The sequence below is a fragment of the Colwellia sp. F1 genome, assembly GCF_056238625.1.
Map to the genome: position 1 here is coordinate 1 of NZ_JBWDLI010000004.1, position 57671 is coordinate 57671.

53 protein-coding genes and 2 pseudogenes (1 of these 55 running past the window's edge) are annotated in these 57671 nt (G+C 39.7%); 18 read left to right on the forward strand and 37 right to left on the reverse strand.

The genetic code is table 11. From position 1 onward, the window contains the following. Nucleotides 1-112: 112 nt before the first annotated feature. From AC0UA9_RS04390 to cadR, 21 genes are all read right to left on the reverse strand, one after another. Complete coding sequence (locus AC0UA9_RS04390; protein WP_475657604.1) at nt 113-496, reverse strand: cation transporter; 384 nt, start codon at nt 494-496, stop codon at nt 113-115. 10 nt (nt 497-506) lie between these two features. Beyond that, nucleotides 507-929: a hypothetical protein gene (locus AC0UA9_RS04395; protein WP_138522055.1), complete on the reverse strand. Its 423-nt coding sequence runs from the start codon at nt 927-929 to the stop codon at nt 507-509. Between the two features lie 12 nt (nt 930-941). Then, entirely contained in the window at nt 942-1577 is a 636-nt protein-coding gene (locus tag AC0UA9_RS04400) for a methyltransferase family protein (protein ID WP_100912778.1), read from the reverse strand. Continuing rightward, nucleotides 1570-1905 carry a DUF2933 domain-containing protein gene (locus AC0UA9_RS04405; RefSeq protein ID WP_100912777.1) on the reverse strand — a complete coding sequence of 112 codons (336 nt, stop codon included), beginning with the start codon at nt 1903-1905 and terminating at the stop codon, nt 1570-1572. Before AC0UA9_RS04405 ends, AC0UA9_RS04400 begins: the two co-directional genes overlap by 8 nt. Then, complete coding sequence (locus AC0UA9_RS04410) at nt 1895-2248, reverse strand: P-II family nitrogen regulator (RefSeq protein WP_085282000.1); 354 nt, start codon at nt 2246-2248, stop codon at nt 1895-1897. The genes AC0UA9_RS04405 and AC0UA9_RS04410 overlap by 11 nt, the downstream gene beginning before the upstream one ends. Before the next feature lie 8 nt (nt 2249-2256). After that, complete coding sequence (locus AC0UA9_RS04415) at nt 2257-2610, reverse strand: cupredoxin domain-containing protein (protein WP_063529848.1); 354 nt, start codon at nt 2608-2610, stop codon at nt 2257-2259. An 11-nt stretch (nt 2611-2621) separates the two neighbouring features. Next, entirely contained in the window at nt 2622-4865 is a 2244-nt protein-coding gene (locus AC0UA9_RS04420) for a heavy metal translocating P-type ATPase (RefSeq protein ID WP_475657607.1), read from the reverse strand. A 101-nt stretch (nt 4866-4966) separates the two neighbouring features. Further along, nucleotides 4967-5380, reverse strand: a complete 414-nt coding sequence (locus AC0UA9_RS04425; protein ID WP_475657609.1) for a MerR family transcriptional regulator — start codon at nt 5378-5380, stop codon at nt 4967-4969. 304 nt (nt 5381-5684) lie between these two features. Beyond that, nucleotides 5685-6107, reverse strand: a complete 423-nt coding sequence (locus AC0UA9_RS04430; protein ID WP_283709501.1) for a hypothetical protein — start codon at nt 6105-6107, stop codon at nt 5685-5687. A 420-nt stretch (nt 6108-6527) separates the two neighbouring features. Then, nucleotides 6528-6761 (reverse strand): heparan-alpha-glucosaminide N-acetyltransferase domain-containing protein, encoded by a 234-nt coding sequence (locus AC0UA9_RS04435; protein ID WP_475657614.1) that lies wholly within the window; start codon nt 6759-6761, stop codon nt 6528-6530. Beyond that, complete coding sequence (locus AC0UA9_RS04440; RefSeq protein WP_008128029.1) at nt 6752-7627, reverse strand: copper resistance protein B; 876 nt, start codon at nt 7625-7627, stop codon at nt 6752-6754. Before AC0UA9_RS04440 ends, AC0UA9_RS04435 begins: the two co-directional genes overlap by 10 nt. After that, nucleotides 7624-9462, reverse strand: a complete 1839-nt coding sequence (locus tag AC0UA9_RS04445) for a copper resistance system multicopper oxidase (RefSeq protein ID WP_475657617.1) — start codon at nt 9460-9462, stop codon at nt 7624-7626. Before AC0UA9_RS04445 ends, AC0UA9_RS04440 begins: the two co-directional genes overlap by 4 nt. Nucleotides 9463-9489: 27 nt before the next feature. Further along, nucleotides 9490-9960, reverse strand: a complete 471-nt coding sequence (locus AC0UA9_RS04450) for a YybH family protein (RefSeq protein WP_008109640.1) — start codon at nt 9958-9960, stop codon at nt 9490-9492. 15 nt (nt 9961-9975) lie between these two features. Beyond that, on the reverse strand, nt 9976-10863 hold the full coding sequence (locus AC0UA9_RS04455) for a copper resistance D family protein (protein WP_036934206.1): 888 nt from the start codon (nt 10861-10863) through the stop codon (nt 9976-9978). A 19-nt stretch (nt 10864-10882) separates the two neighbouring features. After that, the gene (locus AC0UA9_RS04460) at nt 10883-11230 is read right to left on the reverse strand and encodes a copper resistance CopC family protein (RefSeq protein ID WP_010558032.1); all 348 of its coding nucleotides are present in this window, start codon (nt 11228-11230) and stop codon (nt 10883-10885) included. A 53-nt stretch (nt 11231-11283) separates the two neighbouring features. Beyond that, the gene (locus AC0UA9_RS04465) at nt 11284-14448 is read right to left on the reverse strand and encodes an efflux RND transporter permease subunit (RefSeq protein WP_475657620.1); all 3165 of its coding nucleotides are present in this window, start codon (nt 14446-14448) and stop codon (nt 11284-11286) included. Between the two features lie 14 nt (nt 14449-14462). Then, the gene (locus AC0UA9_RS04470; RefSeq protein ID WP_475657622.1) at nt 14463-16205 is read right to left on the reverse strand and encodes an efflux RND transporter periplasmic adaptor subunit; all 1743 of its coding nucleotides are present in this window, start codon (nt 16203-16205) and stop codon (nt 14463-14465) included. Continuing rightward, entirely contained in the window at nt 16205-17632 is a 1428-nt protein-coding gene (locus AC0UA9_RS04475; RefSeq protein WP_475657625.1) for a TolC family protein, read from the reverse strand. Before AC0UA9_RS04475 ends, AC0UA9_RS04470 begins: the two co-directional genes overlap by 1 nt. Further along, nucleotides 17632-18129: a DUF411 domain-containing protein gene (locus tag AC0UA9_RS04480; RefSeq protein ID WP_475657626.1), complete on the reverse strand. Its 498-nt coding sequence runs from the start codon at nt 18127-18129 to the stop codon at nt 17632-17634. Before AC0UA9_RS04480 ends, AC0UA9_RS04475 begins: the two co-directional genes overlap by 1 nt. A gap of 107 nt (nt 18130-18236) precedes the next feature. Beyond that, nucleotides 18237-18635: a hypothetical protein gene (locus AC0UA9_RS04485; protein ID WP_475657629.1), complete on the reverse strand. Its 399-nt coding sequence runs from the start codon at nt 18633-18635 to the stop codon at nt 18237-18239. A gap of 487 nt (nt 18636-19122) precedes the next feature. Further along, nucleotides 19123-19512, reverse strand: coding sequence for a Cd(II)/Pb(II)-responsive transcriptional regulator (gene cadR / locus AC0UA9_RS04490; RefSeq protein ID WP_475657632.1), 390 nt, complete (start codon nt 19510-19512; stop codon nt 19123-19125). 79 nt (nt 19513-19591) lie between these two features. On the opposite strand from cadR, the gene AC0UA9_RS04495 reads away from it, so the two are divergent. The 7 genes from AC0UA9_RS04495 (at nt 19592) to AC0UA9_RS04525 (ending at nt 28138) form a co-directional block, all read left to right on the forward strand. Then, nucleotides 19592-20251: a cation efflux transmembrane domain-containing protein gene (locus AC0UA9_RS04495; RefSeq protein WP_475657634.1), complete on the forward strand. Its 660-nt coding sequence runs from the start codon at nt 19592-19594 to the stop codon at nt 20249-20251. 10 nt (nt 20252-20261) lie between these two features. Further along, nucleotides 20262-20987 (forward strand): transglutaminase-like domain-containing protein, encoded by a 726-nt coding sequence (locus tag AC0UA9_RS04500; RefSeq protein ID WP_475657637.1) that lies wholly within the window; start codon nt 20262-20264, stop codon nt 20985-20987. Next, nucleotides 20980-21870, forward strand: coding sequence for a cation diffusion facilitator family transporter (locus AC0UA9_RS04505; RefSeq protein ID WP_475657641.1), 891 nt, complete (start codon nt 20980-20982; stop codon nt 21868-21870). Before AC0UA9_RS04500 ends, AC0UA9_RS04505 begins: the two co-directional genes overlap by 8 nt. A gap of 52 nt (nt 21871-21922) precedes the next feature. After that, entirely contained in the window at nt 21923-22282 is a 360-nt protein-coding gene (locus AC0UA9_RS04510; RefSeq protein ID WP_475657642.1) for a hypothetical protein, read from the forward strand. Between the two features lie 82 nt (nt 22283-22364). Next, nucleotides 22365-23582, forward strand: a complete 1218-nt coding sequence (locus AC0UA9_RS04515) for a TolC family protein (RefSeq protein ID WP_475657645.1) — start codon at nt 22365-22367, stop codon at nt 23580-23582. Between the two features lie 54 nt (nt 23583-23636). After that, nucleotides 23637-24926 (forward strand): efflux RND transporter periplasmic adaptor subunit, encoded by a 1290-nt coding sequence (locus AC0UA9_RS04520; RefSeq protein WP_475657648.1) that lies wholly within the window; start codon nt 23637-23639, stop codon nt 24924-24926. A gap of 11 nt (nt 24927-24937) precedes the next feature. Further along, complete coding sequence (locus tag AC0UA9_RS04525; protein ID WP_475657651.1) at nt 24938-28138, forward strand: efflux RND transporter permease subunit; 3201 nt, start codon at nt 24938-24940, stop codon at nt 28136-28138. Between the two features lie 166 nt (nt 28139-28304). Here AC0UA9_RS04525 and AC0UA9_RS04530 read toward each other — a convergent pair whose 3' ends face one another. From AC0UA9_RS04530 to AC0UA9_RS04555, 6 genes and pseudogenes are all read right to left on the reverse strand, one after another. Then, complete coding sequence (locus tag AC0UA9_RS04530) at nt 28305-28493, reverse strand: hypothetical protein (protein WP_475657653.1); 189 nt, start codon at nt 28491-28493, stop codon at nt 28305-28307. A gap of 163 nt (nt 28494-28656) precedes the next feature. Then, nucleotides 28657-28974: a hypothetical protein gene (locus tag AC0UA9_RS04535; protein WP_475657656.1), complete on the reverse strand. Its 318-nt coding sequence runs from the start codon at nt 28972-28974 to the stop codon at nt 28657-28659. Then, nucleotides 28971-30008: a hypothetical protein gene (locus tag AC0UA9_RS04540; protein ID WP_475657658.1), complete on the reverse strand. Its 1038-nt coding sequence runs from the start codon at nt 30006-30008 to the stop codon at nt 28971-28973. Before AC0UA9_RS04540 ends, AC0UA9_RS04535 begins: the two co-directional genes overlap by 4 nt. A 206-nt stretch (nt 30009-30214) precedes the next feature. Next, entirely contained in the window at nt 30215-30577 is a 363-nt protein-coding gene (locus AC0UA9_RS04545; protein WP_475657661.1) for a hypothetical protein, read from the reverse strand. Between the two features lie 195 nt (nt 30578-30772). Further along, nucleotides 30773-32155, reverse strand: a complete 1383-nt coding sequence (locus AC0UA9_RS04550) for a PhoH family protein (protein ID WP_193332371.1) — start codon at nt 32153-32155, stop codon at nt 30773-30775. Between the two features lie 258 nt (nt 32156-32413). Further along, nucleotides 32414-33259 (reverse strand): annotated as a pseudogene (locus tag AC0UA9_RS04555) (PIN domain-containing protein); the annotation flags it as partial. A 278-nt stretch (nt 33260-33537) separates the two neighbouring features. Here AC0UA9_RS04555 and rapA point away from each other — a divergent pair. The 3 genes from rapA to AC0UA9_RS04570 all read left to right on the forward strand — a co-directional run bounded on the left by rapA (nt 33538) and on the right by AC0UA9_RS04570 (nt 38322). Then, the gene (gene rapA / locus AC0UA9_RS04560) at nt 33538-36456 is read left to right on the forward strand and encodes an RNA polymerase-associated protein RapA (RefSeq protein ID WP_475657664.1); all 2919 of its coding nucleotides are present in this window, start codon (nt 33538-33540) and stop codon (nt 36454-36456) included. Next, nucleotides 36456-37220, forward strand: coding sequence for a pseudouridine synthase (locus AC0UA9_RS04565; protein WP_475657667.1), 765 nt, complete (start codon nt 36456-36458; stop codon nt 37218-37220). Before rapA ends, AC0UA9_RS04565 begins: the two co-directional genes overlap by 1 nt. A gap of 79 nt (nt 37221-37299) precedes the next feature. Further along, a complete protein-coding gene (locus AC0UA9_RS04570; protein ID WP_475657670.1) occupies nt 37300-38322 on the forward strand; it encodes a DUF3530 family protein in 1023 nt (340 codons plus the stop codon). A 127-nt stretch (nt 38323-38449) separates the two neighbouring features. On the opposite strand, the gene djlA is transcribed toward AC0UA9_RS04570, so the two are convergent. Next, nucleotides 38450-39271 (reverse strand): co-chaperone DjlA, encoded by an 822-nt coding sequence (gene djlA / locus AC0UA9_RS04575; protein ID WP_475657672.1) that lies wholly within the window; start codon nt 39269-39271, stop codon nt 38450-38452. A gap of 111 nt (nt 39272-39382) precedes the next feature. Here djlA and AC0UA9_RS04580 point away from each other — a divergent pair, with 111 nt between their 5' ends. From AC0UA9_RS04580 to AC0UA9_RS04605, 6 genes are all read left to right on the forward strand, one after another. After that, a complete protein-coding gene (locus tag AC0UA9_RS04580; RefSeq protein ID WP_475657674.1) occupies nt 39383-41719 on the forward strand; it encodes an LPS-assembly protein LptD in 2337 nt (778 codons plus the stop codon). A 46-nt stretch (nt 41720-41765) separates the two neighbouring features. Further along, nucleotides 41766-43073, forward strand: coding sequence for a peptidylprolyl isomerase SurA (surA, locus tag AC0UA9_RS04585; protein WP_475657675.1), 1308 nt, complete (start codon nt 41766-41768; stop codon nt 43071-43073). A 2-nt stretch (nt 43074-43075) separates the two neighbouring features. After that, complete coding sequence (pdxA, locus tag AC0UA9_RS04590; RefSeq protein WP_475657678.1) at nt 43076-44065, forward strand: 4-hydroxythreonine-4-phosphate dehydrogenase PdxA; 990 nt, start codon at nt 43076-43078, stop codon at nt 44063-44065. A 25-nt stretch (nt 44066-44090) separates the two neighbouring features. Further along, on the forward strand, nt 44091-44984 hold the full coding sequence (gene rsmA / locus AC0UA9_RS04595; RefSeq protein ID WP_475657681.1) for a 16S rRNA (adenine(1518)-N(6)/adenine(1519)-N(6))-dimethyltransferase RsmA: 894 nt from the start codon (nt 44091-44093) through the stop codon (nt 44982-44984). Nucleotides 44985-44987: 3 nt separating this feature from the next. Continuing rightward, nucleotides 44988-45932 (forward strand): symmetrical bis(5'-nucleosyl)-tetraphosphatase, encoded by a 945-nt coding sequence (locus AC0UA9_RS04600; RefSeq protein ID WP_475657684.1) that lies wholly within the window; start codon nt 44988-44990, stop codon nt 45930-45932. A 284-nt stretch (nt 45933-46216) separates the two neighbouring features. After that, a complete protein-coding gene (locus AC0UA9_RS04605; RefSeq protein ID WP_475657686.1) occupies nt 46217-48235 on the forward strand; it encodes a methyl-accepting chemotaxis protein in 2019 nt (672 codons plus the stop codon). 158 nt (nt 48236-48393) lie between these two features. Here the strand turns inward: AC0UA9_RS04605 and AC0UA9_RS04610 are convergent, their stop codons facing one another. From AC0UA9_RS04610 to AC0UA9_RS04640, 7 genes and pseudogenes are all read right to left on the reverse strand, one after another. Continuing rightward, nucleotides 48394-48612, reverse strand: a complete 219-nt coding sequence (locus tag AC0UA9_RS04610; RefSeq protein WP_475657687.1) for a DUF6500 family protein — start codon at nt 48610-48612, stop codon at nt 48394-48396. A gap of 62 nt (nt 48613-48674) precedes the next feature. Beyond that, nucleotides 48675-49346 carry a YoaK family protein gene (locus AC0UA9_RS04615; RefSeq protein WP_475657689.1) on the reverse strand — a complete coding sequence of 224 codons (672 nt, stop codon included), beginning with the start codon at nt 49344-49346 and terminating at the stop codon, nt 48675-48677. 17 nt (nt 49347-49363) lie between these two features. Further along, the gene (locus AC0UA9_RS04620; protein ID WP_475657691.1) at nt 49364-49558 is read right to left on the reverse strand and encodes a DUF1289 domain-containing protein; all 195 of its coding nucleotides are present in this window, start codon (nt 49556-49558) and stop codon (nt 49364-49366) included. Nucleotides 49559-49632: 74 nt separating this feature from the next. Beyond that, nucleotides 49633-50025, reverse strand: coding sequence for a hypothetical protein (locus AC0UA9_RS04625; RefSeq protein ID WP_475657693.1), 393 nt, complete (start codon nt 50023-50025; stop codon nt 49633-49635). Nucleotides 50026-50348: 323 nt separating this feature from the next. Next, nucleotides 50349-50612, reverse strand: a complete 264-nt coding sequence (locus AC0UA9_RS04630; protein WP_475657696.1) for a hypothetical protein — start codon at nt 50610-50612, stop codon at nt 50349-50351. Nucleotides 50613-50788: 176 nt separating this feature from the next. Next, nucleotides 50789-51685, reverse strand: a complete 897-nt coding sequence (locus tag AC0UA9_RS04635; protein WP_475658174.1) for an ethylbenzene dehydrogenase-related protein — start codon at nt 51683-51685, stop codon at nt 50789-50791. 348 nt (nt 51686-52033) lie between these two features. Further along, a pseudogene (locus AC0UA9_RS04640) lies at nt 52034-52585 on the reverse strand (NapC/NirT family cytochrome c); the annotation flags it as partial. A gap of 18 nt (nt 52586-52603) precedes the next feature. Here AC0UA9_RS04640 and AC0UA9_RS04645 point away from each other — a divergent pair. Further along, nucleotides 52604-52762 carry a hypothetical protein gene (locus tag AC0UA9_RS04645; RefSeq protein WP_475657699.1) on the forward strand — a complete coding sequence of 53 codons (159 nt, stop codon included), beginning with the start codon at nt 52604-52606 and terminating at the stop codon, nt 52760-52762. 8 nt (nt 52763-52770) lie between these two features. On the opposite strand, the gene AC0UA9_RS04650 is transcribed toward AC0UA9_RS04645, so the two are convergent. Then, on the reverse strand, nt 52771-54399 hold the full coding sequence (locus AC0UA9_RS04650) for a cytochrome D1 domain-containing protein (RefSeq protein WP_475657702.1): 1629 nt from the start codon (nt 54397-54399) through the stop codon (nt 52771-52773). Between the two features lie 375 nt (nt 54400-54774). Further along, nucleotides 54775-57000, reverse strand: a complete 2226-nt coding sequence (locus AC0UA9_RS04655; RefSeq protein WP_475657704.1) for a TonB-dependent hemoglobin/transferrin/lactoferrin family receptor — start codon at nt 56998-57000, stop codon at nt 54775-54777. A 341-nt stretch (nt 57001-57341) separates the two neighbouring features. Between AC0UA9_RS04655 and AC0UA9_RS04660 the strand changes: the two genes are divergently transcribed. Then, nucleotides 57342-57671: the beginning of a hypothetical protein gene (locus AC0UA9_RS04660; RefSeq protein ID WP_475657706.1), read on the forward strand. It continues 501 nt past the right edge of the window; only the first 330 of its 831 coding nucleotides appear in the window; it begins with the start codon at nt 57342-57344; its stop codon lies off the right edge, out of view.

Consider the following 57671-nt stretch of genomic DNA (forward strand, 5'->3'; position numbering starts at 1 on the left):
TTAACGCCATTTGATTACATTACTCATTGCCTTGAACAACTTAGCTATAATGAGGTTGATGTGGAAAAGTTACTACCTTGGAATGTAAAACTGCAACTTAACTAGGTGTGGTTCAGCAGACGCTTACCTTATTTTTCCGGCTTGCACCCGGAGGAACTTTGTGACAACTCCACGGTTTATGAGCAGCGTTGTCTTTAACATTCTGATCAACAAATTTGTAGTAGCTTTCTTTAGTATGTGTCCACCAATCATCATGAACATCAGCACCATGTTTGCGAATTACTTCCTCAACCCCATCAAGGTTTATGTTCACCGCATCATATGCGAGATGTATTTCACCTTCTTTGATGTTGTAGCTAACTTCATCAATACCAAAAAGCTGATCAATTTCTTTTACTAGCTCGTCACAATTTTCTTCTGTAACATTACTTAGCCTCAAATTGCGAACAACTAAATTCTGCTCTCTAACGCCAACTCTATGCTCTAAATCGCTCATAATTTACCTCCTAATGAGAGTGCGAGTGGTTTTGTTTTTTGCCTTTCATTTCTGTCATCTTTTCTTTCATTTGAGGCATCATGTTTTCCATCATTTCCAGATGATGTTCAGCCATTGCAATTTGTTTATGTATAGGTTTGTCTTCCATACCTCGATGCATGATCTGCATAATTTTCATCATTGAACGTCTATGTTGATGCATCATTCGCTGTTGCTTATCAGGGTCTTGTTCAGATTTAATTGCTAAAACTTCTTTTTTCATTTCCATCATCTTTTTATGCATTTTTTCCATATTTTCGTGTGACATCTCCATGCCTTGATGCATATCATATTTGTTCACACTTTCATGCTTATGGTCATGATCTTGGGCAAATGAGCTTGTGGCTACCATCAGTGAGCCAGAAAATAGAATTGATTTACCTAATGTTTTCATAATTTTTACCTTCTACATTTTATTAAAATTTGGAATCCAACTTGGTGTCGATTCCATATACCTGCGGTACTCAGAGCCAAACTCTGCAATAGCTTGTGCTTCTTCGCGTTTGGCTAGCTTGACATAAACAACGACTAAGATTGGAAACATCGTAAGTGTCGGGATGGTCGGCCACTGCAATAAAAAGCCAAACATGATTAGAATGAAAGCTACGTACTGTGGGTGACGACACCTCGCATACCATCCTGTAGTAGCCAATTGATGGTGTTTTTGCGCGTGATGCAATACGTTCCATGCTGAAGACAACATAAAGAAACCTGCAACAATAAACACCATACTCGCTATATGAAATGGGTCCCAATGGGCATCACCTTCAAAACCAAAGAAAGTATGCAATAAGTGTCCATTTTCATGCGCAAAGAAGTTTACTTCTGGATAGGTCTCCGTCAGCCACCCCGATAGAAAATAGATAGTTAAAGGAAAGCCATACATTTCAGTAAATAGGGCGACAATAAAGGCGGAGAACGCTCCTAAACTTCGCCAATCAGTCGATGTTTTTGGTTTGACAAAACTAAAGGCAAAAAAGATAAAAATTGCAGAGTTCAGTATCACCATTGACCATAAGCCATAATCATATGTCTCATTCATCACTTTTCTCCTTTTTATGTGATTCCTTACGTCCTTCTTCTAAGCCTTGTATGTAGCCATCGCGATAGGCAGCATTTTTATCCGTTAGTTCTTGAAAGCTCTCTTCCTTTTTCTCATCAGGCGCATGTGAATGATCGTGGCCATGTTTGCCATGACTGCCATGCATAAATACGTGCATCAACGGGCATAGCAATAAAATCAAATAAGGAAGAAATTGCAGTACATGCTGTCCATGTTCAAAGATTAAAAAATAGGTGGCTGCGGCAATAAGCACCAATGCAGCCCAACCCGTAGGTGTTGACCAAAATTTAGGGTGCTCATTTTTCATATTGGCCTCCTATTGACCTTAAATCTTCCTTTGAAGCTTCAGACTTAGAATTTATCCAGTAGAGATTATCCACAGGAGAGATGCTAACTAATCCTTCGCCTTCAATGTTGGTATGCGCAGCATCGAGCAAAACTTCAGCAACATGTTCAGCATCATCAAAAGCAACATAAATGGTCATTACTATATGTGCTGATAAGTGATTTCTGTTGTAAGTATCAGCATATGCACCTCTGCCTGTTGCTTTATGAATGGTAAAGCCTTTATAGCCATGTGAAAGTAGTGCCTCTTCTACTCGTGTTAACACCATTTCATCAAAAATGGCTGTAACTTTTTTCATGTTCATAACCCCTCCTAAACAACCTTTAAAACACCGCGATACATTTGCATCTGACAGTGAAACTCATGCTCTCCCGGTGATAAGTTCAATAAGGTAATTTGAGTAATTTCATTTAATTTAAGCTGCTCGCTTATCTCCAATGATGGAATAAGCATTGTTTCAGCGCAGGGTGATTGATCTTTGCGCATAAACTTCAGAGTGACAGGTTGACTAGCAGACACTTGGATTGAGGATGGTGAATACACGCCATCCCTCACTTCAATGAGTACTTCATTACCTTGAACAATTGTTTTATTGGGTTTGTATAGCCAAAACCACCAAACAATCAGCGCGATTAACACTAAGCCTAATAAGTTAATTAACATCATCGTGTTTCTCCTTAATTCTCTTTTGCTTTAAACAAGCGAAGTCGATTTGCATTTGACACTACAGTCAATGACGAAAACGCCATTGCAGCACCTGCAATTACAGGGCTAAGCAGAATGCCAAAGAAGGGATATAGAACCCCCGCAGCAAAAGGAATCCCGGCTACGTTATAGACAAACGCGCCAAACAAGTTTTGTTTTATATTTCGTAAAGTAGCTTTGCTTACCGCTATGGCATCAGCTAGGCCATGAAGTGAACCACGCATTAGGGTAATGTCAGCACTTTCGATAGCTACATCAGTCCCTGTGCCTATGGCGAAGCCAACATCGGCTAACGCTAGCGCAGGAGCATCGTTGATGCCATCTCCTGTCATACCAACAATTTCGCCGCCTTCTTGTAGCTCTTTCACCTTGTTGGCTTTATCTTCTGGCAGCACTTCAGCAAGAAACTCACTAATACCCACTTTTTTAGCTACGGCGGCAGCGGTTTCCTTGTTATCACCCGTTAACATGATGACGCGTATACCATTAGCCTGAAGCCGTTTGATAGCAGAGATTGAGTCTGACTTGATAGGATCTGCAACAGCAATGATTGCTGCAAGTTCACCATCTACAGCAAAGTACATAGGTGTTTTGGCTTCTTTGGCTAAAGACTGTGCTTGTTCAACAAAGCCTGTGAGGTCTATGCCTTTTAACTTCATTAGTTTATCGTTTCCGAAAAGCAGGGCTTTGTTGTTGCAGCTTGCTTCTACACCAAAACCCGTAATGGCGTTAAAGGCTTCAATTTTTAGTAACTCAATATCCTGATCTAACGCACTTTCAACAATCGCTTGCGCTAAAGGATGCTCTGAGCCGCTTTCTAAACTTGCTGCAAGCTGTAGTACGTCTTTTTCGTCAGTAGCTTTTGCTAAAATAATATCGGTTACCTTAGGTGCCCCTTCAGTAATAGTGCCCGTTTTATCTAAAATCATGGCAGTGATTTTAGAGGCGGTTTGCAGTGCCTCACCGTTGCGAATAAGCACTCCGGCTTCTGCTGCTTTTCCTACTCCCACCATGACAGACATGGGTGTTGCCAAGCCTAAAGCACACGGGCAGGCAATAATAAGCACAGTAGTTGCTGAAACGATGGCAAAAGCAATGGCTGGCTCAGGTCCAAAGTTAAGCCATGCTAGCGCACTTAACACAGAGGTGATCATCACGACAGGTACGAAAAAAGCTGAAATAACATCGGCCAAACGGCCAATCGGCGGTTTTGAATTTTGTGCTCGTTTCACCATATTGATGATCTGTGCAAGCGCCGTGTCTTTACCAACGCGTGTGGCTCTAAATAAAATCATGCCTGATTTGTTCAAAGTACCTGCGACAACCTCATCTTCTTCAGCTTTTTCAGCAGGCATAGGTTCGCCTGTCAGCATGGACTCATCAATAGAGGTGTGTCCTTCCAATACCACGCCATCGACGGGAATTTTTTCACCCGGTTTTACCTTCACAATATCGTTAAATAAAACCTGCTCAATACCTATCTGAACTTCTTTGTTGTCACGAACCACGGTTGCTGTTTTGGCTTGCAAGCCGATAAGACGTTTAATGGCCTCAGAGGTTTTACCTCTGGCTTTGATTTCTAATGCTAAACCTAAATCAATTAAGCCAATGATCATGGCGGTAGCTTCAAAATAAACATGCCGTGCCATCAATGGAACAGCGTCAGGTGCAAACACGACAACCATCGAATACAACCAAGCCGTGCCTGTTCCTAAAGCAATTAGGGTGTCCATATTGGCTGAATGATTTTTGAAGCTCTTCCATGCTCCTACATAGAAATGCTTGCCTGAAAAATACATAACACCAAAAGTTAAAATGCCTACAACCAACCAAGAAATTCGTTCAAGGTTTGTTTCAACCGTCATTTCTCCAACCACAATGCTGTAGATCATCAAAGGAACGCCGAGTGAAAGGGCAATAAACGTATCGCGCATTAGCTTCTTATAATATGCCCAATCAGCCGCCTCTTTCTCGTCAAGCGCATATGTTGCCGAGCTATCATCAATTGGCTTCGCGTTATACCCCACAGACTCAACAGCTTTGACCAATTCTTCTGTCTTAGCTGTCCCAGAAACTGTTACAGTCCTATCAGCAAAATTCATTTCCGCACTGACGACTCCAAGAGTTGCATTTAATGCCCCTTCAATTTTGCCTACACAGCTAGCACACCCAGCGCCTTCAATGATAAGCTGTTGGTTATGTGATACTTTCTCCAACGTATTCTCCTCACTTTTACACGAAGAGGATTGAGCTTTTGCCTGACAGCAACAGCCTGATTCAGTTTTTATATTTGTGTTAGTAGCCACCCTTTTTCCTCCTATGTTTTTTTAATTTGCTCAAAGTTTTCGATGAGATGACAAACCATGTTTGCAGTCGGTGCTTTGTCTTCCATTTCTTCCCATCGAGAAAGCGCAGAAGACATTTTTCCTCGAAGTGCCAACATTGCTTGAAACTGTTTTTCTGTTTCTTCAAGCCGCTCTTTGATCAGGCTTCTGACTAATGGGCACGCACTTTTACCATCTTCAGATTCATTAATAATTTCCTTGATATCTGCAACGGAAAAACCAAGGTTTCTGGCACTTAAAATGAATTTAAGTCTCGATACTTCTTTATTCGAGTATGACTTGTAGCCGTTCACTGACTTGGCAGGTTTTAACAGTCCCAATCGCGAGTAATAGCGCACCGTATCAGCAGTCGTTCCAAGGCTTTTTGCCAGCTCTGCAACTTTCATGTTCACTCCTTAGTTCTTCACCTAAGTTTGTAATCTCACCTACAGCTTAGACCTGTGTCTAAGACACAGGTCAAGTGATTATTCGTGATTAATAATGCAAAAGCTAAAAACTAATTTTTTGGTAAAAGAGAAATCTCGGTCAAAATCGACAGCATTAAGTACTGTAAATGGCAATAGTTTGAGCATTTTCATAGTGCCTTCAAAATATCGTACTAATCGTTCAAAACAATTGGTTATTTAAACCAATGAAAAAATCATTCTATTTTGATGGGAGTGGCGAAAAAAAGACGCACTGTTCCCGTGATTAGCCAATAATTGGTGGACGATAAAGTAAGAGATGGATACCAGATTTTGGTAGGGGTATACGCTGTAGAATTAGCTCAGAATGAATATTGCAAATACCTTCGTCTTGCGCTTCCACAAGATAGGCATTTAAATGAAAGCTTGTACAAAAACCGCCTTCACAACAAACACAATCACCAGCTTTACATTTTTCACAGTCTTCATCACCATGAAGGTGTTTAGAGTCTTGCGAATTTTCAGTGTGATAGTGACTATTGTCAATCATTGATTGATGATGCATATTTTTGCTTGGTTGTATAATATGCGTGTCGGATGAGCCATTATGATGCTCTTCACAATTCATTGGTTTAGCAATAGCAAAGCCATGCTGCGTAAGCAACACAGTTATTATTACTATTTTAAACCACTTGAAAAGTCCAAACATTTTAATTCCTTATTTATCACCTACAATATTAGGCCCTAAATGAAAATAATTTTATGATCTTGAGCAACCTTTGAACTAAAACCTAAACTTTTTACTTTTTACTTTTTACTTTTTACTTTTTACTTTTTTAAACAGCTTAAACTTCACAAGTATAAAAGGGGTGTCTAATTTATACTCATGAGATTGAAGCCAAGCATGAGCACCATTAAAAGAAATAAAAAACCCTACGCTCATAACTAGGTATTGGGTAATGGATCATTTTTCCAATTGTTCAGCTTTAAGCGCAGTACTTTGCAACAATCGGTTCTATCCCGGGCACATCCAATTCCCGTTCATCAAAAGTGATAAAATGGCCTATTGTACGTCTTTCAATGGCGATGTTTTTTGCCTTGACTCTTTAACCTTAACCATTCGCCAACTTTACTTCTTAGCTGATATTCCACCTTGATAGGTATACACCAGACTGGCACCAACAGAAAACAAGAACAAACTTACAATTATTGCTCTTAGCTCTTTCCAGAAAAAGCCGTTAGGTATGTCTGTTCTAATATAACCAAAATAGTTTAAATCCCAGACAAAATGAAAAGCTACCATCAATATAATTGCGGTAGCTCTCATTAAATCAATGTAGTTATTTCTTCGTATTAAAACCAAAATCTTAAACCGGCAACAAACTCAGTATCGTTGCTGCTCTGCTCGTTTAGCTTGGCGTAATCTGCTGTGCTACCAAATTTATTAGTCCACTCTACACCTACATAAGGTGCAAATTGGCGAGTAAATTCATAACGAACCCTAACGCCAATAGCAGTACTAGATAGCCCACTGCCTAGCTCATTTTGTTCATCGTCTTTACCATAAAATGTTATTTCAGCACGAGGCTGTATAATGAGCCTTTGTGTTAAAAGCAGCTCATATTCAGCTTCTGCTGTAAATGCTGTATTGCCGCTCTCACCTACATACGCTGTCATATCAAGCTCAAACCAATAAGGTGCTAAGCCTTGAATACCAAACGCTAACCATTGACGGTTTTTGCCTTCTTTATAATAATCGTAGCGAATACCGACTTGCGTATCCCAATAAGCCGAAATTGCATGACCCCATAAAATATCAGTTTGATTTTCTTCAAGCTTGCCATAACTAACATCGCCCTCGGTTTTTATCACTAATCGATTAAAGGTGGTGCCGTACCAAGCTTGTAAATCGAAAACAGCAGCATCGGCTTGTTCGTTATACTCAAGGCGATCACCTAAAATAGCGTAAAACTTATACTCATCTGCAAGGGTTAAGCGCTCGCCATCTGCTAAAGCATATGGCCCTTGCGTTAAGGTTGTGCCATTAGCATAAGCGTGTGGATCGCGAGCATTTTTAGGGGCATCGCCGCCTTGCGGCTGCATTTTATCGCCCGCCATATCGCCAGACATGTCGCCCATTTCAGTTTGAGCAAACACATTCAGGCTCAATAACGGTGCGCTAATTAATAGTGCACTAGTAAGTACTGTTGATAAGGTTAAATTTCTCATGATACAACCACCTCTCTAAACATACCTGCATCCATATGAAACAGTAAATGACAATGCCAAGCCCAACGACCAACATCATGTGGCGTAGTTAAAAAGCTAATTCTTTGGGCGGGCTGTACCATTATGGTATGGCGGCGAACTAACACATCGCCTTGATCGTTCTCCAAGTCGCTCCACATACCATGTAAATGCATAGGGTGTGTCATCATGGTATCGTTTTGTAAAATAACTCGTACCCGCTGATTATGCTTCATATGCACAGGGGTACTTTTACCAAACTCTAAGCCATCAAAAGACCAGCTGTAGCGTTCCATGTTGCCGGTTAAATGCAGCTCAATTTCGGCTTCGGGTGCTTGGTGGTCAACTATGCCATCAAGAGAGCGTAAATCTGCAAGTGTTAAAACTCGACGGCCGTTATTGCGCAGCCCAATACCAGGATCGTCTAAGTTTGTGCGTGGCGTATCAACGCGCATATCAATTGAGGCGCCATATTCTGTTTTAGCGTGGCGAACTTTCTGACTTGGAACAGCCAGTGGGTTTTTACCCATATTATGCTTACTATGGTCCATTGCCATTGCACCGTGGTCCATTGTGCTATGATCCATTGCCCCCTGATCCATACTGGTTTTGTCCATGCTAGCGTGGCCCATAGCGCTGTGATCCATTCCAGGCATAGCAGAGTGATCCATATTGCCCATCATATCCCGCATTGCTAACCACTCAACTGGGTCAAGTGCAGGCACTGGCGCATCAATATTAGCAGCGACAGACAAAGTCCCTTTGGCATAACCTGAGCGGTCCATGCTTTGTGCAAAAATTGTGTATGCGTCATTTTTAGGCTCAACAACCACATCGTAGGTTTCACCTGGACCAAAGCGAAACTCATCTACGGTAACGGGTTCAACATTTTGTCCATCTGCTTGTACCACAGTTAATTTTAACTCTGGGATACGTACATCAAAAAAGGTGTTACTTGAGCCATTAATAAATCTTAAACGTACTTTTTCGCCCGCTTTAAACAGCCCACGCCAATTAGCCATTGGCGCAGTACCATTCATTAAATAGGTCATTGCCGAAGCCGATAAATCAGCTAAATCGGTTGGACTCATTCGCATCTGGTTCCACATTTCACGTCGTTGAAGTGCATTAGCAACGCCGCTTGTTGCTATGTCATCAAAAAACTCAGGTACAGTGGGCTGATTAAAGTTAAACACATCCCCCTGAATTTTTAATTTACGGAATAACTCCATAGGATCATCATCAGTCCAATCAGACAATAGGATGACATGCTCATTGTCAGCACTAATAATATCCTTTTCTCTTGGCTCAATAATTAATGCGCCGTACATACCTGTCATTTCTTGAAAGCCACTGTGTGAGTGATACCAATAAGTACCGCTTTGTTGTAACTTAAATTTATAAACAAACGTTTCGCCAGGCATAATGCCTTTAAAGCTAATGCCCGGTACACCATCCATTTGATACGGAAGAATGATCCCATGCCAATGAATTGAACTCGGCACTGATAATTTATTAGTTACCCTGATAGTAACGTCATCACCTTCTCTGAGGCGCAAGGTAGGAGCTGGTATTGAGCCATTGATTGTTGTAGCCATTCTTACAACACCTGTGAAGTTTACGGGTGACTCATCTATCACTAAATCTATTACTTCTCCACTTAGTTCGGGCGCAGTACCTGTTGAAGTTCCAGCAATCAAAGATGAAGCTGCATGAAGAACACTTGGAAAAGCAGCTAATACACCGCCAGCAATTACACCTTGTACAAAGCGTCTACGTGGCGTAGAAACTTGATGTAATGGATTTTTAATTCTCATTTTGTACTCCGTTATTTAACCAATAAATTAATGTGACCAATGAATGTGCTTAATCTTCCATTCACCATTTTGTTTTTCCAGCACCATCGTTTCCATGCCTTGATAATCGCGTTCAACACCTTTATGAGTACCTGTAGTTTGACTACGCGACGCAGAGATAGCGGTATTTCCAAGTATCGTCACTTGATGTTCAAGTGTGTCGCTCTTCATCGCTGCTAAATACTTCATATCCGACAACATATGATGATGAGCATATTCATCAGCGCTCCTTTCAACGCGGCCTCCCTCGAAAATGGTGACATCATCCGCTAACTGCGCTCTAGCCTGTTTTTGATTGCCAGTTTCAAGTGCTTGATGAAATGCCAAAACAACTTTTGCGGCAGGGGTATCTATACCTTTAAACAAACCTTTGTCTTTGTTCTTATCACCATGAGAGTTTGCTGCGAAACTAAACGTCATTAATAAAACAAGTAATATATTTATTGTTTTCATTTTCATTCTCTCTTTTAGGTTTTAATTTGCAGGGCCAACAACACTAGTAAGCCCAGCCGTTACAGATAAAATGGCAAAAGCTACTACCATTTCTATCGAGATAGATTTAGATAAAGCCTCTCTGCCTTGACTATTTTTAAGTTGTGGAACGAGTATTAATTTATGTTTAGCAGCAAGTGCCAAAATAGACACTACAAGGGCCAATTTAAACAACAGTGTTTGTCCGTAACTTGAGCTTATTAGTGCATCAAGACTTCCGACCAATTGAATCACGAGCCAGAGGCCTGCTACCAACAATAGGCTCACTGTAAAACTTGCTTGTTTGCCAAAGCTTTCCATCAGCAAATGAAGTTCTGCATAACTTAGCTGATGGCAAGCCTGTTTTAGTGGCAATAACGCCCCAAACCACCATGCCATAACGAGCACATGCAAAATAAGCAAGCCTTTTTCAATTGTGCCTAACTCAGAAATATGACCCAGTAACGTGAATGAGTATGCAAGGATTAATAAACTCAACATTAAAGCGCTTTGTTTTAAGTACGAGTTCACAGCGAGTTTGAACCTTAAAGCTAAAGCGATTATTGCGGTAACTAGCCCAAGCGCTCGAAGCAAAGCTCCAGTGCCGACAGAGGAGTCCCACATAATAGCCAACATATCAGCGTCTATCGCCCCCTGAATTCCCTCTTCTGCCATTGCACCAGTACTGGCAAAGAACCAAGTAATATTAGCGATCAAAGCCATAACTATATAAGTTCTTGTCCACGTTAAATTCGCTATTACAGCATTAGTATGAGATTCATTATTCTCAAATATTTGCCTGAAAAATGTATAACCAGCAATACAGGCAAAGCCGACGTAAAATACAATTTTTGACAGTACAATGACTGTATTCCAGATATACATTTCCATATCAATCACACCGCCTATTTTAGTGAACCATAAAGCCGAAGCTATGTTTCATTTTATGACCATCGTTACCTAAGAAGGTTACATCCACAGCATAGTTTGCAGGAGCTAATTTAGGTAGTTTCCATGTAAATTTGCTAGTAGCGACTTTAGAAGGCTCGAATCCAAATTTAAATTCTTCGCCTTGTTTATTGGCCAATGAAACTTTTACAACACGTACCTCTTTGGTGAACACCAAAGTTAACTCTTCTGGAGGATTCATTAGCATTGCATTATCAGCAGGCACACTTTTTTCAAGATGCACATGCGCAAATACCGCACTACTAAAAACGACACTGATTACGGTTAAAAATTTAATTAGTTTTTTCATATTTACCTCTATTTTAGTTTATTGAAATTGCTATTTATGGTTTCTTAACTTCGCTAAGCATTACTTTTTAGCTCCGCCTTAGAAAGCTCCTTGTTAAAGGCGTTTAATTCTGGCTTTTTAACGATTGAGTAAATTACTGGGAGCACAATAAGAGTGAGTAGCACAGCACTTGTCATTCCGCCTACCATAGGTGCAGCAATACGACTCATAATCTCCGAACCTGTTCCTGTACCATATAAAATGGGCATCAAGCCGATAATGATTGTTGCAACTGTCATCATTACTGGACGAACTCGTAAGCCTGCACCGTGCAATAATGCATCTTGATATGCATCATCAGAGATAGGTTCAGCTCGCTCTTCAGCTTTTTCCTTAAGCTCAGCAAGTGCCTGATTGAGATAGACCAACATTATCACACCAATCTCAACCGCTACCCCAACTAGAGCAATAAAGCCCACGCCAACAGCCACAGAGAAGTTAAACCCTTCCAGATACATCAACCATATGCCACCAATCATCGCCATCGGCAAGGTAACGATAATGATAGCCACCTCACTAAACGCTCTGAAGTTTAAGTAAAGTAGAATAACAATAATGGCGAGTGTTAAAGGCACTACATAGGTGAGCTTTTCTTTCGCCCTTTCCATATATTCGTATTGCCCAGCCCAAGTAATTGAATAACCTGCTGGTAGTTTTAGATTATTAGCCAAGTGTATTTTTGCACTTTCAACATAAGTACCTACGTCAACACCGTCTATATCGATAAACGACCAGCCATTTAAACGAGCATTTTCACTCTTAATCCCCGGCGGACCGTTCTCAACTCGAATATCTGCGACATCACCTAGTGCAATGCGTTGACCACTTGGTGTTACAACAGGTAATCGTGATAGCTGCTCAGGAGAGTCTCGATAGTCTTGCGGATAGCGTAAGTTAACAGGGTAACGCTCTTGACCTTCTACCGTTTGGGTAACGTTCATACCACCAATAGCTGTAGAAACCACTTGTTGAACATCTTCGATGTTTAACCCAAAGCGACTTGCCTTATCGCGTGAAATATCAACCTTGATATATCGTCCACCTGCAACTCGCTCTGAGTAAACTGATGCTGTGCCTGTAACTTCGGGTAAAATTTGCTCTATTTGTTGGCCGATTTCCTGAATCACATCAAGCTCTGGTCCGGCGACTTTAATACCCACAGGCGTTTTTATGCCTGTTGCTAACATGTCGATTCGGGTCTGGATTGGCATAACCCAAGCATTCGTTAAGCCCGGAAACTTAATCAATTTATCAAACTCAGCTTTTAACGATTCAGTAGTCACACCCTCTCGCCACTGCTCTTGTGGCTTCAATTGAATAAAGGTTTCAATCATGGTTAAAGGTGCAGGATCGGTTGCAGTTTCAGCTCTTCCTACTTTACCAAACACTGTTTCAACTTCTGGCACAGTGCGAATAAGCTTGTCTGTTTGCTGCAATAACTCCCTTGCTTTACCAATTGAAATACCGGGATAGGTAGTAGGCATATACATGAGATCGCCTTCATCCAATGGCGGAATGAATTCACTACCAATTTTATCTACAGGCCAAAAACCAATGATAGTCACTAATACTGCTGCTACTATTGTCGATTTTGGAAACTTCATAACTTGTTTTAAAACAGGCAAGTAGATAGCAATCAATAATCGGTTTAACGGGTTTTTCTTTTCAGAAACAACTTTGCCTCGAATAAAGTAGCCCATCAATACAGGCACCAATGTGATCGCCAAGCCTGCTGATGCCGCCATTGCATAGGTTTTTGTATAAGCGAGCGGAGAGAACATTCTTCCTTCTTGCGCTTCCAAGATAAATACAGGTAAGAATGAGACTGTAATAATCAGTAAGCAAAAAAATAATGCAGGGCCTACTTCACTCGCAGCCTTGGCTACGATTTGCCAGCGGTTTTCATCTGTAAGTGGTGTTTTCTCCATATGCTTATGCATATTTTCAATCATCACTATTGCACCATCAGTCATCGCACCAATCGCAATCGCAATACCGCCTAAAGACATAATATTGGCATTGATGCCTTGCATATACATGATGATGAACGACACCAAGATACCTAATGGTAGAGTAACAAGTGCCACAAAAGATGAGCGAAGATGAAATAGGAAAGCCACACAGACAATAGCAACGATTGCAAGCTCCTCTAGCAACTTGCTCCAAAGATTATCAACAGCATCATCTATTAACTTCGATCTGTCATAAACAGGGACAATCTCCACCCCCTCTGGTAGAGAAGATTTAAGCGATTCAAGTTTTTCTTTTACCCCGTTTATGGTTTGTTGAGCGTTTTCACCAAAGCGCATAACGACAACACCACCAACAACTTCGCCTTCGCCATTAAGTTCTGCGATACCACGGCGCATTTGAGGACCAAGGTTAACGTTGGCAACATCACCAATACGCAACGGCGTGCCTTGTTCGTTAATACCAAGTGGAATTTTCTCTATATCACTAACTGATTGAATATACCCCGTTGCGGTAACCATATATTCAGCTTCAGCCATTTCCACAACGGATGCGCCAGTTTCTTTGTTCCCTTTTTGTAAGGCTATTTGTATTAAACTTAGAGGAATATCGTAAGCTCTCAATTTATCAGGATCTACTTGCACTTGATACTGCTTAACCATACCACCAACGGCGGCAACTTCGGACACGCCCGGAACAGTTTGTAGTTCATACTTTAAGAACCAGTCTTGAATGCTTCTTAATTGGCTTAGATCATGGTTTCCAGACTTATCTGTTAAAGCGTAAATGTATACCCAACCCACACCTGTTGCATCAGGTCCTAATTGAGGTTTTGCCGAATCAGGCAGGCTTGATGCTACTTGGCTTAAGTATTCAAGTACTCTGCTTCTAGCCCAATACAAATCAGTATCATCATCAAAAATAATGTAGACGTAGGAATCACCAAAAAATGAGTAACCACGAACAGTTTGCGCCCCCGGCACTGATAACATCGCTGTAGTAAGAGGAAATGTCACTTGATCCTGCACTACTTGTGGTGCCTGTCCCGGATAGCTCGTCTTAATTATCACCTGCACATCAGAAAGATCGGGGAGTGCATCTACTGGTGTTTTTTGTAATGAATACAAACCACCAAACGCGATAATTAAGGTAATCAACAAAACAAAGAAACGATTGCCGATAGACCATCTAATAATTGATTCAATCATTATTTTTCTCCCACTTAATGATTAGAATGATCAACAGCAGCTTTATTTTCCTTGCCGTGTTGTTCATCTGATTCAAGAGAAATGTCAGTGATAACTAAGTCATCTCTAACCTCAAAAGTGAAAGTGACATTATCACCGACATTGAAATCAACCATTTCTATATTGTCCGCGACGATAAAATCCATCGTCGCAGCAGGTCTATCCCATTTCTCTATTGGGCCTCTGCTAATATTTAGAATCCGTGTATCAATATCAATCGCATTGATCAAACCTGATACTGTTGCTGATGATACTTCAGGCTCACTCATGATATGAATTCCAGTAATTTCATATCCACCGTCTTCGGTTTTGCTCACTTCAAAGTGCAAAGATTGACCTGACTTTAATGAGTCAATATCGACTTTTTCAGCCACAGTAAAATCCATAACCATTTCAGGCCAATCCCAAGCTTCAGCAGGGCCATGTGAAATATTAACCATGCGGTGCCCTGCCATAACACTATTAACATCCCCTTGCATCCAAACAGAGTTAGGCACTTCATCATGAGTCATTCGTTTAAAGTCAGAGCTTTTACTTGATTCAGAATCAATCAAGAATTGGGCAGATGTCACCACAACGTCATCTTCATTTAAGCCGTCTAATATTTCGATGCTGTCGATATCAACCCGGCCAATAGTCACTTCAATAGATTTAAATTGCCCATCACCTAACGCAAGTACTACTCTGTCCTGTTTACCTGTTCTAATAACGGCTTCTTTAGGCACGAGGATGGTGCTATCAGCTTGATTAGCGTGAATAGAGACTTGTGCAAACATATTTGGTTTTAATTGATAGTCTGTGTTATCAAATTTCAATCTCACTCGGAGTGTGCGTGTTTTACTGTTCAATGTTGGATAAACATAATCAACGACACCAGCCCAGTCCTCACCGGGTAAATAATCCAGTGTCATTGATACAGGAAGTCCTTTTTTAATTAAGGCTGCGTCACGTTCAAACACTTCTGCTTCAACCCAAACTTGATCTAGCTGGCCAATGCTTAATATGGTGTTTCCCGGCTTTACATAAAAACCTTCTCTAACCTTCAAACCATCGGCAACACCTGCTTGAGGTGAATAAAAGGTAATTGTTTGCTGAACCTTTCGTGTCTTTTCTAACTTTTGAATGAAATCTGAAGAAAGCTGTAACGCTTTAAGGCGATCTTTGGCTGCTGAAATTAAGGAACTATTATCGCGCTTTAACGCTATTAACAGTTCTTCTTGCGCGTTAACTAACTGAGGAGAATATAGTGTATAAAGAGGCTGCCCTTTCTCTACAGGGTTACCTACTGCTTTGATGTAAAGTTTTTCAATCCAGCCATCAACCCGTGGGTGGATATGAATTAGCTTATCTTCATCATATTGAACGTAACCTACCGTTGAGATTTCAGTATGCATATTTTTCAGTTCAACAGGTGCAGTGCGAACCCCAAGGTTATTCACTACATGAGGCGCAATTTTTACTGCTCCGGGGCCAAAGTCATCACCAGATGATCCTTCCTCATACACAGGAATTAGATCCATCCCCATAGGCGACTTACCGGGCTTGTCCCGGCGGTAATTAGAATCCATCGGTGCAACCCAATACAGCGGTTGTTTCTCTGCTGATGTAGCTTCATCAGTATCACTGTTTGAGCCTGCACCTTGATATAAGCTCAATGCTCCTGCACCTAGTGCTGCCCCAATAATGACGGCAATAATTGTTTTCGTATTCGTTGACATTATTTTTCTCCAAATTGCTTATTGGATAAGTGCTGATTAGTTTTGTGCGAAGTGTGCAATGGCTTATGTTCAGCATTTGATTTAGATTGAGAATGCGCAAAGAAATAGTTGATGCGAGTAACTGTTTTAAGTGCATCAACATCAATTCTTAAAGCTGATATTCTGGTATTTAATTCGGCAATTCTTGCTCGAACAACTTCGGCAAAATCGCCATCATCATTTGTGTAGGCTGTCAATGACGCTTCTGCTTGGTCATGAGTTTGTTTAAGGAGTTGTTCTTTATAGATAGATTGTCTATCTGATAAGCGTTTAAGCTGTCTTAGTTCTTTTTCTAAAACACTGATCATTTGCTTTGTCAGTAATAGTTTCTCGGTTTTAATAGTCTCTGAATCTGCAATAGAAGCTGCAACTTGCTTATCTTGTCTGTTCTCGGTGAACAAGGGTAAATCAAACGTTACTCCAACAGAAAATAAATCAGCTCGGCTATCACCAGAGGGCATATTGTCGCGATAGGCATAACTAGCATTAACACCCCATTGCGGCTTATATTGCTGTTTAGCTAATTCAACACCTTTTTCTGAAGATTTGCGTTTTACATCAATTGCAAGTATGGCTGGATGATTAGCAAGAGCCTGAGCCAATAGATTTCTTGAGTAATTAGATGCTTTTAGGACTGTTGGATTATTCAATTGAATCGAAGGCAATTCTTTTGAGACGCTAAACTCTAATGGTTGCGCGTCAAAGTTGAATGATTCATTCAAACGATCCGCATCGTAAATATGAAGCCACTCATTGAGACGAGCGATTGTCGTTTCTAGTTTCTGCTTTTGCGAAGTTAATCTGTCATCTAACTGCACGACTTCCAACTGAGCACGAATAACATCTTGCTGTCTAGTTTTACCAACAACGTTTGAATAGCTAGCTTTAGCCACTTCCGCCATCTGCTCAAAGAGAGACCAATCATCTTCAATCAATTTAATAGTTTGTTGGGCTAAGTAAGCATCTAACCAAAGTTGTGACACTTGGCTTTTCAACTTAGCTTTACGATCCTCTCGTAACAGTGGAAATTTCGTGGACTCAATTTGTAACTGGTCTTTCTTGATCTCTAGACTGTCGCCTCTCGGAAACATTTGAGAGACGCCAACCTTTAGCTCAGTCATTCCGTCCTGATCTAAATCCCAAGTATCTGTTGGTACATTCATTATCCCTAGCGATACTATCGGATCAGGCAAAGTACCTGAAGCAATACTTCTATTTTCAACTGCACTTTGTTTCAATCGGCTACCATGAAGCCAAGGATCATTTTGCTGAGCTAAGGTGATAGCTTGTTCAAGCGACACTACTTTCTCAGCTTGGGCTGAGAATACAGATAAGCCGAGTATTAATGCAGTTGAAAGTGAAGTAAGGTTTGAAGAGTTCAATTTCATTAGAATTGCTCCTCGTATGTCTTAACTTTTGCATAGACTTTGCTCGTTCCATCTTTAAATAGAATTAACGCGTTGTATGGCATAAAGCGGTCATCGACTTCCATACCGGGAGAGCCAACTGGCATTGCTGGAACTGAAAGCCCAATCGCATTGGGATGTTCTTCTGATAAGAACTGCTGAATAAATTTAGCAGGTATATGACCTTCAAAGGCAAATCCATTTCTACTCACTGCCGTGTGGCATGAACGGTAATTAGGTTTGATACCATACTTAGTTTTGATGTTGCCGATGTTTCGGAAATCTTTGGAATGCGCAACGATCCCTTTGTCTTCAATATGAGTTATCCATTTTTTACAACACCCACAAGTTGGGGTTTTATAAACGATTAACTCCAAAGGTGTTACGTCGTTATTGTGTGCATGCTTATGTTCATTGGCGTTTGCAAACGCAGGTGAAAGCAGCATTACAACTGCTATTTTTAAATACTTATTGATCATTTTTGCCCCCAGACATCGCTGGAAAATATCTATAGCGCTACGACGCTATATTGACTAACAGAAAAATTAATTACATGTGCGCGAAATTTGGACGCACTAATCCTGTATTAGGCAAAAATTGGTGGACGATAAAGGGAAGTGGAAATTGAATGAGGTTGTTTAGATTGCAGAGCAGCTACAGATTCACTGAATATTTGAATATCTGTCGAATCAATACTGGAATTTAGGACTGTCGTAGATGAGCAAGCATTTGCAGGACAAATACATTCAACGTCACAACAATCTTCTGATTGACCATTACTGCTTTTATTCATATCACCATGACTCATTCCTTCATGATGACTCATTCCTTCATGATGACTCATTTTGGAATGATCCATGTTCATGTGTGATTCGTGAGAACCTGATGACATTTCGCAAGACATAGCAGAATACGCAAATGCTTGCCCTACAAAGGCAACCAGCATAAGCGTTATTACTAAGACTTTTGAAAATGCTTTAGACATAAAATTCTCATAAAAAATATACACCCTCTATGCTAATACAAATTTTCGAATAAGTAAATTGATGTAATGTAAACATTTATGAATATTTGACTATCGTCAATTTTTGAAAGGGGAACATGTAACATTAATAATCTCGTTTGACTGTTTAGTAGTCAAAAGTTAAACCGTTGCGCATGATTGGAACATCTATTAAGTCCAACTAGTTTATCTTGTAATGCATATACATCCCCGTCAAATGAATTGATATACAGCGAAGGAGTATGCTCGCTTATTGATAAACATTACGTCCTTAATGACATAAATTTAATATCCCGTAAACTCAAAATGGTCACGTTAGGTGCTCACGATACAAGCGGCAAATCTCTCTTGTTAGTAGAGAGAGTTTTGCCGGGGAACTCAAATCTGTTCGTGAGGGTAAGAAAATAAGTATTAATTAGTCTGTATCAATAATTATGGTGAGTTAAAACCGAGTCTTTTGAATATCACTTTAGCTATCTAATGACTTAATTATCCCACACTCTTCAATGGTATTATCAGAATTACACGTATTAGCCATTTGTTGTAATTCGTTTTTTAAGGCTTTTAATTCTTTCATACGTTTATTTACTAAAGCTAATTGTTGCGCAATCAGCGCATTTACACTTGAGCAACTTTCTTCTGGTTTATTTTTTAGGTCGATAAGACGTTTGATATCAGTAAGAGAAATATCGAGACTGCGACAATGTTTTACGAATTCTAATTGCTTCAAAGCAGTAACGTCATACAATCTGAAGTTACCTTCTGTACGCTCTGGATCAGAAAGTAACCCTTTTCTTTCATAGTATCTGATAGTTTGTATAGAACAGCCGGATGTTTTCGATAATTCACCTATTTTCATAATATTTTCTTTTTAAACTTGATTCTATAGTTACTATAGGTTTTACACTTAAATTATACAAGCAAGGCGGAGTTAAAAAATGAGCGGTTGTGGCTGTAAAGTAGAATTAAAAGATGACCAACAAAAAACAGTGTTCTATTGGCTTTTAGCTACAAATGCCACGATGTTTGTATTTGAAATTGGTTTAGGTTGGTTATCTGAATCAATCGCATTAATTGCTGATTCTTTAGATATGCTAGCTGATGCTATCGTCTATGCCATTGCCTTATATGCCGTGGGGAAGTCAACCCAACATAAAGCTAATGCAGCATTAGTAAGTGGTTATTTCCAATTGGGGTTAGGGGTTCTAATTCTTCTCGATATAGCTAGACGACTAGCTGGAGAAAGTGAGCCTCACTCTTGGTTTATGATTGGAGTTGGTTCTGTGGCTTTAATCGCTAATGTCATTTGTTTGATGCTTATACGAAAGCACAATAATGATGAAGTACATATGAGGGCTAGCTGGATATTTTCAGCTAATGATGTGACCGCAAACCTTGGTGTCGTATTCGCTGGCATTCTTGTCATGGTGCTAGAACAGCGCTGGCCTGATATTGTTATTGGTAGCATCATTTCAATGTTAATTCTTCGAGGTGCTTACATGATATTAACGGATACCAAACAAGAATTAGTATCGGCTCAATATACATCTGAAGTATCAGATAAAAATAAACAATCAACCTGCTGCAATTCAAAGTAAGGAAGCTCTTATGAATCAAGAATATCTAGAAAAAACTGAGATAGTTAATTTTGAACACCTCACTATCCAATCATTAATAACAGAGCGAAAATGGCATGAGCTTGATGACTACAACAAGATTGGCACCGCTTATCAGTTTGTAAAAGACGAAATACTATTTGGCTATAACGAAAGCGACGATATTTCCGCAAGTGAAGTTTTATCTGACGGATACGGGCAATGTAACACTAAGGGCAACCTGTTAATGGCCTTATTACGTGGATTAGGAATTCAGTGCCGATTTCACGGGTTTACAATAGATCAGCAATTACAAAAAGGAGCTATTCCTACCTATGTCTTTTGGTTAGCGCCCAAATACATTATTCACAGTTGGGTTGAGGTTTACTTTGAAGGACGTTGGATCAATTTAGAGGGCTTTATTTTAGATAATCAATATCTCACTTCAATACAGCAAAAGTTTAATCAAATAAAAGACAATTTCTGTGGTTATGGTGTTGCAACAAAATGTTTTTCATCACCAGATACAGATTGGCGCGGAACCGACACATATATTCAAAAAGAAGGGATTCACGACGATTTCGGACTTTATAATTCCCCTGATGAGTTTTACCTTGAAAAAGGCACTAATTTGTCTGGAGTCAAACGCTGGATGTATCAAAAAGTGATCCGCCACCTAATAAATTTCAATGTCACTAATCTAAGAAAAAATAAAGCGCTGGAGGTACAAAATGCATAGCCATAGTCATCAACATGGAACAGACGACAGGATTGGTTGGGCATTTTTTCTGAATGTTACCTTTACGATCATCGAATTTATTGGTGGTTGGCTCACCAACAGTACCGCTATTATGGCTGATGCGGTGCATGACTTAGGAGATAGTATATCGATTGGCTTTGCATGGATATTAAGTCGTTTTTCAAACAAAGCAGCGCCAGATAAATACAGCTATGGTTACCGCCGACTTACACTGTTCGGGGCATTGGTAAATGGCGTTGTATTAGTAATTGGCTCAATTTGGGTGTTGTTTGAAGCAATTCCAAGGCTAACCAACCCTGAAATGCCTGTAGTTGAAGGAATGTTAGGGCTTGCGATACTCGGTGTTGCCGTAAATGGGTATGCCGTATTCAAATTAAAAGCTGGGGAAACTTTAAATGAAAAAGTACTAACTTGGCACTTACTGGAAGATGTTCTGGGTTGGGTCGCCGTTCTAATTGTTTCAATTGTGTTGTTATTTGTAGAACTGCCAATACTAGACCCACTGCTATCAATTGGTTTTACATTATTTATTTTATTTAATGTTTTCAGAAATCTAAAATCTACACTTGTTTTGTTTCTTCAAGCCGCTCCAGATGAAGAAACTCAACAGAATATCAAACAAACTTTAATTAAATTACCTGAAATTAATGGGGTTCATCACATGCACTTTTGGTCGTTAGATGGAGAAAGTCATGTACTAACTGCTCATTTGGAGTTATCTAAAAACTCAAGTGTGAATGAACTCGTTGCATTAAAACAAACTATCGCAATTGAACTTTCAGAATATCATTTGTCTCATACAACCATTGAGTTTGAGTTTCCCAAAGAAACTTGCAGAGATGAGCACGAAAAAGAAACATAGAGCTAGTCCCAACTGTCGCTTCTTGTTATAGTTTTATTTCACAATTTTATGGGTGTCTATTTTGAATTTCATTGTTGCTTTAAGGATAATATTAGTTCTTTCGATTGTTCTACAATCGATAAGCTCTATTGCGTCTGCAACTTCTGAGAATCATCAAATCGATGTAGAGCACCTGCAAACTCAACATGACCACAAAAATGATCGCGATATTTTAAATGAAAACGCTGATGATGAACCTCATGATATCAAGGATTGTCATCACTGTGGTCATTGTAGCGGCAGCCACTTATCTTGGATATTAATTAGCAATTCAAATAGTGCAACAAAGTTATATAACAACAACCTAATACCTTATCAATTCGATCAAACAAAAGAATTTTTAGACGCTATATTACGCCCCCCTATTTCTTAAATTTCTAAATTTATAACCGTCCATTTAGCGATTTAAAATCGGTAAATGAGAGATGATTAATACTTAAAATTTAAGAAGTCTTATGTATAAATATATAAAAAATACAGGCACTTGCCTGTCATTCTGCCTGCTTGTAAGTATTTCATATACCGCTTACAGCAAGCAAAAAAGTGAGTCGTGGTTAGACACACAAATAAATAAAGATCCCGAAATAATTGAAGCAAGAGAGTTGTTAATCGCAAGCAATCATCATGCAAAAAGCTTAACTCAGGCAATATATAACCCTGAGCTTGACGCAAGTTTTGAGAAAGAAGGTGATTTTAATAACTATTCAATCGGTTTGAGTCAGACCATTGATTTTTGGGATAAACGCTCTGCCAAAACATCAATTGGCGAGATAACTCTTTATGCCAGCCAGCAGCACTTATTGAATTTAATCGATTCAAAAAAGGCCGATGCGTTAATTGCTTTGACAAATTGGCAATCAGCGAAAGATGCTGCACAGCTCTCTACTGATAGAGAAAGTCAACTGCAAACCTTACTTAGTATTGTGGAAGACAAACAAAAGGCGGGAATACTTGAGCCTCTAGATGCTGAGCTGGTTTACTTAAACTTGTCTCAAGTTTTTAGTGAAATAGCTGAATATCAAATAGAGCTAAAAAATGCTGAGGTTAAAGTTAAAGAGCTGCTGCCTGATTGGACACCAGAGTTAGCCAGTAAAATCTCTATTGATTTCGATGTTGAAAACTATTCATACAAAGCTGAATGGATTGAACAACACCCCCAAGTACAATTGGCTAAAGCAAAATGGAAAGAGCAACAAGCTAAAGCACAACTAACAACCATAGAGAATAAAGCTAATCCCACCATAGGGATTAGCGCAGGAAAAAATAGTGACGATAATATCGTTGGCTTAACATTCTCTATGCCTTTGAATATCAGAAATAACTATTCCGATACTACTAAAGCGGCATATTCAGAAGCCGTTGCTGCGGAAGCTTATTTCCAATCCATTTATCGAAAACGCTCTTTTGAAGCTCAGGCCAACTATGAATCCCTCATGATCAGTAAAAAATACTATCAGCGATGGCAAAACCTTATGCAAAACCGAATTGATAATAGCGCGAGGTTGCTAAACGCTCGTTGGGAGGCTGGAGACATCAATACTTCAGACTATCTAATAGCGTTGAGCCAAAGAGCTGATGGATTGCACTCAGGCATTCAACTAGAAAAACAATTTAGACTCTCTGAAATAGCCTTCATTTGGAGCATGGGTCAATTATCTAAGTTTAAGATTTAATTAGTTAAAACGGCAATTAGAAATCTTAAACGTTAAAAGAATATAGGTAAAAAAATGAATACATTATTTAGCAAAAAATTATTAGCAATAGTAATTAGTGGACTTTTTTTAGGTGGGACATTAAGCGGTGAAGTGTATGCTCTACAAGTAAATACAATTGAACCTGTAACAGCAAATCCCAAAAAACATAAACACGAACACTCGGAAAGTGAAGAAAAGCATGTAGAAGAAGGCCATCAGGAAAATGAAGGCAACCATTCTGAAAAAGACACAGAACATGACGAACATGGTCACGACCAAGAGAGCAAAAATAAAGAAACTGAAGAGGAACATGAAGAAGGTATTACTCTAAGCCCTCAAAAAATGTCACTAGCCAATATTAAAGTTCAAAGCATAAGACCTGATTATCAATTCAGTACAATCTATGCGCCCGGAGAGGTCAAAGTAGATGGTTATAGCAGCTATGTCGTTTCTCCCCGTACCGAGTCAGTGATAATAAGCAGACATACTGCACTCGGTGAACACGTAGAAAAAGGACAAAAGCTGGTCACCCTATTTAGTGAAGCAATGGCTCAAGCTCAAGCTGACTACTTGATTGCGTCAACTGAATGGCAGCGAGTAAAGAAATTAGGCAACAAAACAGTAAGTGAAAGTCGTTTACTTCAGGCTCAAACCACATTTAACGCCACATACGGAAAACTTATCGCACTAGGGTTAACTGAAAAAGCGATAAAAGACATATCAAATAAAGACATAACTTCGTTTGGCCAATATTCGCTAGTAGCTCAGCGAGAAGGAGTAGTTTTACAAGATGACTTCACCCAAGGCCAACGAGTCGATGCGGGTGATACTATCATGCTTTTGGCAGATGAAAATAAGCTGTGGGTGGAAGCTAAAGTATCACCCAACAAAAAGCTCAATCTATCAATCAACTCTCCGGCAATAGTTAAATTAGAAGGAGAGGATTATAAGGCAAAAGTTATTCAGGAAGCCCACACGATTGATCCCATCACTAGAACTCGAATCATTCGCCTAAGTGTTAATAATGCAGATGACAATCTCCATTCAGGCATGTTTGTTAAAGTATATTTTCAATTTGCCACTGAACAAAAAGTTATGGCCGTTCCAGAAGAAGCGCTAATTAGAAGTGCGGACGGAGATTGGACCGTATTTGTTGAGGATCATCCCGGTGAATTCAAAGCGACAGAGGTTGAGTTAGGTCGTTCTCTAGGTAATTTCAGAGAAATATTTGGTTTAGAAAGTGGTACTCGTGTGGTCACTCAAGGAGCGTTTTTTGTTGCTTCTGAAATAGCTAAAGGCGGATTTGATCCGCATAACCATTAAGGAGAGCCGCTATGTTTAATAAAATTATAGATTGGTCTGTAAACAACCGACTCCTTATTTTGATTGCCTTATTTGCCACTATTGTTGGCGCAATAATGGTGATCCCAAAACTGAACTTGGATGCTTTCCCTGATGTGACTAATGTTCAAGTCGCGGTTAATACAGAAGCGCCGGGGCTTGCCGCAGAAGAAGTAGAACAACTCATCACTTATCCGATTGAAACGGTCATGTATGCGTTACCTGATGTTGAACAAGTACGTTCAATTTCCAAAACGGGGCTGTCTGGCGTTACTGTCGTTTTTAAAGAAGGGACTGATATCTATTTTGCACGGCAGCTCGTCTTTGAACGGCTTCAAGCTGCAAAAGAGTTGATACCTGACGGTGTAGGTACGCCTGAAATGGGACCAAATACGTCAGGGTTAGGTCAAGTATTTCAATACTTGCTCGTGTCAGATAAAGACGCAGGATATGACTCAATGGCGCTCAGAAGCCTCAATGATTGGATAATCAAATTGCTAATTATGCCAGTTGATGGTGTCACAGATGTCTTATCTTTCGGAGGTAATGTTAGGCAATATCAAGTGAACATAGCTCCCTCTAAGCTCCTTGCATATGGATTGTCGCAAGAAGATATCGTTAATGCACTTGATAGTAACAATGCCAACGTTGGCGGTTGGTATATGAACCGAGGACAAGAGCAGCTTGTTATTCGAGGAACGGGTTGGTTCGAAAGTGGTGAAGCAGGCATTAGCAACATTAAGCAAGTACCTGTAAAAACCGTAGATGGTACTGTTGTGACGGTTTCTGATGTCGCCAAAGTTGAACTAGGTAGTGAAATTCGACAAGGTGCGGTCACTATGACCCGTAAAACGTCCGAAGGAAAAGTTGAAAACCTAGGTGAAGTTGTATCAGGCATTGTACTCAAGCGTATGGGTTCCAATACAAAAGCAACCATTGATGGTATTAATGCACGAATTCCACTAATCAATCAGGCATTACCTAAAGGTGTTCGATTCGAACCCTTCTATGATCAAGCTGATTTAATCGAACAAGCTGTCAGTACTGTAGTCAATGCACTAGCACTTGCCTTTATCTTTATTTGTATCGTGCTTGCCCTGTTCTTAATGAATTTAAGAGCAACGTTTCTTGTTCTTATTTCCATTCCAATATCGGTAGGTATTGCATTAATGATCATGGCTTGGTGGGGAATTTCTGCCAATCTTATGTCACTAGGTGGCATTGCCGTAGCTATTGGTATGCTTGTGGACGGCTCAGTGGTCATGGTTGAAAATATGTTTAAACATTTAAACCACCCTGATTCAACACACCAACAAAGTGTAGAAGCACGTGTTCCTAGTGATGATACTGATCCCTTTGCAATAGAAAAAGATGATCATGGTATCGAGTTGCGGCTAAAACAAGCAGGCAAAGAAGTGGCTCGCCCAGTATTTTTTGCTGCTTCTGTCATTTTAGTCGTGTTCTTGCCTTTGTTTAGCTTTGAAGGCGTCGAAGCAAAATTATTCCAGCCAATGGCAATTAGTATTATTTTAGCCATCATTTCAGCTATTGTTGTTGCCTTGTTTATCGTACCAGCACTCGCCACTTTCATGTTCAAAAAAGGCATAAAAGAAAGAGAAAGCTTTGTTGTTAAACCTTTAGATAAGCTATATAAAAAGGGGCTTAAGTTTGCACTTAAACGTACCAAGTTAATTGTTGTTACCTCGCTAATTATGGTTGTTTCGGCTTTTTCAATTATGCCTTACATAGGTACTGAATTCGTTCCAGAGCTAGAAGAAGGAACAATTAACTTAAGAGCAACTCTTGCTCCTTCTTCTAGTTTAGATACTGCATTGATGGTTTCACCTATATTAGAAGAAAAGTTGATGGCATTTCCTGAAGTTACTTATGCGCTAAGCCGTATCGGGCGACCTGATATTGGCGGCGATCCTGAACCAGTTAATAACATCGAGATTTATATCGGACTTAAACCTGTATCCGAGTGGACCAGTGCTTCAAACCGTTATGAACTGCAAAACAAAATGGAACAATCGCTTGAAGAGTTTCCGGGACTTTTACTGAACTTTTCTCAACCAATTGCCACCCGTGTAGATGAGTTACTATCTGGTGTAAAAGCACAACTAGCGATAAAGCTGTTTGGGCCAGACCTCAATCAATTGGCAGTTAAAGGGCAAGAAATAGAATCGGCAATTAAAGAAGTTGAAGGCGCTAGAGATGTTGCGCTTGAACAAATAGCTGGTGAAGCTCAATTAGTTGTAAAGCCAAACAGACAAGAGCTTTCACGTTTTGGCCTATCGGTCGGTGATATAATGGAAGTGATACGAGATGGTATAGGTGGAGTTGAAGCAGGACAAATCATCAACGGGAATGAGCGTTATGATATATATGTGCGTTTAGAAAAAGAATATCGTAGTAATAAAGAAGCTATTTCTGATATTCGCATTCAGTCTCCAACAGGGGCTTGGGTTCGTCTTGGTGATGTTGCAACAATCTCTTTTGAGTCAGGCCCTCCGCAAGTGAGAAGAGATGATGTGCAACGACGTGTTGTTATCCAAGCCAACGTACAGAATCGAGATATGGGCAGTGTTGTTGCCGATATCAGACAAGTAATCGCCGAGAAAGTCGATTTACCTGCTGGCTACTCTGTTGCCATTGGTGGTCAATTTGAAAGTCAACAACGAGCACAACAACGGTTAGCTATAGTGGTTCCTTTATCTTTGGCGCTAATTGCTCTTTTGCTTTACTTCGCATTTGGCTCAGTTGGTCAAGCCATGTTGATTTTAGTTAATGTCCCATTAGCTGTTATCGGCGGTGTTTTCTCCTTATATTTCTCTGGGCAATACTTGTCCGTGCCAAGCTCCGTTGGCTTCATTACACTATTTGGTGTTGCAGTGTTAAATGGTGTGGTTATGGTTGAAAGTATAAACCAGCGAATTAGAGATGGCTTAGAAGTCACTGATGCTGTTTTTGAAGGAGCAACTTCTCGTTTGAGACCTGTTCTTATGACAGCAATAACATCTGCATTAGGTTTAATACCGATGTTAATGTCAAATGGTGTAGGAGCTGAAATACAACGACCACTGGCAAGTGTTATAGTTGGTGGTTTGATAACAGCAACATTACTCACATTGTTTGTTTTGCCTGTTTTATATCGCTGGTTCTCTAAAAAGAAAATTGAGGAGTTATCCCGCTAATTCAATTTTCATCAATTGTGAAGCTTCCAAATCAAGGTATATGAATTGGAAGCTTCGCTTTCTTGCTATCACTAAAAAGCTAGCTATTTCGTAAAATTACTAATCTGATCGAATATTGAATTTGTTGAAGTCATTCTAAACTCCTTATTTTCGTTATTTAATGACTTTAATATTGAGACTTAAGTTGCCCACTCATTTCTAAAACTCGATCTACCGAATAAGTTCCTGCTCTCATAACAACCAGTTCAACAAAGGAAATATCCGTTAACTTATGATCAGCATCAATTACATAATAACTCCAGTTATGTGTAATGATTTCTAATTTATCCTCAACAGCAGATTTGCTAATAATCATTGAAGAAACTATTTGCTTAAATGGCCGAAATCTAAATTATTCATCGTCAATGACAACACCAGAAAGAAATTCGCCGAGAAATAGTTTTTCAAATTCTTTATAGCCATAAACCGAGAGTATATAACCACTCCTTAAATATGTTTTGTCCATCTGTTATTCTCTACTAATAGCTAGCAGGAAGCGTTTCTCGCAGCTCTAATACCTCTTCAGGAGACTGGCTGCAATCATGCATGAGATTGAACTCTGCGACGGAAACATTAAATTCGTGTGGTTTTGCATCTAAAAGATAAAAGTTAGCACCAAAGGTCCTATATTCAAGACCATTGATTTCCATGACTTTCGAGGTAAACAATGTCTCACCTTTGATACTACTATCGCTGTCGTCAGCAAAAGTTGCATAAAGCACCTGATCAACTCTTTCTTCTAAATCAGATTTTATTGAGATCAATGTTGCATTCGTTAGTTTTACTCTTGGTCTCATGACTGAACTCCTGTGATATCTTCTAAACATGTTGGACGGAAAATACTAATATATTTAACCCCATCGACTTCTAGTAATTTGCTATCAGCATCAAAATGAGACAGAACGCTTGATTGAAACTGCGAGATGTATTCCTCATAGTCGATGGTGTTAAAAAAGTTGGAATCAACACGACGTGCATAAAAAACAAGGCTCTGCTGGTCTATACGAATAGTAAATTTTTGCTCTCCATCTACGTTTTTAACCTGTAGACATAAATCGGGTTTGTGCCAATCAGATGCAAAAGAAGGGATCAGTGGGAAGCCATAAACCAAATAACGCATACCATCGATTTTGAAAGTGGTTGGATTGAGTGGAGCCTTACTTATTTTGCCACTATTGAATAATTCAAGTGTCAACATTAACCAGTGCTCATGCTTAGAAAAACTATTCCCGTTAGAAATGCAGTCTTCAAACTCTCCCTCATGATTAACGTGAGTTGAGTACATGTATTTTTTAATGTTATCCAAGGAAAGCTTTTCAAACGGAAACTTTGAAGCGATGAGCCTGAAATAACAACCATGAACTTTTAAATCTGCATATTGAACTATTGAAGGATCATCAAATGCATCAAAGTATGGTTGCCATTCTAGTCGGAAATCTGGGCCTGTATTTATTACAAATTTAGCGTCATCAGGTAGTCCTAAAACTTGGTATATCGCTGAAACCAACTCTAATGTTTCGATATCTACCAGCATCAGGCTTTCAATACGATTTGCCATTGATTCGATTTCTTTATGAAGTGAATCAATGATTTCTTGATCATCACATTCGTTTATCATTAAGTATTTCAGGGAATCGTGCTTTAGAATTGATTCTAGTCTTTTATGTTCAAATGTCTCAGTGAGACTGTTATGGGTATCAGAAAAATGAGGTCTGTTATAAACACCTCTAGCCCACAGACCTTGGGCGTAAATATCAGGAAATTCTAATAACTCAGCAAATTCTTTTGCTTGAATGTTAAGCTTATTTTTTAATTGATATAGCGAGATCATTTAGTCCTCCAAACAGTGCTTGCAAACAAACAATGGCCTACTCACACACTGTTTATCTGACTATTTGAATCACCAAATTTTTCGGATGCTCCGCTTCACTGCTCATATTTTCAACGATAAAATATGCGTAGGCGTAGGCTGTCCGTTCAGCCTTCCCCCATAATATCGTCAAAAAACAAAATGACAACTTACGTATTTGTACAATTTTAGGTAGATATTTTGAGTTTGAAATCTGAAAAGCTAAGCCCGAAAAGGGATATGACCATTTCTTCATTTATATTGGAGCCGGGAAATTTTTTTTCAAAATTTCCGATGATGTTATTAAGATAGCTCGCCAATAAGTTAGCTAAAAATATTTCCGACTTTGGTGAGAGACCAGACAATGCTAACAATGGATTGTCAAAAGTTTCAGCTTTTATTTTTACTAGTAAATCGCTGTAACTGTTACAGCCATACAGACAAATAGCTACCCCTTCTTGGGCTTGACCAAGGGGAATTGATAACTTTTTTGACAACCTCTTTGCCTGACGCTTTACATTACTTACAAGCGCTTCTGATTCAAAAGACATATGCACACCAAAACATAACAACTAAGGTCCACAGCACCTAAGTCATTACATCTTCAATGTATGATTAATCTTTTAAACCCAGAGTAAATCCATTTCGTCCGCAAGTGTGGAAACTGGCTTCTCTGAAAAAGCCACCGCAAAAAGCAGTGGCTATTGTCGCAACATTATAAGTAAATGTGAATTGTAGTTTGATGTCTACATGTTCTTTTCAGTGAACTCAGCTAAGCTACTACGCTCTACTTCATCAAAAATTAGAACAGACCCTTTCTCATAGTTTCTATACACATTAACAGCCGCGCTAGCTCCTGAAGATGCAGGTGTAACAAACTTATCGTCAATCTGCGCTAGGTTGCCCAACACGATTGTACGACAATTTTTTCCTCCCCGGCTAAGCATCCCTTTAATCTGTGCGCGTGTCATATTTTGTGCTTCATCGATGATTAACACAGCATCGTCTATTGAACGGCCTCGAAAGTAAGCCATACTAGTAAATTCTATATTGGCTTTTTCGATCACATGCTCAACTGTTGCATGAATATTTGTTTCATGATTATCATCTGAATGCATTGAAATTAATGCATCGGTAATGCCTGCCAGAAGAGGCATCGATTTTTCAGTTAAATCCCCCGGAAGAAATCCGGGATCGTCGTCCATGAAGTCTCTAGAGCGTACCACAACGATTTTTTTGTACTTTTTCAACTCCAATACTTGATGCAGCGCCGAAGCAACTGCCAAAAAAGTTTTTCCGGAGCCAGCAGGGCCAAGGATAATATTTAAGTCATAGTAAGGGTCTGTTAATTGGCTTAAAGCTACCGCTTGACGCTGATTTTTTGGCAATATGCCCCATACCTTTTCTTGCTTACGAGGCAATAACTTTGTGTATACCTCAGTATCAGTCACTTCTGAAATCCGGCCAATGTGTCCGGCTTCATCGTACCAATACATGTTTGGCTGAACTTCATCGTTGAACAAGCTGATTGGGAATGTATAAACCTCTCCTGAGACTTTGAAATCTTTATCTGATTCAATTCGATCAAAAAGATCACCTTCAAAGGCTTGTACGCCTGTATAAAGCAAATCTATATCTGCGATTTGATTATCAACGGATACATCTTCAGCCATAACACCAACAGTTCGAGCTTTTAATCGCATATTGATGTCGCGGCTAACGATGGTAACGTCTTTATCTAACTCTTTCTGAAGATGGAGTGCATAGTTAATTATTCTATTGTCAGCATCGCTACCTATCGTGTGCTTTAATTCTTTTGCCATGTCCAATTGAGTATCAATACCAATGAACAACTTGCCTCTTTTAGCTGTTTCAGTAGAAGGCAGTGGAATACCTGCTTCCATTTCTTCTGCACTGTGCCCATTAATTATGTCTTCAAGCATACGAATACATACACGAGCATCAGCACTTACCGATTTATTGGTTCTTTCTTTTAAATTATCTAACTCTTCTAAAACTGTTAGACAGATGTATACATCTTCACTGTAAGCGAGCAATGACTTTGGATCATGAACTAGTGCCGATGTATCTAATACTCTTGGGTTTCTGTGTTCACTTAGATTATTCATTTTAGTTCTCCTTTGAGAACGATTTTCATTAATTAGCATTTTAGATTTACCTTAGGTTTATTATTTTTGTTTGTGCCTTCTTGCAGGTTAAATCCGTTATTTATATTTATTGATTAATGGTTCTGTTCTTTAAGTCACACTTAATGACATGTTAGAGAGATTAGATCTGAGCTTGTTATAAATACTCAATTTCTTCAGTAAGAATAAGGTCTGTAGATAGGTCTGCACAAATATTGGAAAAAAGCTTGCATTAATACCTGTTTTTCCACTACCCGCAGGGCCTGTTAAAATAACTAAATCAATGTTGGGGTCAAGTAACGCGTCCATTGCCATCCCTTGGTATATATTTTTTGGATGAATACCCCACGCTGTTTTTCCTAAAAGACGGTCACGGCCTAAATCTAAAATAGAGACCTGCTCATCATCCCAACCCGTTACCTTGGCGGCAAATGTTTCAGTGTCGTCAATCAGGTATTCATTCATATAGCGTGAAGGCACAGTTTTCTTATCAATAATATGGCTGGTAGTACGTCCGTCAGTTTCGGTGTCACACACGCTCACTTGTTGCCAAAAATCTCCTTCAAATTGATGATAGCCTTTGGTTAAAAATTGAATGTCGTCAATAAGTTGGTCTGTTCTATAATCTTCAACATGTGCTAAGCCAGCTCCCTTAGCTTTTAAGCGCATATTAATGTCTTTAGTGACCAAAACTACTTTACTTTTTGGGTTTTCTTTTTGTAGGTATAAAGCTGCATTAATAATGCGATTATCGTTTTCGTTAAACGACAACACCCTAGCCGTTTGCTCTAGGCTGTAATCATTAATTATTGATAAGTGGCCGCTGAGGTGTAGCTCATCATTTTGTGGTAGTTTTACACCGGCCAAGACTTGCTCAGGTGTGGCGTTTGACAACATATCTTCCAGCGCTCTAATCGCTACCCGCGCATCGCGGCTAACATCTCTGTGCCTGTCTTTAATCGCGTCTAATTCTTCTAACACTGTCATAGGGACAACAACGTCGTGCTCTTTAAAAGAGAGAAAAGCAAAGGGTTCGTGCAAAAGGATATTAGTGTCGAGGATATAAAACGTTTTTTCATTACTCATATAAGCATCTCCAACTTTATACTATGTAAACAGTATAAGGAAAACAAAGTAGTGCCAGAACAAAGTAGTGTTGTAAAAGTATTGCTAGATAAAAATTTGCTTCTACCTTTTAACAATGGCAGTTTATTTCAGAGATAACAAGAATAATTGCTAATCTTTACGAAAGCTAACTATGATTATCAATAACGAAAAGGTAAAATAGCGCCTTTTTAAATGCTAAATGCTGCTCAATCAGCCTCGCAACATTTGCTAAATTTTCAGTTTTCGGAGTTTTTTATATGCCATTTCAGGTAGGTCAGCGTTGGATAAGTGACAGTGAGTCAGAGCAAGGGTTAGGAACGGTAACTGGCGTCGAGCACAGATTCGTCACTATTGTTTTTACTGCCACTGGCGAATCACGACAATATGCCAAAGCGAATGCCCCCCTAACCCGTGTAATTTTTAATCCTGGCGATACCATTCCAAGCCATGAAGGTTGGGGCTTAAAAGTCACGTCAAGCACTGAAGAGCAAGGCATTATTACTTACCACGGCATAAAAGAAGGCGATGAAAGCAACCAAGAAATAACGTTAAAAGAAGTGATGATTGATCACTTCATTCGGTTTAATAAGCCGCACGACCGTTTACTCAATAGCCAGGTTGATAGGCTTGACTGGTTTCGTCTGCGCAAAGACTGTTTACACCACCAATACCAGCAGCAACAGTCTGAATTAATGGGCTTAACTGGCGCTCGAGTCAGCCTTATTCCTCACCAATTGTATATTGCTGATGAAGTCGGTAATCGTTTTGCACCTCGTGTGTTACTGGCCGATGAAGTGGGTTTAGGTAAAACCATTGAAGCGGGACTAATTATTCATCAACAGTTGGTCAGTGGCCGTGCGAAACGCATTTTGATCATAGTGCCTGAATCTTTAATGCACCAATGGTTAGTCGAAATGCTACGTCGTTTTAACCTTAGTTTTAGTATTTTTGACGAAGAGCGCTGTCAAGAAGTCGCGGGGGAAGAAGCTATCAACCCTTTTAGTAGCGAGCAATTAGTGTTGGTTACTTTAGGTTTTATAACAAAAAATGCCAAATGGTATGACGAACTTATCAAGGAAGAGTGGGACTTAATGGTTGTTGATGAAGCGCACCATTTGAAATATAGCGAAAATAACCCCAGCATTGAATACCAATGCATAGAACAATTAGCGCAAGTGATACCTGGCGTATTATTATTGACAGCAACACCTGACCAATTAGGCCATGAAGGCCACTTTGCCCGCTTGCGTTTACTTGACCCCGATAGGTTTTTTGATTACGAAAAGTTTATAGAAGAAGAGTCACGCTATAGTGAAGTAGCCAATGCAGCCAATACATTGGTTGAAGGAGAAAAACTCTCAGCAGCACAAGAAAAAACGTTAGCAAACTTACTAAAAGAGTCTGATGTAGCTACACAATTAACGCTACTCAATAGTGATAATGCTAAAGAGCAAGAAGACGTTCGCAAACAATTGCTAGCACAGTTGCTTGATAGACATGGTACTGGCCGTATTTTATTTAGAAACTCACGCAACACTATTAAGGGCTTTCCTGCACGCGAAACACACCCAACCCCCTTAATCATGCCAGAGCAATATCAAGAGGCATTAAATGACTTTATGCTAAGCGATTCCCCGCAAGCACTGCTGCAATCTTCACAAGCTAAATTCATTTTCACACCAGAGATGCTATATGGCTTAGATTCAAGCAAAGATACCTGGACCGACTTTGACCCCCGTGTTGATTATTTAATTGCGTTACTGCAATCACTTAAAAAAGAAAAAGTGTTAGTGATATGTGCACATGCGCAATCAGCCATTGACTTAGAAGCAGCCCTTAGAGTTAAAGAAGGTATTCGCGCGGCTGTTTTCCATGAAGGTTTATCAATATTTGAGCGGGACAAGGCAGCCGCATATTTTGCCCAGGACGAAGACAGCGCACAAGTATTGTTATGCTCTGAAATAGGCAGTGAAGGTCGAAACTTCCAGTTCGCTCATCATTTAGTATTGTTTGATTTACCCAGTAACCCTGATCTGTTAGAGCAGCGTATTGGCCGCCTTGATCGCATTGGTCAAACCGACATAATACGCATCCATATTCCCTATTTTCAAGATTCTGCACAACACTTGCTATTTAACTGGTACCAGCAAGGTATGCAAGCGTTTGAACAAACCTGTATTACTGGTCGTGTGCTGTATGAAACGTATGGCAATGAGCTACTAATACTCGCCTTAAGTGCACAGCAAGACACTGAGCAAGCAGCGCAATTAATTAAGGACAGCTGGCAACAACATTGCCAATTAAAAGCTGAATTAGAGTCTGGCCGTGACAAACTACTTGAACTAAACTCTTCAGGCCAAGGTCGTGCTCATGAACTAGTCGAAAAAATAGCGAAAAATGACCAAAAAATACAGTTACCCCAGTTTATGTTTCAAGCCTTAGATGTCTTTGGCGTGCAACAAGATGATAAAGCCGACAATGCTATTGCCTTAAATCACAGTGAACATATGCTCAATAGTAACTTTCCCTGTTTACCAGAAGACGGCACTACCGTAACATTTGATCGTAATACTGCCTTAACCAATGAAAACTATCAGTTACTCACCTGGGATCACCCTATGGTACGTGGCGTGCTTGACTTAGTACTTAGCGATGAAATAGGCAACGCCAGTATTGGCTTGTTAAAAAATGAAGCCTTACCCGTAGGTACTTTCTTTTTAGAATGTTTATTTACCGTAGAAGCAACCGCTCCTGCCCACTTACAACTGGGGCGTTATTTACCCACCACCCCCATTAGAGTTTTAGTAGACAAAAGTGGTAATAACCTTGCTGATAAAGTCAGTGAAACGGTATTAGATAACCAATTAGCGCCGGCTAAAAAGCAAATTGCCTTACAATTAATTAAAGCTTTAAAATCACAAATTGGCCCATTAGTGGAAAAAGCTGAAGCACATGGCCAAGCGAAAATTGCAGCTATTCAAACAAAAGCCCTAAAAAATATGCAAACAAAGCTTGAGCAAGAGCAACAGCGATTAATCGCTTTAAAAGCCATTAACCCCAGTGTACGACAAGCTGAAATAGACTTTATTAGCCATCAGCAAAGTGAATTAAGCCACTACATAGACAAGGCTGGACTCACCTTTGAAGCAGTACGTATGATAGTAGTAACCCACTAATGACGGCTAATCCTGATTTTATCTACAAACCACCAATGAGTCCTTACCTTGATATTGTTTTTCAAGATGATGATATTGTTGTGCTCAATAAAAGCAGTGGTTTATTAAGCGTACCTGGTCGCTTAGCAGAGCACCAGGATTGCTTACAAAACAGAGTGCAACGGGTTTTGCCCACGGCAACCATAGTGCATCGTTTAGACATGGCAACCTCTGGCATTATTATTATGGCGTTAAATAAAGCTGCGCATGTTTTTATTAGCCGACAATTTGAACAGCGTAAAACGCAAAAAAGCTATATTGCCCGTGTATTTGGCCGTATAAAAAAACAACAAGGTAGCGTAGATTTACCTTTAATATGTGATTGGCCAAACCGACCAAAGCAAAAGGTGGATCATGATAATGGTAAGCAATCATTAACCCACTACCAGGTGCTGAGTTATCGCGAGTCAACCCTCGACACTCAACGCACGCCCAATAATGACTTAAATGCAGATACCGCTGAAATATCTGATGCCATAGCCAACCAGCGAACCAAGGAGTATAACAGTACCCTAGTAGAGCTAACCCCTATTACTGGGCGATCTCACCAACTGCGTGTACATATGTTAGCCTTGGGGCACCCTATTTTAGGTGACAGACTGTATGCACAGGGGCAGGCTTTAACCGCTAGCCCAAGATTACAGCTACACGCAAAGAACTTAACTTTGTCGCACCCAACGACAGGTGAACAGCTTAACTTTGTTGCACCTTGTCCTTTTGATTAATATGCTAGCGTAACATTTTGGCTTAACATTTTAGCTAATAAGCCGATAAAAGCTTATTAGCTAACAATAGAGGAACATTGTGCGCACATTATCTGTATTACTTAAATTACTTCTTCTTTGCCTTGTACTCCCCTGGCTAAGCATGAATGCTATCGCGCAGCAAAACACTCAAGAGCAGCCTGTAGAAACCTACATAAAAGCCCAAGAAGAGCCTGCGCCACCTGCCGACACGACAACTGAGCCCCCTACAGACAACACTGTAGCACAAGATCCTGACGTTGCTTCAGAGAAAAAAGCCATTGCGCCAAAAGTTATTCCGACACCGCCAGCAATGCCACTGACAAAACAATCTAACGCTGATTTAGCCCATTACTTCCCTAGTAATAAAGTAGAGCCTTTATTAGCAGGACCTGACAACTACAGCACTTTGCTTACGGAAAGTACTAGCGTTAATAACAAAGGAGTGGCAATTTTATTGCCTGATTGGCAACAAAGCGCAACCAGCCCGAAAGCAATTAACTTTTTACGTAAACAACTACCTAAACAGGGTTGGACTACCATTAGTATCCAGCCAGAAAGCAAGCCTGAAAACTATCCATCAACAGCCTTAAAAGAGAGCCAACAACAACAAGAAAACCAAACTATCATAACTACCTATCAACTAAAGCTAGCGACTATGATGAATGCTGTCATCAGCAAAGCGAAAGAGTACCCAGGTATTATTGTCATTATTACGCAAGGGAGTCATGGTGCGCTGGTAGTTGATCTTTTACAGCAAAATAATGACCAACGGCTTGACCAAACACCTAATGCACTAATCTTATTAAGTAGTTACTTATTAACAAGTGATAATTTAATTGATGAAGCGAATACCGCTTTTGCCAAACAATTAGCGGCGAGTGAATACCCGGTTTTAGACTTGTACCTACAAAAAGATAATCCCATTGTGTTATATAAAGCCCAACAACGCTTATCATTAGCTAAACAGTCAATGAAAGTGTATTACCGTCAACGCCAGTTAAATAATAACGCCACGGGCTATTATCCTGAGACCGAGTTACTCACTCAAATAAATAGCTGGTTACGCTCTATGGGCTGGTAAAGCAAATAAGCGGTAGTATGGCAAGGAAAGTAGCTGCGGCCACTTTACCGCCTATTGTTAACCTTTTACAGCTGGTTACTAAGCTCCCTTTAGCTGGTTACTAAGCTCCCTTTAGCTGGTTACTTCATCAAGACTGTTTTGAAATTAAATCATACGCGGCTTGAATGTCTTGCGTTTTTTCTTTCGCTGCTTCCATCATTGCTGGTGGGAGCCCTTTAGCAATTAACTTGTCGGGGTGATGCTGCGACATTAATTTACGGTACGCCTTTTTAATATCACTTTTAGAGTCTTCTTTACTCACCCCTAAAATTTTATAAGCATTCGCAAGTTGTCCAGCATTAGTTGCGGCATTACCCCCATTAAATTGCTGCTGACTCTGCCCCGCTTGTTGGTTAAATGCGGCGCTAGCAACGATCATTTCTAATAGGTTGTCTAACTGACGAGCCGAATACCCTAAAAATTTAGCAATTGTATGTAATACTTCACGCTCTTTGCTGTCTAAGTCACCATCAGAAAAAGCCACTTGAATTTGAATTTCTAAAAACATCAAGCGTAAATCATGGCGATTACCACAAATACGTTTAAATTTTCTTAGCCTGTCAGCTAAAGGAAACCCTGTCGTTTTTCCTTCGCGAAACGCATCTTGTGCCTGTTGGCGTAATTCGCTGGTTAAGCCAAGCTTATCCATATAAGCCGTTGCAAAAGCAATTTCATGATTAGTCACTTGCCCTTTCGCTTTAGCGACATGCCCCATCACCGAAAACGTGGTGTAAAAGAAAGCCGCTTGACGCGCAACTTCATCTTCTTTGCCACCAGACATACCATCAAAATCAAAGCCTCTGCCACGATCAAATAGATGACCAAGCCAAACCCCAAGCAAGGCCCCAAAGAGGTTTTTACTTAGCATAAAGCCAAATAAAAACCCTAAAACTTTTCCCCAAATACGCATTTTAAAAGTATTCCTCTAAACGTTATGTGTTATTTACTCGTAGCTAGCAGGCTATAATTGCTATATCATATATGTTTAATGACGCATATTTAAGATAACATTTACAAATTAATGCATTTTTTCCAAGTATTCTTTTTTTTCATCGTTTTATTTTCTCTGACATTTCCACTGTCTGCGGTAGCTGAAACAAATGCTATTCCAGGTGCAGCTAAGCCAACGCAAGAGCAGTTTCAGTGTGCTATTCCAACCTATCTCCCGATGGTTACCCAAGCTCCTACAATAACAGATGACAGTATTAACATTACCTCTACTTATTCAAGTATTGAAAAAGATCAGATCGCTGATTTTACCGGTGGTGTAACCTTAGTAGACAAAAACCAAATTATTCAGGCTGATCGCCTGCACTTTGATCGCCTATTGATGACCTTTAATGCCAAGGGCAATATACACTATCAAAATCAAAATATTGGTATTCTTGCGAGTGAGCTTTTTGCCAGTAAAAACGAACAAAAAAGCACCATGCTTAATGCAGCTTACCAGCTGTATGGCAACCCAGGCCACGGTAGTGCAAAAGAGTTACAAATAAACGCAACAGAAGGCTTAAGTTTAGCGGGGTCAACGTATACCACCTGTCTTGGTGACAACCCTGCTTGGCAAATAACAGCTGCTAAAATCAATATTTCTGCAGACGGTAATGAAGGGCAAGCATACCACGCACAAGTGCGGTTATTTGATACACCTATTTTATATTTACCTTATTTTACTTTTCCGGTTTCTAACCAACGAAAAAGTGGTTTTTTATACCCTCGCATTAGTAGCTCTACCAATTCAGGTATCTCAATTGAAACCCCTTATTATTGGAATATTGCCCCAAACATGGACGCAGTTATTACACCTAATTACCTGTCTAAACGGGGTGCACAACTTAAAACAGAGTTTCGTTATTTGTCTGGGCTGCAAAGCGGCAGTGTTGACCTAGAGTACCTACATAAAGATAACGAGCTTAAATCTAATGACGCTGCGCGCTACCTTGCGCGGTTTCAACATATTGGCACCTTTTCAGACAACTTTCGTGCATACCTTGACTACACCAAAATTAGTGATGAGAACTATTTAATTGATATTGGCTCCAAGCAATATAATGCGAATGACGCTTATTTATACCAAATAGGTGAACTATCTTATTTTGGCGAGCAATGGCAAGCCACCATGAAGCTGCAAGACTTCGAAGTGTTTGGTAACCATCAAGCCAGCTATAAAACCTTACCTCATATAGAAATATCAGCCCAAGAGCCCATCGCTTTATTATCAGACTATGGGTTACCAGGGCAGTTAGTGCTATATTCTGAACTCACAAGCTTTCAATCTGACAATAAAGAACAAGTCAACGCTAATCGTTACCATGTTGAAGCGAGTGTTAATTTCCCTATATCTACACCCGCTTGGTTTTTAAATTCAGAATTTAAATTAATGCATACTTATTATCAACAAGATAATATTCAAATAGGCAGCCAACTCACCTCAACGGCAAGCCGAACCTTACCTAAGGTGCGCTTTCACGGTGGCGTTAACTTTGATCGCAATCTGACTCTTTTTAACAACCATTATACTCAAACGGTAGAGCCTCAAATTCAGTATTTATATATTCCAGAAAAAGATCAAACCACCATTGGGCTTTATGATACATCTAATTTACAAGATGACTTTAATGGCTTATTTCGTGACCGCAGTTATAGTGGTTTAGACAGGGTAGCCAGCGCTAATCAATACACCTGGGGTGTAACAACTCGACTTTTAGATCAGTCAAACTTGGAAGTTGTGCGTTTAAGCATTGGCCGCATTCAATACTTATCTGACAATAATTCGCTCTATACCATTAATGGCACCTTGGTTAATAATGACAACAAAACAGATAACCAACAGTCTTCGCTTGCCGCCAATTTATTTTATCGCTTAAATCATAAGTGGCAAATTAGTAGTGATATACAATACAATACAATTGATAGCTTCACGAATAAGAGCCAAGCGGCTATTAATTACCAAATTGATAAATATAATTCAGTTCAATTGAACCATAGGTATACTCGCAATGTCTCAGGTAGTAGCTTAGAGCAAGCATCATTGCTAGCAAATGTTGCTATTAACAAAGATTGGGCATTTGTTGGTCGCGTTACTCAAGATTTAAAAGAGCAGCGTAGTTTAGAGAGCTATGCCGGTATACAGTATGAAAGTTGTTGCTGGGCAGTACGCATAGCTTACCACCGACATATAAATTCAAACTTAAATGATGGTGAAGTGTCCAATGACAATCGTGATGAATTCAATAGTGGTTTTGAGCTACAATTTATCATAAAAGGACTCAATGGTAAGCAAGATGCCATAGGCACACAAGAAATGTTTAACTCAAGTATTTTTGGCTATAAACGTCCTTACTATTTACAAAACTAAACATAAAACAATTTTTTAATACACCCTAACCAAGATGTAGTAATTCATGAAAAATTTAGTAACTATTTTACTTAAAACATTAATACTAACCAGTATTGTGTTCTCAGGAATACAGGCAGCGCAAGCCAAAGAGCAGCAATTAGACAAGGTAGCCGCAATTGTTAACAGTGGCGTAGTACTTGAGTCTGAAGTCACTGATCTTTTAAAAATTATTAAGCAGGAGGCAAGCAGAAACAACCAATCGCTACCTTCTGATCAAGCACTGCGCACGCAAGTGATGGACAAACTCATTAACGATAGCTTAACCCTACAAATTGGTGAGCGTATGGGAATACAAGTGAGCGATGCACAACTTGATCAAACCATCTCAAATATGGCAAAAGAAAATAAAATGACCTTGTCACAATTTCGTCAAGCACTGATTGATGATGGCGCTGACTATGAAAAATACCGTGAAAATATTCGCACTGAACTAATTTCTGGTGAAGTTCGACGCAATAGCGTACAACGACGAATTTATATTTCACCGCAAGAAGTGGCAAATTTATTAGACTTAATGAAAGAGCAGTCAAACAATGATGTTGAGTATCAGCTTGGCCATATACTCATAGAGTTTCCGCCTGATCCTTCACAAGAAGATATCAGTGCCAGTAAAGTACGTGCTGACAAAGTCATTGAATTACTTGAAAACGGCTCTGACTTTAAAAAAATAGCTATCGCTTCATCCGGTGGGGCAGACGCACTTTCAGGGGGTGATCTTGGCTGGAAAAACATCAATGAAATGCCAACACTTTTTTCTGAATTAATCGCAGGCAAAGATAAAGGCACACTGGTTGGCCCTATTCGCACTGGCTTGGGTTTTAGTATTGTTAAAGTCTTGGATATTCGCGGCCGTAAAATTGTCGAGGTTGAAGAGGTAAAAGCGAGCCATATTTTAATTACCCCTTCTATTATTTTAAGCGAAGCTAAAGCGGAAGCACAATTACAAGAGATACTGGATAAAATTAAAGCCGGTGACATCACCTTTGCCGATGCGGCTAAAGAGTTTTCAGATGGTCCAACCTCTGTTCGTGGTGGTGATTTAGGCTGGGCAGACCCTAACAGTTATGATCCTGCTTTTAAAGAAGCACTCGCAACCATGAAAGTTGGCGAATATCACAAACCTTTTCGCTCTTCATTCGGCTGGCATATTATTCAATTGAATGACCGCCGCATGGTAGATGCCACCTCACAAATGAACAAAAACCGTGCTTATCAAATTCTTCACAACCGCAAATATGCCCTTGAAGATGCGCGTTGGATGAAAGAAACCCGTGATGAAGCTTACATTGAAATTTTTGAACAGGATAAATAAGCATGACTAAACGTATTGCTGTTACACCTGGAGAGCCGGCAGGTATTGGCCCAGATTTAGTGATAACAATTGCACAACAATCTTGGCCAGTACAAGTTGTGGTCGTGGCTTCAAAAGCACTAATAGAAGAGCGCGCCAAACAACTTAATTTGCCCATAACACTCATTGATTATGACGCCAGTAAAGCAGCACAACCCCAAGCCAAAAGCACTTTAACAATTCTAGATATACCGTTAGCCAAGCCAACGGTCACAGGCGTGCTTGACCCCAACAATGGTGCTTATGTTGTTGAAACGCTAAAAGTAGCAAGCGATAAAAATATGTCAGGCGAGTTTGACGCTATTGTTACAGGCCCTGTACATAAAGGCTTAATTAATAAAGCAGGCATTTCTTTTAGTGGGCATACTGAGTTTTTTGCCAATCAAGCCAATTGTACTGATGTGGTAATGATGCTAGCAACTGAAGGTTTACGTGTTGCCTTAGTCACCACGCATATTCCTTTAGCGTATGTGGCCAAAGCCATTACTATTGAGCGCTTACAAAAAGTAACTCGTATTTTACACCAAGACTTAAAAAGTAAGTTTGGCATAGAAGCGCCTAAAATTTATGCCTGTGGTATTAACCCACATGCCGGTGAAGATGGCCATTTAGGTCGCGAAGAAATTGAAGTAATGCAACCCGCTTTTGCTGAGCTTAGAAACGAAGGTATCAATATTATTGGCCCTTTACCTGCTGACACTATCTTTCAAGAAAAATACTTAAAAGATGCTGATGCAATTCTGTCTATGTACCATGACCAAGGCTTACCCGTATTAAAATATAAAGGTTTTGGCTCTTCGGTTAATATTACTCTGGGCTTACCTTTTATTCGCACTTCAGTTGATCATGGCACCGCACTTGACCTAGCAGGTACTGGTATCGCTGAGTCTGGCAGTTTAATGGAAGCAATGAACAATGCAATTCACTTAGCAAACAGCAGTAAACCCCGCTAATTAGCCTGACAACTAGAGAATATTTATGAACAGTAAAACCCATTTAGGTCATCAAGCTAAAAAGCGCTTTGGTCAAAACTTCCTCCACAATGATGCGGTTATTAGTGACATAGTCGATGCGATTAACCCAGAGCCTGGCGAAAACTTAATTGAAATTGGCCCAGGCCTTGGCGCACTTACAGAACCAGTAATAGAGAGAGCTAAGCAGTTGTCTGTGGTAGAGTTAGACAGGGATCTCGCGGAAAGATTGCGCCATCATCCTTTTTTGGCGCCTTATTTAACTATATATGAAACCGACGCCTTACATTTTAATTTTTCTCAGTTAGTGCAACAAGATGACGGAACACAAAGCCCATTACGTATTTTTGGTAACCTGCCATACAATATTTCTACCCCGTTAATTTTTCATTTATTAACCTTTAAAGATAAAGTTAAAGACATGCACTTTATGCTGCAAAAGGAAGTGGTAGAGCGTATGGCTGCAGGGCCTCATACTAAGGCTTATGGTCGCTTATCCATTATGACACAATACCAGTGCCAGGTAATTCCTGTGATGGAAATAGGGCCTGAAGCGTTTAAACCTGCCCCCAAGGTGGACTCCGCGATTGTGCGCCTAATACCTCATGCTGAAATAAAAAACCCGGTTAAAGATATTAACGCGCTAAACACAGTGTGTTTAGCCGCTTTTAATCAGCGTAGAAAAACAATCCGTAATGGCTTTAAAAAGTTAATCAGTGTTGAGCAATTAGCAAACCTTGGCCTTGACGCAAACCTGCGCCCAGAAAACTTAACCCTTGATAATTATATTACACTGGCTAATTTCATCGTTGATCACCCTCCAGTTGAGCAAGCTCAAGGCAGTAATAAAAAAGTTTCCAGACGTGCCATGAAAAGAGCAAGCGAGCAAGAGTCGCGATAACTAATGGCTATTTACTTAGTAGGTGATATCCAGGGCTGTTATAGTGAACTGACAGCCCTGTTAAAAAAAGTGGCATTTAACCAAGAGGTTGACCAACTATACCTAGCTGGTGATCTTGTCGCCAGAGGCCCTGACTCTTTAACCACATTACGTTTTATAAAGTCCCTAAAACAATCAGCCAAGGTTGTTTTAGGGAATCATGACCTTCACTTACTTGCTGTTTATCACGGTATAAAAAAAGTAAAAAAACAAGACAAGCTCGACTGTTTACTTGCTGCTGCTGATGTTGACGACTTAATGAATTGGCTCGCTCAACAACCGCTGTTACAACAAATAGGTAACGACAATGCCTACATGAGCCATGCTGGTATATCACCGCAATGGAGCTTACAAGAAGCGATAGCACAAGCAGACTTTGTTCACCAGCGCTTAAGCTCAAAAAATAGAAAGCAATGGCTCAGTGTTATGTATGGTGAAAAACCTAATAATTGGCAACAAGCAAATACCGACGAAGAAAAGTTTCGTTATAGCGTTAATGCTTTTACCCGAATGCGTTATTGTTACCTTAATAAGCACTTAGAGCTTCACAATAAATCAGCACCTTCAACACAACAACAGGGGCTAGCTTTACCCCGTGACCAACTTAACTTGCCTGCTACTTACCCCCTTGCGACTAACGCTAACCCCCTCGTTGATATGACCACCGAAAGTGCCATTACTCCCTCGAAAAAGCAAGGTGAAATACCTTTACTTCCTTGGTATGAGCTCTCAAGCACTATCAAAGCAACCAGTTGGGTTTTTGGTCACTGGGCTACACTTATGGGTAACTGCCCCATACCCAATGTTTATGCGTTAGATACAGGATGCGTCTGGGGCAATCATTTAACGCTGTTACGCTGGCATGATAAAAAGCTATTTACAGAACAGTCACATCAAAGTAAGTTGTAGTAAAGTAAGCTAAAAAAACCATAAAAGGATGAAAAAGTTGTACAGCTTGATATACTGAATTAATTGGTAGCTTTTCATATCAATATGCATTATAAAAATAATAAATATATGTATACACTATTAGCGCACAACGGATGTCAAGAGAATAGGCTTTATACAAATATAAAAAACTAACGTATAAACGTATAACTAACGCACAATAAAATAACATAATAAAATTGTTATCCAATAGCCTTACTTATCATTATTGGCTAATGACTTTATAAAACAAATTGGTGGTATATATGAATTTAACTGTGGCAATGAAAATAATCGGTGGTTTTGCCATCATTTCAATTTTGCTTATTTTAATCAGCCTGATCTCGCTACTTAATTTAAATACAATTAGCTATTCTACTCAGCAACAAAGTCAGTTGGCGATTCCCACTTTACAAGGCAGTAATAAATTATCCTTAGAGCTAGGAAAAATGGAGAATTCAACGCTAAAAGGCTTTTATCAAACAGACCTCAAACTATTAAATAGCGACTTAACAAATTATCAACTTATCAATGCGCAATTTACTCCTGATTTTGAACAGCTAAAAACCCTCGTTCAAGATGAGAGTAACTTAATTAATAATTTAAATAAGCTCTCTGACGTTTTTGCCTCGTTTGAAAAATCAGTATTGGCTGTCTTTGAAAATAGAAAAATAGCCATTGAACAAAGTATATTATTAAGTGAAAAAGTGGATGTGCTTGAAGAAGAAGCCGATAATTCAGTTACTTTATTGCTCGACCTAGCCTACCACAAATTAGCTGATAGCCATTTGCAACGTGCTATAGTATTAAGTGAACAATTGGAAAACCAGTTCAATGCCATTGTTTCCTCCTCTTTAGAGTACAGAGGGATAAAATCAGACAGTACTGCTGAACTAATCGAAAGTGAGATTTCATTTAGTTTAGAAGGAGCCAAAGCGTCAGTAAATGAAATTATAGCTGAGCTAACCATGAACAATGTTGAAGGCATTGCAGAGGACTTATTAAGCTCTTTCACTAAAGTAGAAGAGTTACTCTCAACTAATAGCGGTATTTTATTCCATAAAAAAACACAACTCAATGCTAACCAGCAAGCTAAAATGATGCTAGCGTCTGTAGAAGAAAGCTCTATTAATGCTAATAACATATTAGAAAAACAAGTAGAGCTTGCCAATAAAACAACCCAAGAATCAAGCCTGTTAATTGAAGACTCTGTTGCCAGTGGGAATACACAAACCGCTATTATCTCAGTTGTATCAATTATTATTGCTATTGTTATTGCCCGCTTTACTTTGTTGAGCATAACTCGCCCGCTCGGTCGTGTTAATGATATCCTTAATGTTGTGGCTTCAGGCAACCTATCACGTAAATTAGATGAAAGCGGTAAAGACGAATTTGCACAATTAGCCAGAAACTGTAATTTACTTATTGATAGTTTACGTGTGCTTATTGAAGGTATTGTCAACCGCTCTGCTCAACTAGCCGCCGCTGCTGAAGAAACATCAACAGTAACAGCAGAGAGTACCGTGGCAATAGAAGAGCAACGTAATCAAGTTGAACAAGCGGCTTCTGCCACCACAGAAATGAGTAGTACTGCCAAAAGCGTTTTATCAAGTGCGCACGATGCACTGAGCGAAATTAAAAACGCTGACGATGAAGCCGAACGTGTTAAAATAATATCAGGTAGAAATCGTCAAACCATCGAACAACTAGCCAATGAGGTTGATGCTGCTGCCCATGTTATTAACCAACTACAACAAGACAGTTCTTCTATTGGCGGTATTTTAGATGTTATACGTAGTATTGCTGACCAAACCAACTTACTTGCGTTAAACGCTGCCATTGAAGCAGCACGTGCAGGTGAGCAAGGCCGAGGCTTTGCTGTAGTTGCTGATGAAGTAAGAACCCTAGCCAGTAGAACGCAAGAGTCAACTTCTGAAATTCAAACGATGATTGAATCACTGCAAACAGGTGCAGGTAAAGCGGTAACTGTAATGGACACAGGTAAAGCCAAAGCCAGTGAATGTGTAACACAGTCAGAAGAAGCTGATAAAGCCTTAGAAATAATAACGCATGCGGTACATGAAGCTTATGATCGCAGCTCGCAAATTGCGACTGCAGCCGAAGAGCAAAGTGTTGTTGCCCATGAAATTAGCGAAAACCTTGAGTCTATTGTCACTATTGCTGAACAAACCACGGCGGGGTCACAACAGACCGCAGCTTCAAGCAGCGAAGTGGCTCGCCTTTCTGAAGAATTACAACAATCTGTACAAGAGTTTAAGCTATAACATTTGGCTGTTCACTGTTAATTTTTATCATCATTATCAGTGCTATTTTAACAAGGCCATTGCTAAGTAATTAATACCAAAAAACTATTTTGCCTAAACAAAATAGTTTTTTGGTATCAGCAATTTTTAATGATTGAAATTAATTTATAGGTTATTTTTTATAGGTTATTTTCAATCATACTTTTGACTTTATTTGCTTTTTCAAAGTGGTCTAGCTGATGCTTTTCAATCCACCAGGTTGCTACTTCCATTAACAACTCAGGCGTATCATTTTTATTGGCAAAAAAAGCGTAGAAAGATAAACCTACCTCGCTGCCCTTGCTGGCTATTTTTTTGTCACACACCGCCATTATTTTTGCTCTAAGTGCTGCTCTCATCGTTAACACCCTAATGCTTAGGTAGTGACCTACCGTTCACTTATCTTTTATCAGTCACACCCTTAACCATCTGTCTCTACTGAAGCTTTATTATAAATAGAGTAAGATAATGCCAATACTAAACAAATACTGGCAGGAATTAATAGCGCATAAAATTTAATAACGCTAAAAAGATACGTGCCTAATGCACCACCGATAATAAAACCAACAATAATCAGCGAATATAACAATGCCTTCCTCTGGTCAAAGCTCTCGCCACGCAATTTAGCGCCTAGCATAATACCTAGGTCAGTAAATATTCCCGTAAGGTGTGTGGTTCGAACAACAGCACCGCTATAAGTGGTGGCAAAAGCATTTTGCAAACCACAAGCGGCTGATGCTAGGTAGTGACCATATGATGAATTATTAGATAAGAAATAAATGGCACTGACGAGAAAGGTCGCCTCAACTATTAATAAAGCGCTGTAGTTTCGGCCCAGTGTTAATGAGCCATCGCGTAATGAATAGCCAGAAATAGCAGATCCAAGAAAAAAACTGAGCAAGATTAAGGCTAAGTGGAGAATATCTGTAACATTCGCATCAACAAGGCCAGTACCTAAAAGGGTTACCGTTCCTGATAAATGAGAAGTCGACTGATGAGCAAAGCCTAACAAGCCGATGGAATTGACAAGGCCGGCCACTAGAGCCAGCACAAAGGCACCATACTCTACCCAACGAGGTAATTTTGAAATCACGTTATGCTCTGTCGTTGTTAACTATTTTGCACATTGGCAGCGATCTTTTTTTTACATCTGATCACTATCGCAATTTTTTCATCTTCTGACTTATCTACCCAGGTGCTAATCTCCAGTGCCGTTCGATAACACCCAATACAGTTATCATTTTCATCTAAATTGCATTGTCCTATACAAGGGGTGATGATACTTTTATTATTTCCAATAAACATACTTACTCACTATAAAAAACCATAATAACTAACCACTCCCCTGCTTGTAAAACGGCCAATACTATTGTAGCTTGCTAAGGCATTGTTAAAACACCTTTACTGTTTAACCACACATACGCCTGTTCTCTATTGTCACAAAACTGAGTTTCCACATTGGTCAACACTACATGACTATTTTCCATTAACACTTCTTGTAATGACAAACTACAAATAACCGCTTCATACTTTTGGTTATTGATATTAGCCCATTGGTTTAGCGTGTTAATTTCGTCCCACATTTCAGGGGTTGATAATTCCCACTGGCTTAAATCAACCAAGCATGCCCAAGGCTTATCATAAATAGTTTCAACTAAGGCTTTATATTCTACACATAGCCTTAATACTGTTTCAATATTCCAAGCCCCAAAACATTGTACAATAAGTGTTTGGTCGATTATTTCTAACGTAAAAGAGCCATGCTCTTGCATAAAACCTCCAAAGAACTTTAGTTAAAAGCAAAGTGCTCACTGTGGTGCTACTTGTTTACTGGATTGTTGTCCGATAGCTGCTAACAAAGCGTCACAACACTAACAACAATAGCATAATTTTTAACACATAATATAGCGAGATAGTATGTAGCCAGTAAACATTGGTTTTAGCGGGTATTATGCTCAATGCGACAAATGAGCAGAGTAACCCTACCAATAAGTCTAGAATGATGGCAAGGCAATGCCTCACATTGTTAGGAAGTAATTATAATAAGGTAATAAACAAAACGCAGCCAATGTTTTTATTATCAACGTCATTAGCTCTAAACTAAGTTATTTTTCACCATGTTGCGATGCACTTTTTTAGCAACTCGGGCTAAATCACTAATTTCACCTAAGGTGGGTGCCACCCCGTTATCAAGTTGGCATTGATAATAGTCGAGTTCACTCCCCATATATTCCAACATTTTTTTAGCACAACCAATACATTTACCTGCACATATTTCATGCTCTGGTTTGTCAAAAGGTAGCGCGGTTTGAATTTGGTCAATAAGCGTTTGCATTGCCGTTGATACATCAGGCTTCATTTGTTTTCCTACTTGCCCAAACGATGAGTTTAGTTTAGCAGAGCGGTAGAAAAAAAAGTTTGATTTATATTAAGGGGAACAAGTGATGCTATTCAAACGAAAGTCATCACTTGTCATGCCTTATAATATCAAGCTTTACATATTATTGAAGGCTATAGATGGTTTACTGTCATAAACTACTGCGCTTTAGCATTAATTTCAGCCGCTGCGTTATCCAGTGCCAGCTTGTAGCCAAATGATACATGGTGGTATCGAGCGCTTGAATAGTCATCGTGTATCGCAAAACCAAAATTATACACTTTACCAGCTTCAATGCTAATATCGCCTGCTTGTGCTGATTTTAGCTTACGCTTAATAATAACAGACCAGGTACCATTTTTTAGTGCTGCTTCAACTTCCCCACCTTGGCCACCATGCATATCTCGCAAGGCTAATATTTTTCCATCTTCTACCACGTCAGTGCCTGACTTGTAGCGCACAAGATCCATAAACTGATTAGACGCTTGTGCCGCTTTTATCTCAGCTTCATCTTTCAGTTTATCCCAGCCACCTAGTGCCTTACCTCGGCGTCCTTTGAGCTCAATACCAGTTCGAGATTCAGCTAAGTACTTAGTCACACCTGCGCTATTTAGGTTTAAGCGTTCAGCTAGGTCTGAGCCTTTAAGCACTTCGGGTTCAGGTGCAAACGGCATAGTATTAGCGTCAGCATGACATGTGCCCCAGCAACCGGCTCTATCTGCATACTCAACGTCATCTGTTGCTAACATAATAGCAAGTTTCATTGGATTTTCTGGATCCATTTTCCCTCCCTCAACAAAAGGTACCGCGGCATGTTCGCCTTCTGGCCAGCTAAACCTTAAGAAAAGGTTTTCTGTATCGTGGGTGGCCTCAATAGTCACTTCAAAACTTCCTCGTTTACCTGGGATCACATTAGGCTCTAAGTCTTTATCGCTCTCGCCAGTGACAATATTATTACCCATATCAGCAATTTCTTTACCATGACAGTCAATACAGCGGTCACCTTTGGTGAATGCGCGTTTACCACCATGACGGCGACCTAAAACCCACTCCATTGAGGCTGTACCGGGATAAAAAACGCCAATATCTGTTGAGCTTGCTTTGGCCCAGTCAACTTGAATATCGCTTACAGCACTATTACTTTTAGCCCCCTTGCTCTCTTGTGCAGCTGTAGTTGAACTCGCTGTGCTCGCGATAGCGGCAGCGACAGCCGCAGAAACTCGTTGTTCTAACTTCTGTTTTTCAGCCAATGCTTCTGCTTTTAGCTTAGCTTCTTGCGCAGCTTCCTTTGCTTCAATACGTGCTAAGCCATCTTTATACTCTTGAGGTATTTCACGAATATAGTCAGGATTGGGTGCTTCTAATTTATCTAAGGCTTCATCTGATAATTTATCTCGCACATTATGGTGAGCAATCCCCTTATGGCAATCAATACAAGTTTGCCCAGTTTTAAAAGCGTTTAAGTGCTGCTTGCGTGCACGTGGTTTTTGAAATTCAGGATTCATAGATTCAAAATTATGACAATTACGACACTCTCTTGAGTCAGTTTCTTTCATTGCTTTCCATACGCTTTGCGCTAGCTCAAAACGATGTTCTTCAAATTTTTCTTTGCTGTCTATTTTGCCCGTTAACCAGAAAAACACTTCTCTTGATGCTTGAATTTTTCGCACCATTTTATGAATCCAAGGCCTTGGTACGTGACAATCAGGGCAACCTGCTCGAACACCTGTACGGTTAGTAAAATGAATAGTGGGTGTATATTCTTGGTAGACATTGGCCTCCATTTCATGACAACCAATACAAAACTCTGTGGTATTGGTTGCTTCCATAGCGGTATTAAACCCGCCCCAAAAAACAATACCAACGATAAAGAAAATAAGGGCACTAGAAACCGTGGTGCCTAATATGAGTCGGCGTGACCAGAAACTCGTTTTTTTTACTGTATTATTTGCCATGCTAATTCCTACGAACGAATGACTCGTGATGATTTAACTCAATACTTTGTTGAACAAAATGTTGATGGGTTAAGCCTAAAGTATGAAAAAGGGCATGACATAAATCATGCCCTTTCGTTAACGGAAGGCCCTACTTTTGAGCAAAAAAGTTACCTCAGAAAGTCCAGCCTACATTAAGCTAATACTTAAGTTTTGTGGTTTACACGGTTATAGACATTAAATTTACCCGTTGGTGTAGTTAAGCCTTTAATGCGGGCTATTTCTTTCAATGTTTTAGCATCATAAACGACAATTTCACCGGTTGGGTTCCTTGCATCTTTACGGTTCCAAACTGACACCCAAACTTCGGTGCCACCTTTGTTGAATTCCATATGAAGTGCCGCTTTCCCTTCCTCTTCTGTTACCCGGATAGTTTTTACAATTTCACGGGTGTTTTTATCAAACACTTGAACTGATTGCTGTACTTCTGGCTCTGGGTGTTTTAACTGATCTGCCCACACATAATCTGAGTTTTCATGTGTACGGATAAAGACACCAGCGCCGTCGGTTTCCACTTCGTAACATAGCTCCCAGGCTTTATCTGGGTGGCCAATGGGGTCGTTCCCCCAAACAGACACTAAACCAATCCCCAAATGCGTCGTGCCACCTACTGGGCCACAGTCTTTATCAACCCAGTTGGCACCTGGACCTGGGTGCGGCAAGCTATCTACTTCAATAATTTTCTCTAACTTACGTTTTTGGGTGTCTACCACAACCATTGCATTAGAAGCGTTAGCAGCAATTTGGAAATAACGACCTGACGGGTCAAAGAAGCCATCATGTAAAAACTCTGCTGAGGCAATGGAAGTAATGGTTAAGTTGTCTAAGTCTTTATAGTCAACCTGTAACATTTGCCCCGTTTCTTTAACGGCAACAATGAACGAGGTTTCCAGCGGGGACGTATAAATAGCCGCTACACGCGCTTCATTAATAAACTCACCTTTTGTGTTATAACCACGTGTTGAAACCACTTTAACAGGGTTTAACGTTTGAGCATCCATAATGACAAAATGCGCAGGCCAGTAACCACCAGCTATCACGTACTTACCGTCGCCAGAAACTGCGATGTCACGAGCGTCATACGCCATTTTAGTTTCAGCCACTAACATTTTTTCAGGCGTTTGCCATAAATCTATTTTGTTAACTTTACCGTCACGACCAATGGTGTACCAAAAACGACCAACATCTTTCGCTGTATCTACTGCATGGTTTTCAGTACCTTTAATTACATGTACTGCGTAACCTGTATCAATGTGCGTAACTATTTTTTTCGTGTCGCCGTCTATGATTGCCGCTTTCCCTGCATCACGCTCAATAACAACAAAGAAATTTTTCCAGTTTAAACCGTGCAGTGGTTTAGTAGGGTAGTCTTTTACGGCGACATACTCTTTGGTATGTGAGCGCATTTGCTCCAATGACATTTCTGGTGGCACAGGTGGTGCCATTTGAATAAAAGTAGCTAAATTAGCTATTTCTTTTTTGGTGAATAAATCATCAAAGTTATTCATACCACCTTCAGTACCTAAAGCAATGATCTTCTCTAAACGCTGCTGGCCTTTTTTCAACATGTTTTCTGGTTCAAGGTTTTTACCTGTTGCCCCTTTTCGTAATACACCATGACAACCTGCGCAGCGCTGAAAGTAATGTAATTGGGCCTCTTTAAAGTCGGCTTCAGATAACGTTGGTTCATTTGCTGAGACAGAAAAACTCATACCACCTGCAGCCATACTAATAGCTAAACCCAGTGCTGAAAGGCTATGTTTAATATATTTCATTGGTTACTCTCCAGATATTTTTATTACTTTTTGCTCTATCTGCTATACAGATAAACAAGGGACTAAATGTTTCTAAATGTAACTATCTGCCTATTTGTTCACCAACGATGTGATTTAGATCAACTTTTAAAAAGGATATTGAGTTATAGCTTCACAAGTTGATCAAGGTCAACAAATGTAAAAGTTGGTATGTCTGTTAGGTAAATATACTGGGGTGAACCAGAAGTGTTTCGCAAAGGAAGGCGTTTTCTTATCGCAATTATCTAAGCTATAAAAACAACAAAACACGTGTTTGGTGCGCTGACCAACCACGTGTTTTATCCTTAAGCCGAAATCAGGTTGCTTAATGTGCTATGTTGATAAAGCTAACTTTTATTACCAAGTATACTTCAATTGCATTGACGCATTAATGCCAGGCGATACCATGGTGGCTAATAACGGGTCGCTTTTTTCTAAACCATTCACATCAGACCAAAGCCAATACTGTTTATCCGTTAAATTGTTAATTGCCCCTGCCAGGGTAAGTTGTTTATTAATATGATAATTAGCAATAACATCAACTGTTGCATAACCTGCTGTGCTGGCCAGGGCTAGTGCTGGGTCAGTCGCGTTAGCATCATCTAAATCTGACTTGCCAGCAACCAAGTTAGCGTGCAATGCGAGCGAGAGTGATTCATTGCTAGAGCGCCATTCTACTCCTATTAAAGCATGGTTAGGCTCTACCTCATTAAGCGGTTGCCCTGTGTCTGTGTTTTCTCCTTTACTAACAAAGGCAGAGACATAAGCGTGGTAACTGTCATAGTCGCTAAATAATCCTTGACTATGATAATTATACTTAATCTCTGCTCCGTATATTTTAGCATTATCTATATTTTGCGACTGGAAAAGAATACGCCCAATAACCGGGTTAAAGCCTAAGTTGACTTTCGTTTGAATAAAATCATCATAGTCATTATAAAAACCCACTAGAGTAAACTGATGGTTTTTACTGTCAATACTGTAGCCTATTTCATAACCGTCTGTGGTTTCTGACTTTAGATCAGGGTTTGGTATGGCACGCATTTTAAAAAGTGGAATATCTAAGCCGATATTGGCATCTTCAAACGGTGGCGCTCTAAACCCTTTGACATATTGTAAATAAAATTGCGAGTTACTGTTGAGTTGATAGACAAGCCCTAATTTAGGTGAAAAGCTTTCTTCATTGATCGAGACAACGTCTTGGTCTGGGTTATCTTCTATATAAATACTGTCTTTGAAGGGAGATAATTTATATTTGTCATAACGAATGGCCGGAATAATAGTAACGTTAGTGCCTGCAATGGTAATTTCGTCATTAAAGTAAATCCCTATTTCTTCTACGTTAGAAATAGGAAAGTCCCTCAGAGGAAAGTTTTCTGACAAGACAATATTGCTAAATTCGCCAGTATCAGTATTGGTTTGTAAGCCATCTCTAAGCTCAGTGATTTCTGTTTTACTATACTCTACCCCATAACCAATATGGTGGGTCGCAGATGCAGTATCAATATTGGTATAAAGGTTTACCCGTAAACCTTTAATATCTTGCTGGTAATAAAAATCACGGTCGTAACGGTACCTTTGTTCACTGACAGTTCGATATTCCTCTGTCAATTGTGCTGTGTCAGTACTTTGATCATAAAAACGAATCACCCCACCTTCAATCCAATCGTTATCAAGAGTAAAGTCATAGTTAAGCGCAATGTTTTTTCGGCTTACTTCGTCATCACCAAACAAATTTTTTGTATCGCTAAAGCGCCCTAACCCAAGTAATGATTGTAGATCACTTTCTACTTCACGCTTAAAGTAATCATAAGTAAGGCTTAGCTCTTGTGTGTCTGAAAGAGTTAAGTAATACTTGGCCAGCAGCGACTTAGTACTATTCTCTTGAATATCACTGCGCAGACCGTCGGCTAAGTTTCTATCTACTTCGTTGCCAGTGCGATATGAGGCTGAAATTAAAGCACTAGAGCGATTACTAGCAAAAGCGGTATTAAGTGAAATAAGTTTACTGTTATCAATTGAGTAATAAGCTGTCTTCAAGCCAAGATAAATATCTTTCGTTGTTTCACTGAGTAAATCATTCGGTTTTTTGGTAACAAAACTAACAACACCACCAATGGCATCACTACCATAAGTACTAGAAGCAGGGCCACGTAGTATTTCAACTTGCTTGATTAATTCAGGGTCAATATGATTTCGCCCTGAATTTGAATAGGCACCAACATTAAATTGCTCGGCCACTGGCACGCCATCTATTTCTGTGACAATTCGGTTCCCTGAAATGCCCCGAATAGCAATGCCTGAATCACCAAAACGACTCCCCGAATTCACCATATTAATTCCTGCTTGGTACTTAAGCATGTCGGCTACATTGCGTACCAATTGTTTGTCGATAGTTTCACTGTTTATCACTGAAACTGAACCGACAACATCTTGAACTTTCCGTGGTGTTTTGCCAATAACCACCATAGTTTCAGTATGTTCATCAATACCTTGGTGAACAACATCATCTTCAGCGACGCTATAAGCGCTCGGCAATAGCACACCCGATAACGCAATAGCTAATAACGATTTATTAAACATCTTGGTGCTCCCTACATTTTAAAAATTTTATCAATAATTGACGTTATTTATAAAGCAAAGGGGAAACAACTTTGTGATCTATGTCAAAAGAGTGAATAACTTTGTGTAAAGGGCACTGATTTGTTAGCTGAAACAGATCTACATCATAGTTTGCTATTAGCTCATAATTAACTTGCCCTTGGTTGGCCGATAAATTAGACGCACTAATTGATAAAATATAGTTTATTGTTACAAGCGGTAAAAAGATCGTTCGCGACAGCAAAGCTATTAACTTGTGTCATCTCGCTTTATACTAGCGGTAATTAATCAGCCAAGTATTATCCAATTAAGGGCAACGGCTAATGTTATCTACTTTTTTTAAAACAAAACCACTTATTGATGAAGCAAGCCGTACTTGGATTTTTGATACCTTTGCTTGGTGTGTGGCTGAGCTTGATGGTGAGTTTTTTCAAGAGCACAGTCAGTTAATATTACCCAATAATACCTTTTACCCTGGCAGCGCAAGTAGCATAGAAGAAATGGCGAATACCGTTTTTGCTAACACAATAAAATACGCGGGCATGAGCGCATGGCCAATTAAGCTAATATCTGCTGAACGTTTTGTTCAAAAACCCATGCCGCAGCTACTTTTAAGTGCAAAGCTGCGTGGAGAGGCGTGTAATATTGGCTAT

Coding starts and splice junctions, on each gene's coding strand:
- AC0UA9_RS04475 (WP_475657625.1), bottom strand. CDS start 17,632: ATGAAATTGAACTCTTCAAACCTTACTTCACTTTCAACTGCATTAATA.
- AC0UA9_RS04445 (WP_475657617.1), bottom strand. CDS start 9,462: ATGAGAATTAAAAATCCATTACATCAAGTTTCTACGCCACGTAGACGC.
- AC0UA9_RS04450 (WP_008109640.1), bottom strand. CDS start 9,960: ATGAAAATGAAAACAATAAATATATTACTTGTTTTATTAATGACGTTT.
- AC0UA9_RS04620 (WP_475657691.1), bottom strand. CDS start 49,558: ATGTTTATTGGAAATAATAAAAGTATCATCACCCCTTGTATAGGACAA.
- AC0UA9_RS04470 (WP_475657622.1), bottom strand. CDS start 16,205: ATGTCAACGAATACGAAAACAATTATTGCCGTCATTATTGGGGCAGCA.
- AC0UA9_RS04400 (WP_100912778.1), bottom strand. CDS start 1,577: ATGAATGAGACATATGATTATGGCTTATGGTCAATGGTGATACTGAAC.
- AC0UA9_RS04500 (WP_475657637.1), top strand. CDS start 20,262: ATGAATCAAGAATATCTAGAAAAAACTGAGATAGTTAATTTTGAACAC.
- AC0UA9_RS04525 (WP_475657651.1), top strand. CDS start 24,938: ATGTTTAATAAAATTATAGATTGGTCTGTAAACAACCGACTCCTTATT.
- AC0UA9_RS04635 (WP_475658174.1), bottom strand. CDS start 51,685: ATGGAGTGGGTTTTAGGTCGCCGTCATGGTGGTAAACGCGCATTCACC.
- pdxA (WP_475657678.1), top strand. CDS start 43,076: ATGACTAAACGTATTGCTGTTACACCTGGAGAGCCGGCAGGTATTGGC.
- AC0UA9_RS04515 (WP_475657645.1), top strand. CDS start 22,365: ATGTATAAATATATAAAAAATACAGGCACTTGCCTGTCATTCTGCCTG.
- AC0UA9_RS04610 (WP_475657687.1), bottom strand. CDS start 48,612: ATGAGAGCAGCACTTAGAGCAAAAATAATGGCGGTGTGTGACAAAAAA.
- AC0UA9_RS04545 (WP_475657661.1), bottom strand. CDS start 30,577: ATGTCTTTTGAATCAGAAGCGCTTGTAAGTAATGTAAAGCGTCAGGCA.
- AC0UA9_RS04600 (WP_475657684.1), top strand. CDS start 44,988: ATGGCTATTTACTTAGTAGGTGATATCCAGGGCTGTTATAGTGAACTG.
- AC0UA9_RS04440 (WP_008128029.1), bottom strand. CDS start 7,627: ATGAGAAATTTAACCTTATCAACAGTACTTACTAGTGCACTATTAATT.
- AC0UA9_RS04455 (WP_036934206.1), bottom strand. CDS start 10,863: ATGGAAATGTATATCTGGAATACAGTCATTGTACTGTCAAAAATTGTA.
- AC0UA9_RS04605 (WP_475657686.1), top strand. CDS start 46,217: ATGAATTTAACTGTGGCAATGAAAATAATCGGTGGTTTTGCCATCATT.
- AC0UA9_RS04540 (WP_475657658.1), bottom strand. CDS start 30,008: ATGATCTCGCTATATCAATTAAAAAATAAGCTTAACATTCAAGCAAAA.
- surA (WP_475657675.1), top strand. CDS start 41,766: ATGAAAAATTTAGTAACTATTTTACTTAAAACATTAATACTAACCAGT.
- AC0UA9_RS04495 (WP_475657634.1), top strand. CDS start 19,592: ATGAGCGGTTGTGGCTGTAAAGTAGAATTAAAAGATGACCAACAAAAA.
- AC0UA9_RS04425 (WP_475657609.1), bottom strand. CDS start 5,380: ATGAAAGTTGCAGAGCTGGCAAAAAGCCTTGGAACGACTGCTGATACG.
- AC0UA9_RS04430 (WP_283709501.1), bottom strand. CDS start 6,107: ATGTTTGGACTTTTCAAGTGGTTTAAAATAGTAATAATAACTGTGTTG.
- rsmA (WP_475657681.1), top strand. CDS start 44,091: ATGAACAGTAAAACCCATTTAGGTCATCAAGCTAAAAAGCGCTTTGGT.
- AC0UA9_RS04625 (WP_475657693.1), bottom strand. CDS start 50,025: ATGCAAGAGCATGGCTCTTTTACGTTAGAAATAATCGACCAAACACTT.
- rapA (WP_475657664.1), top strand. CDS start 33,538: ATGCCATTTCAGGTAGGTCAGCGTTGGATAAGTGACAGTGAGTCAGAG.
- AC0UA9_RS04395 (WP_138522055.1), bottom strand. CDS start 929: ATGAAAACATTAGGTAAATCAATTCTATTTTCTGGCTCACTGATGGTA.
- cadR (WP_475657632.1), bottom strand. CDS start 19,512: ATGAAAATAGGTGAATTATCGAAAACATCCGGCTGTTCTATACAAACT.
- AC0UA9_RS04645 (WP_475657699.1), top strand. CDS start 52,604: ATGACTCGTGATGATTTAACTCAATACTTTGTTGAACAAAATGTTGAT.
- AC0UA9_RS04485 (WP_475657629.1), bottom strand. CDS start 18,635: ATGTCTAAAGCATTTTCAAAAGTCTTAGTAATAACGCTTATGCTGGTT.
- AC0UA9_RS04460 (WP_010558032.1), bottom strand. CDS start 11,230: ATGAAAAAACTAATTAAATTTTTAACCGTAATCAGTGTCGTTTTTAGT.
- AC0UA9_RS04565 (WP_475657667.1), top strand. CDS start 36,456: ATGACGGCTAATCCTGATTTTATCTACAAACCACCAATGAGTCCTTAC.
- AC0UA9_RS04410 (WP_085282000.1), bottom strand. CDS start 2,248: ATGAACATGAAAAAAGTTACAGCCATTTTTGATGAAATGGTGTTAACA.
- djlA (WP_475657672.1), bottom strand. CDS start 39,271: ATGCGTATTTGGGGAAAAGTTTTAGGGTTTTTATTTGGCTTTATGCTA.
- AC0UA9_RS04630 (WP_475657696.1), bottom strand. CDS start 50,612: ATGAAGCCTGATGTATCAACGGCAATGCAAACGCTTATTGACCAAATT.
- AC0UA9_RS04535 (WP_475657656.1), bottom strand. CDS start 28,974: ATGAGACCAAGAGTAAAACTAACGAATGCAACATTGATCTCAATAAAA.
- AC0UA9_RS04530 (WP_475657653.1), bottom strand. CDS start 28,493: ATGATTATTAGCAAATCTGCTGTTGAGGATAAATTAGAAATCATTACA.
- AC0UA9_RS04520 (WP_475657648.1), top strand. CDS start 23,637: ATGAATACATTATTTAGCAAAAAATTATTAGCAATAGTAATTAGTGGA.
- AC0UA9_RS04480 (WP_475657626.1), bottom strand. CDS start 18,129: ATGATCAATAAGTATTTAAAAATAGCAGTTGTAATGCTGCTTTCACCT.
- AC0UA9_RS04580 (WP_475657674.1), top strand. CDS start 39,383: ATGCATTTTTTCCAAGTATTCTTTTTTTTCATCGTTTTATTTTCTCTG.
- AC0UA9_RS04405 (WP_100912777.1), bottom strand. CDS start 1,905: ATGAAAAATGAGCACCCTAAATTTTGGTCAACACCTACGGGTTGGGCT.
- AC0UA9_RS04655 (WP_475657704.1), bottom strand. CDS start 57,000: ATGTTTAATAAATCGTTATTAGCTATTGCGTTATCGGGTGTGCTATTG.
- AC0UA9_RS04550 (WP_193332371.1), bottom strand. CDS start 32,155: ATGAATAATCTAAGTGAACACAGAAACCCAAGAGTATTAGATACATCG.
- AC0UA9_RS04465 (WP_475657620.1), bottom strand. CDS start 14,448: ATGATTGAATCAATTATTAGATGGTCTATCGGCAATCGTTTCTTTGTT.
- AC0UA9_RS04390 (WP_475657604.1), bottom strand. CDS start 496: ATGAGCGATTTAGAGCATAGAGTTGGCGTTAGAGAGCAGAATTTAGTT.
- AC0UA9_RS04650 (WP_475657702.1), bottom strand. CDS start 54,399: ATGAAATATATTAAACATAGCCTTTCAGCACTGGGTTTAGCTATTAGT.
- AC0UA9_RS04415 (WP_063529848.1), bottom strand. CDS start 2,610: ATGATGTTAATTAACTTATTAGGCTTAGTGTTAATCGCGCTGATTGTT.
- AC0UA9_RS04505 (WP_475657641.1), top strand. CDS start 20,980: ATGCATAGCCATAGTCATCAACATGGAACAGACGACAGGATTGGTTGG.